Below are 54648 nucleotides of genomic sequence, written 5' to 3'. Positions count from 1 at the left end.
ACCGTCACGGTCATCGACCTGGATACGCCGGAGGTGATCACCGACGTCGCGACGCACGTCGACGACGGGCGCGGGCCGAGCTACCCGTCGGCCATCCGGCTCGGCGCCGACGGCCGGTTCCTGTACGTGGCCAACCGGTTCGTCGACGACATCGCCGTGCTGTCCGTCGACGGTCCGGACGTCGCGCTGGTCGCGACCGTGCCGTGCGGCGGCAGTCACCCGCGCGACCTGGAGCTGGACCCGGACGGCCGATACCTGTACGTCGCGAACCAGTTCTCCGACCAGCTGGTGTCGTTCCGCGTCGACGAGCGCACCGGGGTGCCGGAGCCGACCGGACACGTGCTGAGCACGCCGAGCCCGGCCAGCATCCTGTTCGGCTGACCGGGCTGAGTGCTCAGGACCGGGAGCGCTGCCGCCGCGCCCGCCGGGCGCCCATGAGGGTGGCCGGCCGGGCGGCTCCGGGCACGGTGTCGTGCCCGACGGCCGGACGGTGCCGGCCGGGCGCGAGCCGGCGCCGGCGCCCGGGAGCAGCCGTCTCGGGCGCGACGTGCGCCTCGACGACGGGCGGCGGGGTCTCGCCGGTGATCGGCGGGTCGGGTTCGAGGCCGGAGATGTGCTTCGGCCGGGCGACGACGAACATCGCGCCGACGGCGAGCACGGACATCGCGAACATGACGGCCGCCATCGGCACCGCGGAACCGGTGCCGAACGCCCCGACCAGCGGTGCGCTGACCGCACCGACGGCGAAGTTCATGGCGCCGAGCAGCGCGGCCGCGGTCCCCGCCGACCGGCTGTGGCCGGCCAGCGCCAGCACCGGGATGTTCGGCATGGTGAAGCCGACCGTGGTGAGGATGACGAACAGCGGCACCGCGATGCCCCAGATGCCCAGCAGCCCGCTGACCGCGAACGCCACCATCAGCGCGGCCGCCACGGAGGCGACGACCAGCGCGCCGGCCACGATCCACTGTGGCCGGACCCGGCGGACCAGCCGGGCGTTCAGCTGCGTCGCGACGATCAGGCCGAGCGAGTTGATGCCGAACACGATGCCGTAGGCCTGCTCGGACAGCCCGAAGACGTCCTGGAACACGAACGACGAGCCGGCGATGTAGCCGAACAGCGACGCCATCATCAGCCCGCCGGTCAGCATGAGGCCGACGAACGTGCGCTCACGCAGGATCGAGCCGTACGTGCGCAGGGTGTCGGACACTCCGCCGGAGCGGCGCCGCTCCTCGGGCAGCGTCTCCTGCAGGCCGAACACGACGACGGCGACCAGACCCAGGCCGAGAGCGGCGAGCACCCAGAAGACGCCGCGCCAGTCGGTGAACTGCAGCACCTGGCCGCCGAGCGTCGGCGCCAGCACCGGCGCGACGCCGGTGACCAGCATCAGCCGCGACAGCAGCCGGATGGCCGGCATCCCGGTGTAGAGGTCGCGGACGACGGCCATCGACACGACGGCGCCGGCCGCGGCCGCCATGCCCTGCAGGACGCGGAAGACGCCGAGCACCTCGATGGAGGGTGCGACGGCGCACAGCAGCGACGCCACGACGTGCGTCAGGGTGGCGGCGATGAGCGGACGGCGGCGGCCGACGGCGTCGGACCACGGCCCGAGGATGAGCTGGCCGACGGCGAACCCGAGCAGCGTTCCGGTGAGCGTGAGCTGGACCTGGGCCTCGGTGGCGCTCAGGTCGCCCGCGATGTCGGGGAACGCGGGGAGGTAGAGGTCGATGGTCAGCGGTCCGAGTGCGGTGAGCGCTCCGAGCACGAGGATCCGGCGGATCATCGTGCCGCGGGACAGGCCGGTGGCGCCGTCGGCGTCCGGCACGGCGCTGGTGCGCGCAGACAAGGGCAAGCCTCTTCCAGAGGTAGAACGCAAAGGGGGATACGGCGCGCGACTGCTGCGGCGCGGACACCGACATGCACAACTGTGCCAGAGGCGCCTGACATTCCGACAGTGCGTTTTCTGTGACGCGGCGTACAGCCCCAGCGTCAGCGCAGCAGCGGCGCGACGGCCTTCCAGCCGGGGTCGGGCCGGCTCTGGACGGCGGCGGTGCCGTGCGTCCACTGCTGCAGCACCGCGCCGACCGGCGCGGGGTCGATCTCGAGCCCGTCGACGTAGAGGTGCACGATGATCTTGCCCTCGCCGGTGACCCGGCCGACGTGCACGACCTGCGGCCCCTCGCCGCCGAGCTCGGTGATGACCCGCTCGACCAGCCGCTCGGCGTCGTCGAGCAGCCCCTCCTGCGGCGGCATGCCGTCGGGGCCGGGCGAGTAGTCGAGCACGATCGCGACGTGGGTGTCGGCCAGCGGCCGCTCCACGCGGTCGAGCGGACGGCGCACCAGCGCGACGATGGGGCCCTTGCGCCCGCTGCCGCGCAGCAGCGCCCAGACGTCGTCGGACGGGCGCAGCTGGTCGACGACCGTCCCCAGCATCGACACCGCGATGGCGTCCATCGGCGGGTCGGCGGAGACCTCGACCTCGCCGATCCACCGCTCCGCCTCGTCCTCGCCGAGCGCGGCGTCGAGGCCGTGGAACGCGACCGAGAGCCGGTGCTCCTTGTCCAGCAGCGGGAACAGCGGGTGGTGGATGACGACGTCGAGCCGGCTGCGCTGCGGGTCGACGCGGGTGCCGGCCACCAGCTCGCGCAGGTCGATGTCGTAGTCGTCGACCTTCATGACGACGGAGTCGAACAGGGCCGGGTCGGCCCGCCGCACCGGCGCGAACTCGACGTCGGGGTCGTCGGGCGCCGCCAGCACCCAGCGCTCGGCCAGCCCGCGCAGCTCGGCCTTGCCGCCGCTGGAGACCACCAACATGAACGCCTTCGCCGAGCTCGGCGACAGCTCCCAGTTGAGGGACGGGTCGATGGCGGCGACCGGCGGGCGGAGCAGCTCGATGAGGTCGTCGGAGCGCTTCTCGTCGAACGCCGCGATGACGTCGTCGCGATGCTCGGACCACCATGCCCAGAACTGGGCGATCGCCGGCCGGGGGTCGTCCGGCACCTTGGTCTTGCGGCGGAAGATCGCCATCTTGGCTCGTCTCTACGGCGGCGGCTGATCGCGTCGACGATCACGGGTCGAGAGGAGCATCATAAGGAGTGCGGGATCGACCCGGTGTCCTCCGAAGGAGGTGGGGGTCATGACCATGCCGACTCCCGACATCGAACAGCACCCCGACGTCGCCGTCATGAGGCACAGGTACGACCAGATCGCCGAGACCCCGGTGGCGCAGTCCGCCGACGGCCTGACGTTCCTGGCCGGCCTCTATCTGGCGATGTCGCCATGGGTGGTCGGTTTCTCCGGCCACTCCGCGCTCACCATGACCAACCTGTTCACCGGCATCGCCGTCGCCCTGCTGGCGGCCGGGTTCGTGGCCGCCTACGGCCACCTGCACGGCATCGCCTGGGTCGCGCCCATCATGGGCGTATGGGCCATCGTGGCGCCCTGGGCCGTCGACGGCGGCACCCCGGAGAACGCGGCCATCGTGAGCAACATCATCGCCGGCGCCGTCATCGTGTTGTGCGCCCTCGCCATGATGTCCGGCGGCATGCGCCGGACGCGCTCCTGAACAACGGACCTCGGGCGGCGGCGCCCTTCCCCGATCCCGCGCGCCGTCGCCCGGGCACCGCTCGGCCATGATGGCGGCCATGGAGTTCGCCGACGTCGTCAGCCGCCGCCGCATGGTCCGCAACTACACCGACGACCCGGTCGACCCGGTGGTGGTCGACCGCATCGTCGGCAACGCGCTGCGCGCGCCCAGCGCCGGGTTCAGCCAGGGCTGGGCGTTCCTGCGCCTGGACACCCCCGCCGACGTCGCCCGCTTCTGGGCCGCGGCCACGCCGCTCGGCAAGGGCAGCGACGGGTGGTCCGCCGGGCTGCGCCGGGCGCCCGTGCTGATCGTGCCGATGTCGTCGAAGGCCGCCTACCTCGACCGGTACGCCGAACCCGACAAGGGCTGGACGGACCGCGACGAGTCCCGCTGGACGGCGCCGTACTGGGACATCGACGCCGGCATGGCCAGCCTGCTCATGCTGCTGACCGTGGTCGACGAGGGCTTGGGCGCCTGCTTCTTCGGCGTGCCGCCCGAGCGGATGGCCGACTTCCGGGCCGCGTTCGGCGTGCCGGACGAGTTCAGGCCGATCGGCGTGGTCAGCATCGGCCACCGCGCGCCGGACCGGCTGTCGCCGTCGCTGAGGCGCGGCCGCCGCGACCTCGACGCCGTCGTGCACCGCGGCCGCTGGGACGGCTGAGCGGGTCAGCGGCGGCCGGCCAGCTCGCCGTACGTCGCCGCGAGGCCGGCCCAGTCGGGCTCCAGGGCCGCGACGTCGCCGCCGCCGAGGTGGATGGCGAGCGCGTCGAGCATGGTGTGCCAGCCGGTGCAGTAGTCGACGGCCGGCTCGGGGCGCAGCGGCCGGTGCAGCAGCACGAGGACGGTGCCGTCGCCGGCCGGGCTGAGCTCCCAGCGCACCGTCGACTCAGGCTCGCCCGGCCAGCGCCAGGTGTGCTCGAGCGCGACCGGCGGCTCGACCGCGAGGACGACGCCGTCGGCCACGCCCTCGTCGCCGAAGTCGTACCGCACGGCGCCGCCAACGACGGCCTCGATGCGGACGCCCGGAACCCAGCGGTCCTGCTGGTCCGGGTCGACCAGCGCCTGCCAGACGCGGTCGGGACGGTGGGAGAGGCGGCGTTCGAACCGCACCTGCCAGGCGCCGTCGTCGTCGACGCCGAACGTGCCGCGCCGGTCGTCGGCGGGCGGCGGAGCGTCGGGAGCCGTGGTCATGGGATGTCCTTCCATCGTTCGTCCAGGTGTGCTTCGAAGGCGTCCAGCCGGGCCGCCCAGTTGTCCCGCGTGCGCTCCAGCCAGCCGTCGACCTCGGCCAGGCCACCGGGTCGCAACCGGTACAGCCGCCGCTGCCCGGCGCCGCGCCACTCGACCAGCCCGGCCTCTCGCAACACCCGCAGGTGCCGCGAGACGGCCGGCCGGCTGACGTCGAACTCGGCCGCCAGCTCGCCGGCGGTGCACTCGCGGCTGGTCACCAGCTCGAGCAGCCGGCGGCGCGTCGGGTCGGCCAGCGCCTCGAACACGTCAGTGGCCATTCGCCATTTGTAACTCACGAGTTACGTAACTGTCAAGTTACGCGAGTCCCGCCACCACCCTCAGCGAACCACGTTGATCATGGAGAAGTCGGCCCCATCGTGCTCCGGCAGCCGCCCTTCTCCATGATCAACTTCTGCGGGCGCGCAGCGCGGGGCCGGGGACGGGGCGAGCGGCGGGCGCTAGCCGGCGAGGTCGACGATCCGGGCCGCTTGCGTCGTCCGGAATCGGTAGTCGACGCGGCCGGAGAGGGCGGTGCCGAAGCGGCCCGCGTCGGTCTCGATGCGCAGCCAGTCCCTCCGGTGGACGGAGATGGTGACGGCGACGCGTCCAGGGTGGCCGACCGGCAGGTCGACCTGCTTGGCGCCGGCGGCCCACACCAGCAGCCGGTGGCCCGTCACGACGATCGTCGCGGACACCCGGCGCCGGCCGTCCAGCTCACGCCGCGCGGTGCGCAGGTCGTGGTAGGTGATCGTGCCCTGCACGGCCTCCTCGATCAGCAGGATGCCCTCGTCGGCCAGCTGGTCGCGCAGCGCCGTCGACAGCCGCCACTGCACGTCATCGGGGGCTCGGGCCGGGAGCTGCTGCCCGCTGACCGGAGGCAGGTCGGCGAGCAGCGCCCGCAGCTCGCCCCAGGTCTGCGCGCCGAGCGCGGCGCCGGTGCGCTGCGCGTGCTCGTCGGCGCTGAGCCGGCCCGCGGCGAAGTGCTCGCTGAGCAGGTCGAGGGCGGCGTCGCGCTCGCGGGTGCCGACACGCAGGTGGTCCGGCTCCCCCGGGTCGCTCACCTGCTCAGCCCTCGCGCATCGGGATCCGCACCCCGCGTTCAGCCGCGACGTCGGCAGCACGGTCGTAGCCGGCGTCGACGTGGCGGATGACGCCCATGGCGGGGTCGTTGGACAGCACGCGGGCGATCTTCTCGCCGGCCAGCGCGCTGCCGTCGGCGACGGTCACCTGGCCGGCGTGGATGGACCGGCCCATGCCGACGCCGCCACCGTGGTGGATGGACACCCAGCTGGCCCCGGACGCGGTGTTGACCAGCGCGTTCAGCAGCGGCCAGTCGGCGATGGCGTCGGAGCCGTCGGCCATGGCCTCGGTCTCGCGGTACGGCGAGGCGACGGAGCCGGCGTCGAGGTGATCGCGGCCGATGACGACCGGCGCGGACAGCTCCCCCGACGCGACCATGTCGTTGAACCGCAGGCCGGCGCGATCGCGTTCGCCGTAGCCGAGCCAGCAGATGCGCGCCGGCAGCCCCTGGAAGTGCACCTTCTCGCCGGCCAGGCGGATCCACCGGGCCAGCGGCTCGTTGTCGGGGAACAGCTCGAGGATGGCGCGGTCGGTGGCGGCGATGTCGGCCGGGTCGCCGGACAGCGCGGCCCACCGGAACGGCCCCTTGCCCTCGCAGAACAGCGGCCGGATGTAGGCGGGCACGAAGCCGGGGAACGCGAACGCGCGCTCGTACCCGGCCAGCTGCGCCTCGCCGCGGATCGAGTTGCCGTAGTCGAACACCTCGGCGCCGCCGTCGAGGAATCCGACCATCGCCTGGACGTGGGCGGCCATGGACTCGCGGGCGCGGGTGGTGAAGCCGGCCGGGTCCTTGGTCCGCTCGGCGCCCCAGTCCTCGAACGCCACCCCGAGCGGCAGGTAGGCGAGCGGGTCGTGCGCGGACGTCTGGTCGGTGACGATGTCGATCTCGGCGCCGTGGCGCAGCAGACCCGGGACGATCTCGGCGGCGTTGCCGAGGACGCCGATCGAGAGGGCACGGCGGCCCCGGCGCGCATCGTCGGCCAGCCGCAGCGCGTCGTCGACGCTGGCCGCCTGGACGTCGAGGTAGCCGTGCTCGATGCGCCGGGTGATGCGCGACGGGTCGCACTCGACCACCAGCGCCACGCCGCCGTTCATCGTCACCGCCAGCGGCTGCGCGCCGCCCATGCCGCCGAGCCCGGCGGTGAGCGTGACGGTGCCGGCCAGCGAGCCGCCGAACCGCTTCTCAGCGACCGCGGCGAACGTCTCGTAGGTGCCCTGCAGGATCCCTTGTGTGCCGATGTAGATCCAGGAGCCGGCGGTCATCTGCCCGTACATCGTCAGGCCGAGCGCCTCGAGCCGGCGGAACTCCTCCCAGTTGGCCCAGTCGCCGACCAGGTTCGAGTTGGCGATCAGCACCCGCGGCGCCCACTCGTGCGTCCGCATGACGCCGACCGGCCGGCCGGACTGCACCAGCATGGTCTCGTCGCCGGCCAGCGTCGTCAGCGTGCGCACCAGCGCGTCGAACGACGGCCAGTCGCGGGCGGCCTTGCCGGTGCCGCCGTAGACGACCAGCTCGTCGGGGTGCTCGGCCACCTCGGGGTCGAGGTTGTTCTGCAGCATCCGCAGGGCGGCCTCCTGCGGCCAGCCCTGCGCGGTGAGCTGGGTCCCTCGCGGGGCGCGGACGGGTCGGGGTCCGGACGTCATCGGCAGCACCTCCGCCGCCGATCATTTCACGCCGTCGGACCAGGCCGGGGCGGGCACCACGCGGCCGGGAAAGGATCCCGAGGCCGGTGCGGGTCGCCCGGCGACCGGGCCGGCCGCGCGGGCCCATCGGCAGTGCGAGCTACCGAAACCTCAGGTTCGCAGAACAATACGGCGATCGCAAGATCGGCCTTTACCGCAGCCCGCCGACGGCACCGGCCGCGGCCTGGACGACGGCGCCGTCGCGCACCAGGCCGAGCACCGCCTCGATCTCCGGGGCGAGGTGGCGGTCCGGGCCGGGCCCGGCGACCTGCTGACGGACGAGGTCGCGGACGGCGCCGGTACCGGGCGCCGGGGCGAGCGGCGCGCGCAGGTCCAGGGCGCGGGCCGCCGTCAGCAGCTCCACCGCGAGCACCCGGGCGACGCCGTCGACGGCGCGGCGCAGCTTGCGGGCGGCCGACCAGCCCATCGAGACGTGGTCCTCCTGCATGGCGCTGGACGGGATGGAGTCGACCGAGGCGGGGACGGCCAGCCGCTTCAGCTCCGACACGATGCCGGCCTGGGTGTACTGGGCGATCATGTGGCCGGAGTCGACGCCGGGGTCGTCGGCGAGGAACGGCGGCAGCCCGGAGCTGCGGGCGACGTCGAGGAAGCGGTCGGTGCGCCGCTCGCTGATCGACGCCAGGTCGGCCGCCGCGATGGCGAGGAAGTCGAGCACGTACGCGACCGGCGCGCCGTGGAAGTTGCCGTTGGACTCCACGCGCCCGTCCTCGGTGACGACGGGGTTGTCGACGGCCGCGGCCAGCTCGCGCCCCGCCACGAGCGACGCGTGGTCGACGGTGTCGCGGACGGCGCCGTGCACCTGCGGCGAGCAGCGCAGCGAGTAGGCGTCCTGGACGCGGGTGCAGTCGGGCCCGCGGTGGCTGGCGACGACCTCGGAGCCGGCCAGCAGCGCGCGCAGGTTGGCCGCCGACTCCCGCTGGCCGGGGTGCGGCCGCAGCGCCTGCAGGTCGTCGGCGAACACGCGGTCGGTGCCGAGCAGCGCCTCGACGCTCATCGCGGCGGCGACGTCGGCCACCCGGAGCAGCCCGGCCAGGTCGTGCAGCGCCAGCACCAGCATGCCGAGCATGCCGTCGGTGCCGTTGATCAGCGCCAGGCCCTCCTTCTCGGCCAGCGCGACCGGCTCGATGCCGGCCGCCGCCAGCGCGGCCGAGGCGTCGACGAGAGCGCCGGACGCGTCGCGCACCGGCCCCTCGCCCATCAGCGCCAGCGCGCAGTGCGCCAGTGGCGCGAGGTCGCCGGAGCAGCCGAGGCTGCCGTACTCGTGCACGACCGGCGTGATGCCGGCGTCCAGCAGCCGCGCGTACGTCGCCGCCGTCGCAGGCCGGACGCCGGTGCGCCCGGTGGCCAGCGTCGACAGCCGCAGCAGCATGAGCGCGCGGACCACCTCGCGCTCGACCTCAGGGCCGGACCCGGCGGCGTGGCTGCGGATCAGGCTGCGCTGCAGCGCGGCCCGCTTGTCCGCCGGGATGTGCTTGGTGGCCAGCGCACCGAACCCCGTCGACACCCCGTAGTACGGCAGGTCGGCGACCGCCAGCTGCTCGATCACCTCGCGGCTGCGCGCGACCGCCGCCTGCGCGTCGGCGCCCAGCTCGACGCCGGCGCCGTCGCGCGCCACCGCCACGACCTCGTCGAAGGACACCGGGCCGGTGCCCAGGAGGACCCGCTGCTTCACCCTGTATCCCCTTCTCCGTTGTGGGACTCATCGCTGATTTGAGACCCTGCGGTCGGCTACGAGTCGTCCAGTCATTGTGGGACACGAGCTCAGACGCCGCCGAAGCGGCGCTCGAGCAGGGCGTTGAGCAGCGCGGCCGCGGTGACGGCGTCATCGACGGTGACGACGGTGCGGGCGCCGTCGGTGCGCTCGACCAGCAGCGCCTCGCCGCCGCGCAGCACGTACCCCCGGGCGCCTCTGAGCGGGCCGACCGCGGAGACGCGGTAGCCCCAGCCGCCGAAGTCGCGGACCGGGCGGACGGTGACGGTGCTCGCCCGCGCGATGCGGTCCAGCGACGTGTGCAGGCGCGGCCGGCCGAACCGGCCGCGGACCCGCAGCCCGCGCTCGTCGACCGTCACCGTGATGGAGAACATCGCCGCGGCGAGCAACGCCAGGACCACGCTCAGCCCCAGCACCCACCACTGCCGGCCGACGATCCCGATGGCCGCGGTGACGCCGACGTCAGCGATGAGGACGACCGCGGGCACGCCGCCGGTCGCGGCTGACCGGGTCCAGACCACGCGCTCGCCGGCGCCGACGTCCAGGTGCGGCGCCGTGGTGGCGCCGGGCGGCAGCGGACCGAGCGGCCGGGCGCCCGGCGACCACCGGGGCACCAGCACGGCCGCGAGGACCGCGACGACGACACCGGCGGCCAGCGCGCCGGCCAGGACGGCGCCGGGCAGCTCGACGCCCGTGGCGTCGCCCAGCCCGCGCTGCCGCTCGGTCAGCAGCACGACGAGCGCCGTGACGAACGCCGTCGTGCCGGCCGTCGTGGCGGCGACCACCCGGGTGATGGTGGCGTCGGCCCGGACCGCGAGCACCAGCGCCAGCCCGAGGACGGCGAACCCGGCGGCGAACCCGCCGATCAGCCAGGCCACCGCCGACACGGAGCTGAAGCCGTCGGCCGTCCCGTCGATGCCCCAGTGGCTGGCCACCCGGGCCGGCAGGTCGTCGCGCCAGCTCAGCACCAGCGCGACACCCACCGCGCCGATCGCGATCGGCAGCCCGGCGCCGGCCAGCACCGCCCGTGCCAGGACGCCACCGCCCGGGCCACCCGTCGTCTGCTCCGTCATGAGAACTCCCTCCGGATCAATGCGGTGAGCTCGTCGGCGCCCAGCCCCAGCCGGCGCGCCTCGGCGACGACGCCGGCGACCGCCTCGCGCAGCCGCGCCAGGCCGCTCGCGCCGGCCTCGGTGACCACCGCGCCACGACCTCGGCGCAGCTCGACGAGCCCTTCGTCCCGCAGCAGCTGGTAGCCGTGCAGGACCGTGTGGACGTTCAGCCCGAGCGACTCGGCCAGCTCACGCGCGCTGGGCAGCCGTTCGCCGGCCGTCAGCTCGCCGCGCGCGATGGCGCCGCGGACCGCTCCGGCCAGTTGGGCAAACAGCGGCTCGGCGGACGCCGGGTCGAGTCGGATGAGCATTCTTCGATTGTATTGTTCTAGCTCTAATAGAACAAGTTAAGCGGCGCCCGGGTGCGATACGGTCGGGCTCATGACGGAGATCCCCACGCCGCCCGTGGCGAAGCAGGTCCCCTCTGAGCGGGCCGTCCACGGCGACACCGTCGCCGACGAGTACGCCTGGCTGAAGGACCGCGACGACCCCGACACCGTCGCCTACCTCGAGGCCGAGAACGCCTACACGCAGGCGGCGACTGCGCACACGAAGGCGCTGCAGGACGAGATCTTCGACGAGATCAAGAGCCGCACGCTCGAGACCGACCTCTCGGTGCCGGTGCGCCACCACGGCTGGTGGTACTACACCCGCACGCTCGAGGGCAGCCAGTACCCGATCCACTGCCGCTCGCTGACCGAGCCGGCGCTGCCCGCCGACCCGGCCGAGCCGATCGTCGCGCCCGCCGACGAGGTGGTGCTGCTGGACCAGAACGAGCTGGCCGGCGACTCCCCGTACTTCGCGCTCGGCACGTTCGACGTCAGCCCCGACGGCCGGCTGCTGGCGTACTCCACCGACTTCGACGGCGGCGAGAAGTACACGCTGCGGTTCAAGGACCTCGAGACCGGCGCCGTCCTGGCCGACGAGGTGCCCGGCACCTATTACGGCTCGGCGTGGGCGGCCGACGGCAGCGCGCTGTTCTACACGACCGTCGACGACGCCATGCGGCCGTACCGCGTGTGGCGGCACCTGCTGGGCACCGAGGCCGCCGCCGACGTCGTCGTGCACGAGGAGAACGACGAGCGGTTCTTCGCCGGCGTCGGGCTGACCCGCAGCGAGCAGTACGTCGTCATCGAGCTGGGCAGCCAGATCACCAGCGAGACGTGGGTGCTGCCAGCCACCGACCCGCAGGGCGAGTTCCGCGTCGTCCAGCCACGCGAGCAGGGCGTCGAGTACTCCCTCGACCACACCGGCGACTCCTTCTACATCGTGCACAACAAGGACGCCGTCGACTTCGAGCTGGTCGTCGCGCCGGCCGACGCGCCCGGGCGGGAGAACTGGCGGCCGGTGCTGCCGCACACCCCCGGCGTCCGCGTGACCGGCGTCGACGCGTTCGCCGGCCACCTCGTCGTCTCGATGCGCCGCGACGGCCGCACCGAGCTGCACCTCCTGCCGCTGGCCGACGGCGCCGGCGTCGGGCCGGGCCGCGACCTCGAGTTCGACGAGCCGGTGCGCACCGTCCGCCCGGGCGGCAACCCTGAGTTCGACACGACGGTGTTCCGGCTCGGCTACGCGTCGCTCACCACGCCCAGCTCGGTCTACGACTACGACGTCGTGGGCGGGGCGTTGACGCTGCGCAAGCGCCAGCCGGTCCTCGGCGGCGTCGACCTCTCCGCCTACGAGTCGGTGCGCGAGTGGGCCACCGCGTCCGACGGCACCCGCATCCCGATCTCGCTGGTCAAGCGGCGCGACACCCCGCGCGACGCCAGCGCGCCGTGCGTCCTGTACGGCTACGGCGCCTACGAGGCGTCGATGGACCCGTGGTTCTCGATCGCCCGGCTGTCGCTGCTGGACCGCGGCTACGTGTTCGCCATCGCGCACGTCCGCGGCGGCGGTGAGCTGGGCCGGCGCTGGTACGAGGACGGCAAGCTGCTGCACAAGCGGCACACGTTCACCGACTTCGTCGCCGCCGGCGAGCACCTGGTCTCCGCCGGCTGGACGTCAAGCGACCGGCTGGCCGGGCGGGGCGGCAGCGCCGGCGGCCTGCTCATCGGCGCCGTCGCCAACCTTGCCGACGGCACGTTCGCCACGCTGGTGGGCGAGGTGCCGTTCGTCGACGCCCTCAACACGATCCTCGACCCCACGATGCCGCTCACCGTCGTCGAGTGGGAGGAGTGGGGCAACCCGGTCGAGTCGGCCGAGGTGTACGCCTACATGAAGTCGTACTCGCCCTACGAGAACGTCGCGGCCCGGGCCTACCCCGCCATCCTGGCGACGGCCGGACTCAACGATCCGCGGGTCGGCTACCACGAGCCGGCGAAGTGGGTGGCCCGGCTGCGCACGACCGCGAACGGCGACCGTCCGCTGCTGCTCAAGACCGAGATGGGCGCGGGCCACGGCGGGCCGTCCGGCCGGTACGACGCCTGGCGCGACGAGGCCTTCATGCTGGCGTTCATCATCGACACCACGAAGCCGCCGAACCTCGCATAACTCGCCTTCTGGACGTTCGTGACCTGCGCGAACGCCCCGCATACGCGCGTCCCGATCGGGTAAGCCGCTGTCATACGGCGAGAAACCAGGGAGGGACCATGAAGGGCAAACTGATCCTTCTTGCCGGCGCCGCGGTCGGGTACGTCCTCGGCACACGGGCCGGGCGGCAGCGCTACGAGCAGCTCAAGGGCCGCGCCGACGCGATGTGGCACGACCCCAAGGTGCAGCAGAAGGTCGCCGACGCGCAGCAGGCCGTGCGCGACCGTGCGCCGGAGCTCCAGGAGAAGCTCACCGACGCCGCCTCGCGCGCCACCGACAAGGTGCGGACGACGGTGCAGCGGCACGACACCGACGCGGACGTCCCGGAGGTGAGCGCCCATGGCCGCAACGGACACAACCCGCCAGGATGACCCCTCCGTCGCAGAGCTGGTCCGCCAGTTCTCGGCACAGACGTCGCACCTGATCCGCGACGAGATGCGGCTGGCCCAGGCGGAGATGTCGCAGAAGGCGCGGCACGCCGGCATCGGGCTCGGCCTGTTCGGCGGCGCGGGGCTGCTCGCGTTCTTCGGGACCGGTGCGCTGGTGACGGCCGCCATCGCGGCGCTGGCGCTGACCAGCCTGGACGTGTGGGCCGCGGCGCTGATCGTCGCCGCCGCCTTGTTCGCGCTGGCCGGTGTGGCCGCGCTGCTCGGACGCGGCGAGACGAAGCAGGCCTCGCCCACGCCCGAACGCACCGTCGAGAACGTCAAACGCGACGTCGAGGAGCTCAAGGAAGGCAGGAACCGATGAGCACCACGATGAAGAACACCAGGACGACCGGCGAGCCGCCGCAGGGCGCGAAGCCGGAGGACATCGAGAAGCACATCGAGCGCACCCGCGCCGACCTCGGCGACACGGTGGAGGCGCTCCAGCACAAGCTCGACGTGCGCAGCCAGGCGCGCGAGCGGATGGCCGCCATGCGCGACCGCGCCGGCTCCATGGCCACCTCGGTCAAGGCGCAGGCCACCCGTCCGGCCACGATGATCGCCGCCGGCGCGACCGTGGTCGTGGGCGGAGTGGTCGGCGCGGTCGCCTGGAAGCGCCGCCACTAGGGGGCGACGTTCGATGACGCCAGGCGAGGCGGCGCCGTCCGGTCCGACGAAGCTCACCCGGCCGTCCTGGACCTACCTCGCCAGGCGCTCGGTGCGCGAGTTCGTCCGCGACGAGTGCCCGGACCTGGCGGCGGCGCTGACCTACTACTCGATGCTGTCGCTGTTCCCGGCGCTCGTGGCGCTGGCGTCGCTGCCGGCGCTGGTCGGGCAGGACAGCCAGCGCACGACAGACGAGCTGGTGGGCATCGTCCAGGACATCGCGCCGTCGCTGGTGACGTCGGACCTCGAGGGTCCGATCAACCAGCTCACCAATGCCCCGGGCGCCGGCCCGGCGCTGGTCATCGGTCTGCTGGCCGCGCTGTGGTCGGCGTCCGGCTACGTCGGCGCCTTCGGCCGGGCGATGAACCGCATCTACGACGTCGAGGAGGGGCGGCCGTTCTGGAAGCTGCGGCCGCAGCAGCTGGCCCTCACCCTGCTGACGATGCTCCTGGTACTGGCGGCCGCCGTGCTGCTGGTGGTCAGCGGGCCGGTGGCCCGCGCGATCGGTGACGCGATCGGGGTCGGTGCGACCGCCGTGACGGTGTGGAACATCGCCAAGTGGCCGGTGCTCGTGCTCGTCATCGTGATGATCGTGGCGATGCTCTACTGGGGCACCCCCAACGTGCGCCGGCCGAAGTTCCGGTGGGTCAGCGCGGGCGCCCTCATCGCGATCGTCGTGTGGGCGATCGGCTCGGCCGGGTTCGGGCTCTACGTGGCGAACTTCGGCAGCTACAACCGCACGTACGGATCGCTGGCCGGCGTGATCATCTTCCTGCTGTGGCTCTGGCTGACGAACCTGGCGCTGCTGTTCGGCGCCGAGTTCGACGCCGAGACCGAACGGGCCCGGGAGTTGCAGGCGGGGCTGCCGGCCGAGGAGGCGATCCAGCTGCGTCCGCGCGACACCCGCAAGATCGAGAAGGACGCCGCGAAACAGGCGACGCTGGTGCGGCGGGGCCTCCGGCTGCGGCAGTCCCGCGGCGACAGCACCGAGCTGCCGGAGCAGCGCGGCTGAGCACTTGTGGCCGGGTGGTGCCGCGGTGGGGGTTCAGATGGCCCGGGCGCGGGCCCGGCTGGCGCCGGCGCGGGCTTCGAGCCGGCGGGCCAGGCGGTCGAGCAGCCCGGCGGCCAGCTCGAGCCGGCGGGCACGGCGTGCGCGGCGGGCGACGCCGGCGGCGACGGCCTCCTGCTGCAGCTCCGCGGCGCGGACGCGATGCAGGGTGTCGGTGTAGGGCTCGAACGACATGGTGGCCTCCTCTCAGGTGGTGCGGTGCAGGCGGATGGAGCCGCTGACCGTGGAGACGGACAGCAGCAGGGCGCGGTCGGTCTCGGCCGGGGCGTCGGCGTGGTCGAGGTCGGAGTGGATCGACCCGGAGATCGACGAGACCTCGAGGTTGGCGGCGGTGCCGGCGACGATGCCGACGGACACGTTGCCGCTGGCGGTACGCGCCCGCAGCTCGCCCTCGACGGCCCGGTGGGCGGTGATGTCGCCCGACGCGGTCTTGAGCTCGACCCGGCCGTCGACGGTGGCGACGCGGAGGTCGCCGGACGCGGCGGAGATGCGGCCGCTGCTGAGCGGCTGCTCGATCTCGATGGTGCCGGACCCGGACTCGAGCTCGACGGTGCCGCCGGCGGTGCCGAACCGAATGGACCCGGAGCCGGTGCGGACTCTGGCCCCGGCGGACTCGGTGACGTAGACGTCGCCGCTGCCGGTGGTGAGCTGCAGCTCGTCGCAGGTGTCGACGGCGATGTCGCCGGAGCCGCACTTGGCGGTGACGTCGGCGAAGCGGCCGTCGAGGCGGATGTCGCCGGAGCCTGACTCGGCGGCGACGGTGCTGCCGGTGGGCACGGTGACGGCGATGTCGACCGACGCGGACCGGCCCACGATCGACATCGTGCGCGGGACCTCGATGCGAAGCGCGCCGGGCCGGTGGTCGACCTCGGTGCGCTGGGCGACGTCGTCGCCGTCAGGGCCAGCCGGTCGCAGCTCGACCAGGACCTCGGTGGTGTCGGTGGCGGTGACGACGAGGTCGCCGGAGCGCTGGCCGACGGACAGGCTGATCGGCGCGTCGGCGGGGAAGCGGTGCGTGATGATGTCGGACACGGCGGTCTCCTGGGTTCGAACGGTCAGGGGGTCAGCGGACCCAGCCGGACAGGTTCCGGCCGATGGTGATGCGGGTGGACGAGCGCTGCGGCTCGAGGGTCTGCAGCACCGCGCGGATCAGCCACGCGTTGACGGACATCCCCTCGGCGGCGGCCGCCTCCTCGACCCGGACCTTGAGCGTCTCGGGCAGCCGGAGCGACACGCGCGACGTGCCTTCGTCCTCGGGCGGCAGCGGCGGCACCGGCGGAGTGGGCGGCTGGGGCGGCTGCGGCGGGCCGGCGACGGTCTCGGTGGCGACCATCTCGGGGTCGCCCCCACGCAGCCGGACCTCGACGACGACGCCGTCGAGCTGTGTGGTGATCTCAGCCGCCGCGTCGCCCAGCGCCTCGAGCAGCGTCAGGCGCAGCGACGGCTCGACGGCGTACGACAGCCGCTCGGCCGCACTGCGGACGTCGTCAGCGGCGGCCTGCCCGGCCGCGGCCAGCGAGCCGCGCAACGCTTCGACGTACTGAGTGAGCTCCATGACGCCATGATGGCGTCATCGTGGCGTCACGTCAAGCGCCATCATGCCGTCACCGTGCCGCCGCGCTGGCGTCAACCGGCGTCACGCCTGGCCAGACCGCACGGACGAGCCCTTTGCAATGAGCACCTACACGCACCACCGGGCGGGATGGTGCGTATAGGTGCTCATTGCAAAGGCGGACGAGCGTGCGCCTCACGGCGTCACGACGTCACCGTGGCGTCAGGAGCCGCGCTGCACCGCGGCGAGCAGCAGCTGGGCGACGTCGAGGACCTCGACGCCTTCGCCGCGGCCGTCGGCTTGGGCCTCGGTGAGGCCGTCGGAGAGCATGACCCGGCAGAACGGGCAGCCCACGGCGATGGCCTCGGCGCCGGTCTCCAGCGCCTCGGCGGTGCGGGCGCTGTTGATGCGGGTGCCGATGCGCTCTTCCATCCACATGCGGGCGCCCCCGGCGCCGCAGCAGAACGAGTTCTGCTGGTTGCGCGGCATCTCGCGCAGTTCCACCCCGGGCAGCGCGCCGACCAGCTCGCGTGGCGGCGTGTAGACCTGGTTGTGCCGGCCCAGGTAGCAGGGGTCGTGGTAGGTCACCGGCCGCCCCGCGACGGTGCCGCCGGCGGGCGCGACCGGGGTCAGCTTCTGCTCACGGACCAGCCGGTTCAGCAGCTGGGTGTGGTGCACGACCTCGAGGGTGAGCCCGAGCTGGGCGTACTCGTTCTTGATCGTGTTGAAGCAGTGCGCGCAGCTGGACACGACCCGTACGGCCTTCGACTCGCGCAGCACGTCGATGTTCTGCAGCGCCAGCTGCTGGTACAGGAACTCGTTGCCCGACCGGCGGGCCGGGTCGCCGGTGCAGGTCTCGCCGTCGCCGAGCACCGCGAACGAGACTCCGGCGGTGTGCAGGAGTTCCGCGACCGCTTGGGTGGTCTTCTTCGCCCGGTCCTCGAACGCGCCGGCGCAGCCGACCCAGAACAGCCACTCGACCTCGTCCAGCGACTGGACCTCGACCCCGACCCGCGGCACCTGGAACGACAGCCCGTCGGCCCAGTCCAGCCGCTTGGACGCGTTGACGCCCCACGGGTTGCCGGCCTTCTCCAGGTTCTTGAACAGCCCGTTCAGCTCCGACGGGAACTCGGACTCGATGAGCGTCTGGTAGCGGCGCAGGTCGAGGATGTGGTCGACGTGCTCGATGTCGACCGGGCACTGCTCGACGCACGCGCCGCAGGTGGTGCACGACCACAGCACGTCCGGGTCGATGACGCCGCCACCGTCCACCGGGCCGACCAGCGGCCGGTCCGCCTCCGCCCGCGCGGACTCGTCCTCGGTCAGCAGGTAGGGGGCCTTGGCGTAGGCGTGGTCGCGCAGCGCGGTCACGAACAGCTTCGGCGACAGCGGCTTCTCGGTGTTCCACGCCGGGCACTGCGACTGGCAGCGGCCGCACTCGGTACACGTCGAGAAGTCGAGCAGACCCTTCCAGGAGAAGTCCTCGACCTTCCCCACACCCAGCGACGCGTCGTCGGGGAGGTCGTCGAGCGCCTCGAAGTCCACCGGCTCACCGGCGACGGTGAGCGGCTTGGCCGCGCCCAGCGCCGGGCCGCCCTCGGGGTCGCGCTTGAACCAGATGTTGAAGAACGCCAGCCCCCGATGCCACGCCACACCCATGGTCAGGTTCCACGCGATGACGGTGAAGAACAGCCACGACACGGTGATCTTCACCGCCGCGACCACGTGCACCGCCAACTCGACATCGCCCGTCGCGACCCCGTCGAACCAGGACCCGATGAACGCCGTCATCGGGAAGTGCAGCACGTCACCGAAGAGCCGGTACTCCAGCCCGCGCAGCACCAGGATGCTCACCGCGATGGTCGCGATGGTGAACTCCACGTAGTACGCCTGCCAGAACGTCGACCCGAAGAACCGCGACCCGCGGCCCAGCCGGCGCGGGTGCGACTTCTGCCTGATGACCGTCAGCGTCGCGATGCCGGCCAGCGTCAGCCACGAGATCGCCTCGGTGCCCCACTCGAACGGAATCCAGTGCCCGATCAACGGCAGCGCGAAGTACGCGTCGAACAGCTGCCCGTACGCCGTGACCAGCGTGAAGAACAGCGCGAAGAACCCGATCATCACGAACCAGTGGGCCGCGGCCACCACCGGCCGCTTGGCCATCCTCGTGTGCCCGAGGAACTCGCGCACCAGCGTGCGGGTGCGGGCCGACGGGTTCAGCTTGCGGCCCGGCGCCGGCCCGCCGAGCCGGATCACCCGCACCATCCGCACGACGGCGTCGGTGAACACCACCAACGCCAGCACCGTCACCCCGAGGGCGACGACTACCGCGACGTACTGCATGAGGGCTCGGCCTCCTTGCCGGTCGAACGGGTCTCCCGGCTCATATTACTCACGAGTAACCATTAGGCGCCGTCGACCCGCGTCCGATGGAAGTTCAGGTACGACCGGCTGGGCGTCGGGCCGCGCTGTCCCTGGTAGCGCGAGCCGTGCCGCTGGGACCCGTACGGTTCCTCGGCCGGCGACGACAGCTGGAAGAAGCACAGCTGGCCGATCTTCATGCCCGGCCAGAGCTTGATCGGCAGCGTCGCGACGTTCGACAGCTCGAGCGTGACGTGCCCGGTGAAGCCGGGGTCGATGAACCCGGCGGTCGAGTGGGTCAGCAGACCCAGCCGGCCCAGGCTCGACTTGCCCTCCAGCCGGGCCGCGACGTCGTCGCCGAGCGTCACCGTCTCGTACGTCGACGCCAGCACGAACTCACCCGGGTGCAGCACGAACGGCTCGCCGCCGTGGGGCTCGACCATGCGGGTGAGGTCGGGCTGCTCCTCGGCCGGGTCGATGTGCGGGTAGCGGTGGTTCTCGAACACGCGGAAGTACCGGTCGAGGCGGACGTCGATGCTCGACGGCTGGACCATCTCAGGGTCGAACGGGTCGAGCGCGACCCGCTTCGACTCGACGGCGGCGCGGATGTCGCGGTCGGAGAGCAGCATGTGGGGACACTACCGAACGCGCTCAGCCGTCCGGGGCCTGACGGCGGTAGGCCAGCGGCGCGCGCCAGCCCTGCCGGACGGCGAGGGCGCGCAGGGCGAACGTCACGACGCTGGCCGCGACGCCCGTCCATACCGACAGCGCGTCCACCCACCACAGCAGGGCCGTCGCGGCGGCGCCGGCCATCGCGGGCAGCGCGTAGATGTCGTCGTAGCGGAACAGCGACGGCACCTCGCGCGCCACGACGTCGCGCAGCAGGCCGCCGCCGACGGCGGACGTCACGCCCAGTAGCGCCGCCGACACCGCCGGCACGCCCGCGGCCAGCGCCTTCTCCGTCCCCGAGACGCAGAACAGGCCGAGTCCGGCGGCGTCGAACAGCAGCAGGGTGCGCCTGAACCGCGGGACGTGCGGGTAGTAGAGGTAGACGACGCCGGCGGCGAGCACCACGGGCGCCAGGTAGATCGGGTGCTCCAGCGCCGACGGCCGGACCCCGATGATGAGGTCCCGGATGACGCCGCCGCCCAGCCCCGTCATGCCGGCCAGCAACGCGCTGGCGACGACGTCGAACCCCTTGCGCGCCGCCAGCAGCGCGCCGGTGACCGCGAAGAAGAACACTCCGACGAGGTCGAGCACGAGCTGGGTCCGTTCCGGGAAGATCTCCACGGGACCAGCATCGGGCCTGCGACGCCACTGAGCGCGCCGCGCCGACCGTGTCGGCGTGACGCGCTCAGGGTGCGGCCGCGGCGGCCACCTCGGCGCTCAGAGGCTGTGAGCGGAGATGTCACCGGTGATGGTGGTCGCGTGGATGTTCAGCTCGGCCACGCCGTCGGTGTTGCGCAGCGAGTTGCTGATGCGGCCGATCGTGGTGCCCGCGTCCAGCGAGGCGGACACGCCGGCGGCGGCGCCGACCGTCACGTCGCCGACCTGGGTGCGCAGCACGACAGTGCCGCTCACGGCCTCGTCGACCTTGAGGTCGCCCTTGGAGGTGCTGAGCTCCCCCGGGCCGTTGAGGCGGCCGACGGAGACGTCACCGGCCTGCGTGGCGAGCCGGGCGCTCGCGGCCTCGTCGACCTTGACGTCGGCGGCCGCGCCCTCGAAGGTGACCTCGCCGAGCCGACCGACGCCGCGGAAGTCGGCGGCGGCCGTCTTCGCCTCGACGCGGGAACCGGCCGGCAGCTGCACCGTGACCTCGATGGAGCCGGAGCTGCCGAGGATCTGGTGCTTGGCCACGGCCTCGACGCGCAGGACGCCGTCGCTGTACTCGACGGTGGTCCGCTCGGCCAGCTTGACGTCGCGACTCTTCGAGGCGTCGACGGGGCGGACCTCGACGGTGGTGTCGGCCCGGTCGGCGGCGATGAACTGCACCCGCCCGGCGGGGATGTCGAGGACGGCGGTGATCGGGGTGGGGGTGTCGAACGTGTGCATCGTGCTCAGCTCCTGTGGTCGCGTGTTGTTGTTTCTGATGATGGAAACGCTACGTTGCGTTCGACGTTTTGGCAATCATGTCGTTGCACCGGAACGGCGTTATCGCAGGTAACTGCGGCCAAATCATTGCAATGGAGCAGATTTCAATGCAACATCCCACCGTGACGACGTTGCAATGGATGAGCGCTGAAGGCTACGCTGGAGGCATTCGAGACGCACGTGAGGAGACCACACGATGCCGGGAGGCAGGCTCACCCAGCGGGAACGCCAGCAGATCGCGCTGGGCCTGGCCGACGACCTCGCCTACGCGGAGATCGCACGGCGGCTCGACCGCCCCACGTCGACCATCACGCGCGAGGTCATGCGCAACGGCGGCCCCGCCGACTACCGCGCCGAGCTGGCCCATCGCGCCACCGAACGCCGCGCCCACCGGCGCCGGCCGGCCGCGCCCCGCGGGCCGCAGGCGCTCCCGCAGGCCCACGGGCGCGACGCCGAGGCCGTGCGGGAGTACGAGGAGACCTTCACCACCCTCCTCATGCAGCAGGGCTTGCCGCGCATCTCGGCCCAGGTGCTGACCTGCCTCTTCACCATCGACGCCGGCAGCCTCACCGCGGCCGAGCTGGTCCAGCGGCTCCAGGTCAGCCCGGCGTCGATCTCGAAGGCGATCACGTTCCTCGAGCACCAGGGCCTCGTGCTCCGCCGTCGCGACGAGGGCCGGCGCGAGCGCTACGTCGCCGACAACGAGGTCTGGTACCAATCCATGCTCGCCAGCGCCCGGACCAACATCCTGCTCGCCGAGACCGCACGGCAGGGCGTCGGCGTCCTGGGCCGCGGTACCCCGGCCGGCATCCGCCTCGAGAACATCGCCCGCTTCGTCGACTTCGTCGCCGAGAGCATCACCCGCGCCGCCGAGCAGGCCCGCGAGGTCCTCCACACGAAGGCCGCCCCGAGCTAGGGAGGGGGCCACCCAGGTGGAGGGGGCGGTGGATGCGGAGCCGGCGTCAAGAGCGCACGCGGCATGCTTCACCGCCGCGAAGCGGAGCCGGCGCAGCATCCACCGCCCCCTCCGCCGGACCCCACCGAACCCACAACGTCAGCCACTGCGCAACGCCGTGATCGGCTCGACCGCGGACGCGCGCCAGGCCGGGTACGCCCCCGCTACGAGCCCGATCAGGCCGCCGAGCAGCGGCGCCACCAGCGCGAGCCTGGTGTCCAGCAGCGGCGTCCAGTCGCGCACCACCGACACGCCGACCGTCGCCAGCACGCCGACGGTCGACCCGATCAGCCCACCGAGGAACCCGACGATCCCGCTCTCGATCAGGAACTGCCCGGCGACGTGCGACCGGCCCGCGCCGACCGCCCGCCGCAGCCCGATCTCGGACACCCGCTCCAGCACCGACAGCAGCGTGACGTTCGCGATGCCCAGTCCGCCGACCAGCAACGCCAGTCCGCCGAGCGCCAGGAACAGCCCGTTGACGTCGGCCGACACGTTGTCGCGCAGCGAGCCCGGCGCGGGCGGCGCGGACACGTCGAGCAGGTCGGGGTTGTTCGGGTCGACGGCGATCGGCGCCTGCCGGCCGATCAGCTGGGCGGCACCGAGATCGGTCCGGACCTCCAGCACCTCGGGCGCCTCCAGCCCGTACAGCTCCCGGGCGGTCGTCATCGGCATGATCACCGAGTCCTGCAGCTCTGACCGGTAGTCGACGGCGTCCAGGATCCCGATCACCGTGAACGCGCGGTCGCCGATGAAGATCGACGGCTGCGAGTCCACCCGGTTGATGCCGAGCCGGTCGGCGGCGTACCGGCCGAGGACGACGACGGCGTCGCCGCGCTCGTCGTGCCCCTCGTCGAAGAACCGGCCACCGGCGAGGTCCGCGCCGAGCGCCTCGAACAGGCCGGCCGACGCGGCCGCGACCGGCACGGTCTGCTCCTGCGTCCCGTACGGCACGCCGCGGACCGGGTCACCACCGACGTCGACGGTCGCGAAGATCCCGGCCGACGCGACGCCGGTCAGCCGCTTCATCCGCTCCGGCGCGTCCCACGGGAGCTGGGTCAGTGCGACCTCGCCGTCCGGCCCGTCGGTCTCCCCCGGCTCGACGGTGACCCTGGTGGCCGCGACGGCATCGAACCGGTCGGAGATCTGCCCGGCCGCGGTCTGACCGAGCCCGATCGTCGCCACCAGCGCCGCGATGCCCAGCACCGTGCCCAAGGTCGTCAGCGCCAGCCGCGACGGCCGGGCGGCCACCCCGGCGAGCGACTCGCCGAGCAGATCGCGCAACGTCATCCGGCGCCCGCCGCGGGTCAGCCGCTGTCGCGGCCGTCTCATGCGACCACCCCGGCCGCCGCGACGTCGGACATGCTGTGCTTCATGGTCACGTTCGCCTCCTCACTCGCTCCGCACCAGGCGCTCGTCCCTCGCGCCGACGGCTGCGCTCGCTTGTCGGCTCACCGTTCCGTCGACGATGCGGACCCGCCGCTGCGCCCGCGCGCTGACGCCGTCGTCGTGGGTGATGACGGCGAGCGTGAGGCCCTCGGCGTGCAGCTCGTCGAACAGGTCCAGCACCGACGCCGCGTTGCCCGAGTCGAGGTTGCCGGTCGGCTCGTCGGCCAGCAACAGGCTCGGCTGCGCGACCAGCGCCCGGGCGATGGCCACCCGCTGCCGCTCGCCGCCGGACAGCGTGATCGGGTCGAAGTCCAGCCGGTGCCCGAGCCCGACCCGTTCCAGCGTGGCCGTCGCGCGCGCCGTCCGGTCCCGCCGCGGCACCCGCAGGTAGATCATCGCCAGCTCGACGTTCTCCAGCACGCTGCGGTGCGGCAGCAGGTGGAAGGCCTGGAACACGAAGCCGATCCGCTCGCCACGCACCCGGGTGCGGCGCCGCTCGGACAGCGTGCTGACGTCGACGCCGTCCAGCCGGTAGACGCCGTGCGAGGGCCGGTCCAGCAGCCCGAGCAGGTGCAGCAGCGTCGACTTGCCCGATCCGGACGGCCCGATGATCGACAGGTACTCGCCCGACGCGATGGTGAGGTCGACGTCGCGGACGGCCTCGACGCGCGGCGGGCCGGGGTACACCCGGCCCACGCCGCTCATCTCGACCACCGGCGGCGTCACTCCTCACCACCCTCGTCGTCGGTGCCGTCGCCGCCGTCGCCGACGACCACCAGGTCACCCTCGGCGAGGGTGCCGTCGACGGCCGTGACCTCGGCAAAGCCCTGGGCGGTCAGGCCGACCTCGACCTCGACCAGCTCGGCGACGCCGTCGCGCATGACCTCGACCCGCGACTCGCCGCCCGGCCCGGCGGTGAGCGCCGCCAGCGGGACGGCGAGCACGTCGCCCTCGGTGCTCTCGATCGGCACCGTGATGCGGACGTTCTGGCCGCGCAGCGCCTCGGCCTGCTCCGGCGTCAGCTCGCCCGGCGTGACGGTGACGTCCCAGCCGGTGGCGCCCTCGCCCTCGGCCTCGGCGATCGCCGTGATGGTGCCGGGCACCTGCTCGCCGGTGGGCAGCTCGATGGACACCGCCTGCTCCACGGCCAGCAGCTCGTGGTCGGCGTCGTCCACGTTCGCGGTGACGACCAGCGAGGCGCCGCTCACCGACATGACGGCGCCGTCGATCTGGCCACCGCGGCGGACGTGCACCTCGTCGACGCGCCGCGGCAGGCTCGGCACGAACACCACCTCGGACGCGGGCAGCGGCGTGCCTGCGGCGGCCGCGGCCTCGTCGCGAGCGGTCTGTGCGTCGGCCAGCTGGTCGCGGGCGTCCTCCACCGCGTCCTCGAGTGCGTCCTCGTCGGCCGGTGCGCCGTCCGGTCCGGGCGCCGCCGCGTCGAGCGCGTCCTCGGCGTCTTCGACCGCGTCCTCGGCCTGTTCGACGGCGTCGTTCGCGGCGTCCAGCTCGGCCTCGGCCTGCGGGTCCGGCGCCGGCGGCTCGTAGCCGATCCGCTCGAACAGCTCCTCGACGGCGTCCCCGGTCGACGCGGTGTACTCGTCGTCGACCTCGCCCGGATCCAGCCCGAGCCGGTCCAGCGTGATCTCCAGCTGCTCGACGTCGGGGCCGCTCATGCCCGGCCGCATCGACCGGTACATGGGCAACTCGCCGGCCAGCGCGATCAGCGGCCGGCCGACGATCTCCAGCAGGGCCGCGCCCTCCGCGATCTCCGCGCCGACCTCCGGCACCTGGCCGGTCACGATCGGCGGCGTCTCCAGTCCGCCGGTCTCCGGCGTGACGTCGACGGCGCCGGCCGCGGTCACGTCACCGCGGGTCACCACCTCGCTGTTCAGCGCCCGCAGCTCAACCGGCACCGTGACCTCGGACGCCTCGGGCGCGGCCGTCCGCGCGATGGCGTCGGCGGGAGAGGTGATGCGGGTGCCGGCGAAGATGCCGGCGCCCAGGGCGATGACGGCAGTGCCGCCGACGATGAGGAGGGTCCGGCTGCGCGCTCGGCTCACCCGACGCCACCGGCGTTACCCGCCGGGCCCTCCGCCATCGCGTCGCGATAGCGCTCCAGCTCGGCCCGGTGCTCCTCGACGAAGTCCTCCTCGAAGCCCCACGCGACCTCCTGCTGGACGTCGACGAACTCCTGCTCCTCGCAGTCGTAGTCGGCGGTCGCGACCGCGATCTCGTACTCCTGCAGCTCCGCCAGCGCCGCCTCGTCGACGTCGACCTCGTCGGGGCCGCCCATGGTGACGCTCGGGCCGTCCTCGCTGGTGTCGTCGCCGGAGCCCTGGTCCTCCCAGCCGTAGAGCTCGCTCATCCGCTCCATGACCGAGTCCTCGGCGGCCGTCGGCGTGTCGAACTCGCTGTAGCCGGCCTCGGCCATGCACGCCGACCACGCCTCGGTCGCCTCGATGATGCGCGGGTCGCTCTCGATCCGCTCGCGCAGCGCCTCCAGGTCCTCGAACAGGCCCTCGAACTCGCTGAAGTCCGGGCCCTTCATCATGCCGCCGTCCTCGCCGAAGACCTCCGCGCTGGCCTCGCCGTGGCAGCCCATGTCCTCCGGCTCTACTGGCGCGCCGGTCCCGCCCGGCCCCGGCGCGACGGAGACGGCGCCGCCGCCCTCGGCCATCTGCACCGTGTCACCCCAGAGCGTGCGGGAGTACTCCTCGAGGGCCGTCTTGGACAGGCCCTCGCGGATCGCCTCGTTCGGGTCGGTGGACTCCTGCTCGTCGCCCTTGTTCGGGTCCATGAGCGTGGTCATGCCGTAGCCGTACTCGCGGGCGAACTCGTCCGGCGGGAGCGCATAGGCCTCCGCGAACGGGTCTTCACCGGTGTCGCCGCCGAACGGGTCGACCGGGACGTACTCGAAGCCGGCCTCCTGCATGCAGGCGGCCACCAGCTCCTCGACCTGGCGCATCTGCTGGCGCTGCTCCTCGTCCATGTCCCCCGCGGACAGGGCGACCGTCATCCGGCCGCCGCCGGCGAAGCCGGAGTTCTCGCCCATGTACTCCTCCAGCGGGCTGAGCTCCTCGCCGTCGCCGGCCTGGTCCGCGGAGTCGCCGTTCGTCCCGTCGTTCTGCCCGCCGCTGCCGTCGTCGTCGCCACAGCCGGTCAGGACCAGACCGGCCACGCAGGCGAACGCCAGCAGCCGGGCCCGTGCTCGCCAATTCGTCATGCCTAGAGGGTGCGAAGTCCACTGTGAAGAACCTGTGAAGGAGCCGTCAGATCGGCGCTCTTCACAGGTTCCTGACAGGTTCCTGCCACACTCGAATGTCATGGGAGCCCGGATCCTCGTGGCCGAGGACGACGTCAAACAGGCCGAGCTCGTCCGCCGCTACCTCGAGCGCGAGGGTCACTCCGTCGTCATCACCCACGACGGGCGCACCGCTCTGGACGAGGCTCGGCGGCGTGAGCCCGACCTGCTGGTGCTCGACGTGATGATGCCGCGCGTCGACGGCCTCGACGTCTGCCGCATCCTGCGCACCGAGTCCGACACCCCGATCATCATGCTGACCGCGCGGTCCACCGAGGACGACCTGCTGCTCGGTCTCGACCTCGGCGCCGACGACTACCTCACCAAGCCGTACAGCCCGCGCGAGCTGGTCGCCCGGGTCCGCACCATCCTGCGGCGGGCCGACCGGCTCCGGACCGCCGACTCGCGGCTGCGCATCGGCGACCTCGTGGTCGACACCGCGCGGCACCAGGTGTTCGTCGACGGCCGCGAGATCGACGTGACGCCGGCCGAGTTCAAGATCCTGGCCTGCCTGGCCGCGGAGCCCGGCCGGGTGTTCCCGCGGCAGAAGCTGCTGGAGCAGGCGTTCGGCTTCGACCACTATGCGCTGGACCGAACCGTGGACGTGCACGTCATGAACCTGCGGCGCAAGATCGAGACCGATCCGGCGGCGCCGGCGTTCCTGCTGACGGTGTATGGCGTCGGCTACAAGATGGCCGATCAACCAGGAGTGCGCGATGCGTCGTAGCCTGTTCGTCCGCCTGCTCGTGCTGTTCCTCGGCGTGGCGATCATCTCCATCGCCGGCACCGCCTGGCTCACCACCCAGAGCACCAGCCAGCGCCTCCGCGGCGAGTTCGAGAGCACCCTCGAGGCCGACTCCGACGTCTACGGGGCGCTGGCCGCCTACGCACAGAACCACGACTCGTGGGACGGCGTCGGCCCTTTGGTCGACGAGCTGGCCGAGCGGACGGGGAACCGGGTCGCGGTGACCGACCCCGGCGGCGAGGTGCTGGCCGACTCCGCCGCGTCCGGCGGCGGCGCCCCGCCGCTGCCGTCCACCCCGACCGCGGAGATCGACCCCATGGCGCCGCTGGCCGTCATGGACGGCGGATTCGCGATGACGGCCGCGGCGCCGATGGCCATCGAGGGCTGGGCCGGTGGCGGCGGGGTGGCCCGCGAGGACGCGCCGTCGGCCGACGCCTCGCCGGAGCCCGGCAGCGAAACCGCACCGCCCGACGAGCTCATCAGCCTGCAAGGCACCAGCGCGGAGCTGAGCGTCGTCAGCGGGCCGATGGCGACGCCGCTGGACTGGCGGCTGACCGAGGAGGAGGCCAAGACCCGCGAGCGGCTGGTCGCCGAGGCCAACGCCTGCCTGCAGCAGCTCGGGACCGACGGGTTGTTCGTCAGCCCCGACGGCACGGTGCTGCGGACGTCGTCGGACCCGGTCGGCACCGTCCTGGAGAAGCCGCAGGAGACCATCGATGTCGCACCCGTCGACACCAGCGTCCGCGAGTGCGTGCCGAAGGAGCTGTCGCTGGCCAGCGAGGCCAGCCAGGCGCTGAACAGCGAGCAGGCGCGGCTGACCGAGGAGTGCCTCACGGCGGCCGGCGTCGCCGCGGCACCCACGTTCTCCCCCGAGACCGGCCTGATCCAGCTCTCCGTCGACTCCACCGACGCGACCGCCCTCGCCGCGCTGGCCGACTGCTCCGTCCAGGCCGGCGAGCAGGCGATGGAGCCGTTCCTCGCCGACCCCGCGCTGCTGTACATCGGTTCCACCGACCGGTTCGACGCGTTCACCGGCGACGGCTGGGTGCGGACCGCGCTGACCGGCCTGGGCGTGCTCGCGGCCGCCACCGGCGTCACCGTCTTCGCCGGCCGGCGCCTGTCGCACCCGATCCGCACCCTCACCGACGCCGCTCAGCGGCTCGCGGCCGGCGCCCGCGGCACCCGGGTCAAGGTCACCGGCCGCGACGAGGTGGCCGCGCTGGGGCACGCGTTCAACGCGATGGCATCCTCGATCGAGGCGAACGAGCGGCAGCGCAAGGCGATGGTCAGCGACATAGCGCACGAGCTGCGCACGCCGCTGGCCAACGTCCGCGGCTATCTCGAGGCGGCCGAGGACGGCGTCGTGGCGATGGACGCGCAGCTGGTGACGTCGCTGCTGGAGGAGTCCACGCTGCTGCAACGTCTGATCGACGACCTGCAGGACCTCGCCCTCGCCGACGCCGGCATGCTGCGCGTCCACCGCGAGGACACCGACGTCGCCGAGCTGGCCCGCCAGGTGGTCGCCGCGCACCAGCCGTCCGCGTCCGCGTCGTCGGTCGAGCTGGTCGTCGCCGCGCCCTCGACCGTCGTCGCCGACGCCGACCCGGTGCGGCTGCGCCAGGCGCTGGGCAACCTGGTGGCCAACGCCGTCCAGTACTCAGGCTCCGGCAGCACCGTGCTCGTCCGGGTGTCGCACGACGTGGCCACCGACGAGGTCGTCCTCGCCGTCCGCGACGACGGGCCCGGCATCGCGCCCGAGCACCTGGAGCACCTGTTCGACCGCTTCTACCGCACCGACACCTCGCGCACCCGCGCCACCGGCGGCAGCGGTCTCGGCCTCGCCATCACCAAGCACCTGGTCGAGGCGCACGACGGCACAGTGACGGTGTCGAGCATGGTCGGCGCCGGGTCGACGTTCACCATCAGGGTGCCGGTGCGCGCAGCCGTCCCGGCCGCATGAGCCGTGCGGTATGCTCGGCGTCGTGCCGCCTCTAGGGGCGGCATCTGCGGGTGTAGTTCAATGGTAGAACTCCAGCTTCCCAAGCTGATAACGCGGGTTCGATTCCCGTCACCCGCTCCACTCAGGTCACGGCCACCCACTGCGCGTAGAAGATGCCGAGCCCCATGGCCACGCAGCTGCCGGCGATGATCCAGAAGCGGATCACGATCGTGACCTCGCTCCAGCCCTTGAGCTCGAAGTGGTGATGCAGCGGCGTCATCCGGAACAACCGTCGGCCGCCGGTCAGCTTGAAGTAGCCGACCTGCAGCACCACGGACAGGGTGACGATCGCGAACAGGCCGCCGAGGATGATGAGCAGCAGTTCGGTGCGGGTGGTGATGGCCAGGCCGGCCATCGCTCCGCCCAGCGCCAGCGCCCCGGTGTCGCCCATGATGATCCTGGCGGGGTGGGCGTTCCACCACAGGAACCCGATGCACGCGCCCACCAGCGCGGCCGCCACGACGGCAAGGTCGAGCGGGTCGCGCACCTCGTAGCAGGCCGGTCCCGGAGCGGTCTGGCAGTTCTGGTTGAACTGCCAGATCCCGATGAGCGTGTAGGCACCGAACACCATGGCCGACGCGCCGGTGGCCAGGCCGTCCAGCCCGTCGGTCAGGTTCACCGCGTTCGAGGTGCCGGAGATGATCAGCAGCGCCCAGACCACGAACAGCACGACCGGCAGGACGATCGGGGTGTCGCGCAGGAACGACACGGCCTGCGACGCCGGGGTCAGCGACTGGTCGTCCTCGAACCGGATCGCGAGCAGCGCGAACCCGAGCGCGACGACCACCTGCCCGGTCATCTTCGCCCGGCTGCGCAGGCCCAGGCTCCGCTGCTTGAAGATCTTGATGTAGTCGTCGAGGAATCCGACCAGACCGAGCCCGACCATCAGGCCGAGCACCAGCAGCGCCGAGACCGACGGCTCGGACGCGCGCGTCAGGTGGGCCACCGCGTAGCCGGCCAGGGCCGCGAGGATGATCACCATCCCGCCCATCGTGGGCGTGCCCCGTTTGGTCTGATGACTCGTCGAGAGTTCGTCGCGGATCGGCTGGCCGTAGCCACGCCGGACGAGCGCCCAGATGGCTGCCCGGGTTCCGAGGATCGAGACCACCAGACCGACGACAGCCGCGGTCAGTACTGCAGCCACCTGGCGTTCTCCCTCACCCATCGGCTCCGCGTCGGCGCACCCGGATCGCCGCGGCGACCGCCACGATAGCGGACCTCAGATACCGATATCCGCGACCACCATGCCCGTCGTCATCGGCGGCACCTGCGCGACGACCTCGGCGCGGGGGTCGATGACACTGGTCGGGCCGAGGCCTACGCGGTGCTCGTCGCGTTCGCCGGTGACGTCCGCCGACACCAGCCACATCCCGGTCTCACGCACGCGTTCGGCCCGGATCGTGTGGTGCAGGTTCTGCCACCGGTGCGCGGCCTCGCGGCGCATCATGTTCTGCGCGGGAACGAGGAGCAGGTGCGCGCCCTGCGCCGCGACCGCGGCAGCGGCTTCGGCGAACCGGGTGTCGTAGCAGATGTTGATGCCGAACCTGACGCCCCGCAGGTCGAAGGTCGGATAGGCGTCGCCCCGGTGGAAACAGGGACTCGCCGGCCACGAGGTGCGTCTTGCGGTAGCGGCCTGCTGCTCGTCGACCAGATAGCCCTGCAGGAAGCACTCCGGGAACAGCAGCAGATCGACGCCCTGTGCGGCGGCGCGCGTCGCGAAGTCCTGGAGGCACACCAGGGCCGCTTCGACGTCGCCCAGGAGTTCCGGCGTCTGGCAGGCGCCGACCCGCAACGTCACTCTCCGACGCGATGATCAGACGTCGACGAACAGATTGATCGTGACGACCTCGCCGACCTGCAGGTTCTCGCCACGGCGCACGACGTCCTTGATGGGGACGACGTAGCCGCCGTCTTTCGGGTAGAGCGACGTGGTCCATTCGGTGCCGTCGATGCGGGCGCGGACCGGGATCATCCCCCAGCCGTACGTCACCATCGCCGCCGCCTCAGCCAGCTCGGCCGCCTCGTCTGCCGGCACGGTGACGAAGTGATACGGCGACGGGCCGCGCCAGTGCCAGATCTCGCCACGGAACTCCAGATCCACCCGGTCAGCATAAGGAGGGACGGAGCGGCGTGCGGCTCGCCGTCAGTCGTGGACCTCGAGCCAGGCAAGCGCCTCCGCCCGGCTGCGCACGACTTCCCTGCCGAACCGAGGGAGGTCGACCATCGCGACCGGCCCGCCATAGAACGCGTCGTCGTCGGCGCGGATGCCCATGGCCGCCAGGTACTCGACCAGGATGTCGCGGTTGAACCGCCGCTTGATCATGCGTGCCTCGTACAGCTCCGGCCGTTCGAACGGCATTGGCGTGCCGTGCTCGTACCAGCTCCATCGGCCGTCGGCGCAGTCCGCGCAGAGTTCGCGGCGGTACGGCTGCAGTGGCGTACCGTCATGCCAGCTGACCCGCAACTGGGTTCCAGCGTGCCCGGGTCCGTGCCGCGGCGCGTGCAGAGCCGTCACACGGCAAACGCCGGGGATCGCGGCCTCGAGCGGCCCGGCCACCGACGGCTCGCCACCGAGCGCGTTGTTGTCGACCAGCGCGGTCCAGTTCCCATCGCACCCGATGATGAGGTACCGCGTGATCGGCACAGTGAACGGCTCCACCGTCTCGAGGCAGTCCGGGTAGCGCGGCAGGGCCTGCTGCCAAGGGCGGCGACGCCGCACCGTCCCGCGCCACACCGCGTCGACGACCCGCTCGAACGGGACCTCTAGATAGGACACCCACCAGCCGGCCGGACTGGCCGAGCCACCGAGCAACCGTTGCACGCCCGCGAGCCTAGACGGAATGCAGCGGCTCGCCCGTCACGTGCGTGACGAACAGCTCGGGGACGTCGTCGTCGGAGCCGCCGCGGGCGGGGAAGTCGAATACGCCGAGCATCAGCTGCAGCGGGTAGTCCGGCGCCTGGTGCACCACCCGCACGACCCGGCCGTCGACGCTGAAGGTGACGCGGCCCGGGCGCCAGTCGACGCCGTAGAGGTGGAACTCGGAGAGCTCGAGGTCGAGCCAGGGCGTCTCGACGTCGTCGCGCAGCAGCGGATCGCGGATCTCGCGGATGCCCATCCCGACGTTGTGCGGCGCGGACCCGAAGACCTCCGCGACCAGGATCTCGCCGGACCGCTCCGGCCGATCCTCGATGCCGGACATCCAGAAGGCGACCATCGACCGCTCGGTCACGACCCCGCGCATGCGCACCTCGAACCGCCCGTAGGTCGGCGTGTACCCCCAGAACGGCGGCTGCTCCTCGCGCACCGTCATCCCGGGCGCGAGCGGCTGCTGGCCCACCGTGCTGCCGACGGGGCCGGAGAACGCGCCGGTCTGCAGCGCCGACACCCGCAGCGGCTCCTCGTGCCGGTCGGCGGACCACAGCGCCTGCGTCGGCGGGATCCAGAGCCGCAGCTCGCCACCGCTCACGGCGTACGTCGCTGCCGACTCGGCCCGTGAACTCCAGTGCGAGAGGTAAAAGGGAAACCAGACGCTGGTGTCGAGGCGATCGCCGTCGAACCGTTCCTCCATGCGCACGGCCATGCCCGATCGTAGCCCCGAACCGGCCGCGCGAAACCTACTTCCGGACGGGGATCGGCGGGAGCCCGCGACCGACCGGCGCGGGCCGGCCCCGGCCCGTGGTTAGGGTGGGCGCATGCGTTTCGGCGTCCTCGGCCCGCTGGCCGTCTGGACCGACGACGGCGTCCCGGTCACCGTCCCCGGTGTGAAGGTCCGGGCGCTGCTGGCGGACCTGCTCGTCCACCAGGGCCGGGCCGCCTCCGCCGACCGGCTGGTCGAGGACGTGTGGGGCGACGACGCGCCGGCCAATCCCGGCGCCGCGCTGCAGGTGCGGGTCTCGCAGCTGCGCAAGGCGCTCGACGACGCCGAGGCGGGCGCCCGCGACCTCGTCGTCTCCCGCGCCCCCGGCTACGCGCTGGAGACCGACGCCGTCGACGTCGCCCGGTTCGCCCAACTGGTCACCGACGCCCAGTCGACCGACGCCGACCCGAAGCGGCGCGCGGACCTGCTGACGGAGGCGCTCGGCCTCTGGCGCGGCCCGGCCCTCGCCGACTTCGCCGACCACGAGTTCGCCCGCACCGTCGCCGCCGGCTGGGAGGAGCGGCGGCTGGCCGCGGTCGAGCTGCTCGCCGAGGCGCGGCTGGAGCTGGGCGAGCACACCGTCCTGGCCGCCGAGCTGGCCGCGCCGGTCGCCGACCACCCGCTGCGCGAGCGGCTGCGCGCCGTCCACCTGCGCGCGCTCTACCGGGCCGGGCGGCAGAGCGAGGCGCTCGACGGCTACGAGACGTTCCGCAGCGGCCTCGCCGACGAGCTGGGCCTGGACCCGGGGCCGGAACTGGCCGCCCTGCACCAGGCCATCCTCGAGCAGGACCCGGGCCTGACGCCGGCGCCGGGTCCGGCACGGCCACGGCGGCCGCGCACCAACCTGCCGCCGCCGCCCGCGCTGATCGGCCGTGACGACGCGCTCGCCGAGCTGCGCGAGCTGCTGGGCAAGGAGCGGCTGGTCACCCTGACCGGCCCCGGCGGCGTCGGCAAGACCCGGCTCGCGACGGCGGCCGCGCACCCGCTCGCCGACGGCTACGACGACGGCGGCTGGCTGGTCGAGCTGGCCGCGCTGGAGCGGCCGAACCCGCGCCGCGCCATCGACGACATCGCCGAGCTGGCCATGGCCGCCCTCGGCGTCCGCGACGCCGCCGACCCGGGCGAGCAGCCGGCCACCCCGTCGGACCGGCTGGCCGAGGCGCTGCGCGACCGCCGGATGCTGCTGGTGCTGGACAACTGCGAGCACCTCGTCGAGCACGCCGCCGCGCTCGCCGGCCGGCTGCTGACCACCGCGCCCGGCGTGACCGTCCTGGCCACCAGCCGAGAGCCGCTCGGGCTCAGCGGCGAGGTCCTCTGGGAGGTCCCGCCGCTGGACCTGCCCGCCGATGACGGCGACGACCGGCTCGCCGAGTCAGGCGCCGTGCGGCTGTTCGTCGAGCGGGCGGCGGCGTCGGCCCGCGGGTTCACGCTGGACGAGTCCACCGGCCCGGTCGTCGCCCAGCTGTGCCGGCGGCTCGACGGCATCCCGCTCGCGCTGGAGCTGGCCGCCACCCGGGTCCGCGCGCTGGGCGTGCACACGCTGCTGGACCGCCTGGACGACCGGTTCCGCGCGCTCGGCAGCGGGCCGCGCGACCGGCCGGCCCGGCAGCGCACGCTCGCCGCCGCCATCGACTGGAGCTGGAACCTGCTCGAGCCTGACGAGCAGGTCGTGCTCCGGCGGCTGGCCGTGCACGCCGACGGCTGCACGCTGGCGGCAGCGGAGGCCGTGTGCGCCGAGGGTGCCCTCGACGTGCTGGACCTGCTGGCCCGGCTGGTGGACCGGTCGCTGGTCGTGGTCGACGAGCGGGCCGGCGGGCCGCGCTACCGGCTGCTGGAGTCCGTCGCGGCGTACGGCGTCAACCGGCTGCACGAGACCGGCGAGCACGCCCTGATCCGGGCCCGGCACGCCCGCCACTACGCCGTGCTGGCCGAGCGGGCCGACGCCGAGCTGCGCGGCTCCGGTCAGGGCGCGTGGCTGCACACGCTGGACGTCGAGTCGGCCAACCTGCGCGCGGCGCTGGACACCGCCGAGCGGCTGGGCGACGCCGAGTTGGCGCTGCGGCTCACCGGCTCGCTGACGTGGTACCGGCTGCTGCGCGGCCGGCTCACGGAGGCCCGCCGGGCGCTGGAGACGGCGCTGGCGATCCCCGGCGACGCGCCGCCCGCGGTCCGCGGACAGGCACTCACCTGGCACACCGGCATCGCGGTCATGCAGGGCGACCAGCAGGACTGGGAGCAGCGCTGCGCGGCGGCGTTGCGCCCGTTCGAGGAGGCGGACGAGGCCGCCGCCCGGGCCCGCGCGGAGTGGTTCCTCTGTCACGCGACGTTCGACCTCGGCGACGCCGCTGTCACCGGCCGGCTGCTCGACCGCGCCACGTCGGGGTTCGCGGCCGCCGGCGACCGGTGGGGCCAGGCGGCCGCGCTCGTCCTGCGGGCGCGGCTGGCACACGTCGGCGGCGACCCCGCCGCGATGGAGGAGACGGCGTCGGAGGCGGTGCGGATCTTCACCGAGCTCGGTGACGGCTGGGGCGTGCTGCAGGCGACCGACTGGCTGATCGGGCAGTCGGATCTCACCGGCGACTACGAGCGTGGCCTGCGGCTGTGCGCCGACGCGCTGCCGCGGGCGGAGGAGCTCGGCCTGTGGCCGGACGTCGCCGGGATGCTGTCGTGGCTGGCCTGGCTCGGAGTGCAGACCGGCGACAACGCGGCCGCCCGCGCGCACGGCGAACGGGCGCTGCACCTGGCGAAGGAGCACGGCACGCAGGCCGCGCAGGTGTTCGCGTCGATCGGACTGGCCTTCGCCGCCCGCCGGGCCGGCGACCTGGACGCCGCCGAGGACCTGCTGACGCAGCTGATCAGGGCCGCGGAGCAGCAGGCCGAGACGGCCGGGACCGCCTTCCACGCGCCGATGGTGCTCAACGAGCTCGGCCTGCTCGCCGCCGAACGAGGCGACGCGGCCGCCGCGCTCGACCTGCACCTACGCGCCCACGACAGCGGCCTCGAGATCGCCGCCGGCCGCGATCAGACGTTCGCGCTGGAGGGCGCGGCGGCCGCCCTGGCGCTGGGCGGGATGGCTCACGACGCCGCCGCCGTGCTCGGCGCCGCGCATGCCGCACGCGACGCCGTCGGTCTCCCGCTCTCGCCGGCCGAGCAGCGGGAAGCGGACCGCATCGTGGCGCTGGTCCGGTCTGTGCAGGACGACGCCGCGTTCGAGGGGGCCCACGCCGACGGCGCACAGCTGACGTGCGCGGCCGCCCGGGAACTCGCCGGGCGGCCGCGCATGGGTCGGGTCGATCACTTGGGTGCGTAGACGCCCACGATGATCCCGGACTCGAAGACCGTCTGGTCGACGAGCTTCAGGTGGACGGTGTCGAAGCCGTCCCACACGCGGTAGCCGTCGCCGCCCGAGAGCACCGGGTACATCCAGAAGTGGTACTCGTCGACCAGCTTGTGCTCGAGCAGGGTCTTGTCCAGCTCGCCGGTGCCGTACTTGATGATGCTCTCGCCGGGCTGGGCCTTCAGGTCGGCGACGGCCTGCGCCACGTCGCCCTCGAGGACCCGCGAGTTCCACTCCAGCTCGCCGGTGAGCGTCCGCGAGGCGACGTACTTCGGCAGCGCGTTGAAGCGGTCCGCGATCGGGTCGCCGGCCCGCGACGTCCAGGCGTCCTTGAACCCCTCGTAAGTGGCCCGGCCCAGCAGCATGGCGTCGACGCCGTAGGCCAGGTTCGCGTTGTACTCGTTGTGCTGCGTGTCCCAGTAGGGCTGGCCCCAGACGTGCGGCTCCCCGATGGCGCCGTCGAGCGTGATGAAGGTCGACTCGATGAGCTTGCGCATGATGTCCTCCTGTTGTGTGTCGTTCTCGATGACTCCACGATGTCCTGCCCGCCTTACGGTTCTCTTCAGGTCCGCTTCAGCGGCGGCCGAACGGGGTACGCCGTGAGGCAGGAGGTGCATCGTCATGACCGTCCACCAGATCGACGTCTGGCTCGACCAGCTGCCCGAGGACCGCCGCGCGGAGGCCGAGGCGCTGGCCGGCCTCGTTCGCGAGCGCGCGCCCGGCGACCTGGACGAGGCGATCAAGTGGAACCGGCTGACGTTCACCGCGGGCGGCGACTGGCACCACTGGCTGTGCGCGGTCTCCGTTACGCGGCACACCGTCGGCCTGATGTTCCACAAGGGCGTGCTGCTCGACGACCCGGAGAGCCTGCTCGGCGGCAGCGGGCGGTACCTGCGCAGCATGCCGTTCGCCCGGGCTCAGGAGCGGCCCGACGCGGTGGCGGCGCTGCTGGGGCAGGCGATCGACCGGCAGAAGGACCTGCTCGACGAGTGAGGTGGCACAATCCGCCCATGCCCGCCAACCTCATCGTCGAGCCGCTGGACCGGAGGCCCGAGCTGGCCGCGATGCAGTCCCAGCTGCCGAACCTGTGGCCGTCGTTCATGCAGCAGGACCCCGCGGCCGGCCTGTACTACCCGGACGTCGAGACCAACCACCCCGAGCATGTGCTGGTCGCCTACGAGCCGCCGGACACCCCCGTCGCGCTCGCGTACACCGTGCCGTTCGAGTTCGGCGGCGAGCACCGGCGGGAGCTGCCCGACGACGGCTGGGACGGCGTCATCCGGTGGGCCGCGCAGGACCGCGACCGCGACTCGTCGCCGACGCTGGTGTCGGCGCTGGAGATCTCCATCCGGCCGGACCGCCGCGGCGAGGGCCTCGCCTCGGTGCTGCTCGCGGCCATGCACGAGAACGTCCGCCGGCTGGGCTTCACCGAGCTGGTGGCACCGGTCCGGCCGAGCGCGAAGCACCTCGAGCCGCACGTCCCGATGCGCGAGTACGCGTACCGCACCCGGCCCGACGGGCTGCCGGCCGACCCGTGGCTGCGCGTGCACGCGCGGGCCGGCGCGACGATCGTCAAGGTCGCGCCGCGGTCGATGGTCATCGCCGGCACGCTGGCCGACTGGCGGGAGTGGACCGGCCTGCCGTTCGACGCGACCGGCGACGTCGTCGTCCCGCAGGCGCTGGTGCCGGTGCACTGCAGCGTCGAGCACGACTACGCGGTCTACGTCGAGCCCAACGTCTGGATGCGGCACCCCGTGGGTTGAGCACCTTAAGCTCGACGACGTGGCACCGGAGACCCTGCGCGAGCGGAAGCAGCAGCGCACCCGCGAGGCGATCGTCGACGCCGCACTGGCGTTGTTCGCCGAGCGCGGCTTCGACCACGTCACCGTCACCGACATCGCCGAACGGGCCGAGGTCGGCCGCAGCACGTTCTTCCGCTACTTCGGCGACAAGCAGGAGGTCGTCTTCGGCGACGATCGCGTGGCGGACGAGCTGGTGGCGGCGGCCGGTGCCGCACCAGGCGGTGTGCCGGACACCCTGACCGCGGCGATCGCGCAGGTGCGCGCGCTGGTCGTCCCGTACGTCGCGGCCATCACGGCCAACGCCGCCCTCTACACCGCGCACGAGCGCCTGGTCGAGGCGCATCCGGAGCTGCGCGCCCGCAGCCTGACAAAGCTGCGCCGGCACACCGAGACGCTGACCCGCGTGCTCACCGACCGCGGCGCCGACCGCGAGACCGCCACCGTCGCGGCCGAGCTCGGACTGGCCTGTTACCAGGCCGCGCGCACCCTCGTCGACGACGATCCGGAGCGGCTGCCGGCCGCGGTCGAGGCCGCGTTCGACCGCCTCGCCGCCCGCTAGGACGTACGGCGTCAGCGATCGGCCTGGTGGTACTCCAGGCCGGTGCCGGACGGGATCAGGTAGGCCGCCCAGCGCTCCGCCGGCGGCCGCCCGCCAAGCGACCGCGCCGTCGTCAGGCCCGCGACCTCGGGACCGATCAGCGCCAGCCGGAACGGCACCACCGCGTGCAGCCGGGCGCCGATGCCGGCCAGCCAGCGGTCCAGCGGTCGCCGCCACAGCAGCGAGTCGCCGCCGCGGAACGGGAACGCGGCACTGCGCGGCTCGGCGAGGTCCAGCGCGCCGACCGGGATGAAGAACACCAGCCAGTCGGTGCCGGACACCTGCCGCACGGCCCGGACCCCGCACACGACGGTGCGGCGCCGCGGCAGCGTGACCAGACCGGCCAGCCGGCCGTGCCGTTGCAGCGCCGCCGCGGTGCAGGGCGCGTCGGCCCAGGTGCGCGGGTCGTCGCGGTCCGCCGCCTGGCAGCCGGCGACGTCGGCGGCCGTCCACAAGGTCGTCAGCGCGGCCTCCAGCCGGGCGTCGTCGCGCTCACCCAGCTCGACGGCCAGCTCGTACGCACCGCCCAGCCAGAGCGTGTCGTCTCGCAGATCGGATGCGTCCGCCGCCACGACGACCATCATTCCGGCTGGGCGGTCCGCATGGGGGTGGTTTCCGGACAACTCGGGCCATGAGTCTTGCGTAAACTGTGTCCATAGGACACAGTTTAGGTTCACAGCCATCGACCTCAGGAGGGATCATGTCCACCTCGGTGCTCTACATGTCGGTGTCCGCCGACGGCTACATCTCCGCGCCGGACGACTTCCTCGGCGGCCCCGAAGGCCACCGGCTGCACGAGTGGTTCGCGCCGGGCGGCGAGTTCGCCGAAGTCACCGGGCCGGCGGCGGAGGTGATGGACGAGATGGGCGCGGCCGGCGCCGTCGTCACCGGGCGGCGGACCGCCGAGCTGATGGACCACTGGGGCGGCGACCTCAACGGCCGGCCGATCTTCGTCGTCAGCCACCGTCCGCCGGCACCGGCCGCGCGGTTCGGCTATCCGCTGGTGACGTACGTGACCGACGGCATCGCCAGCGCGATGAAGCAGGCTCAGGCCGCCGCCGGCGACAAGCACGTCTACGTCCAGGGCGGATACACCGCGCAGCAGGCGCTCGCGGCCGGCGTGCTGGACGAGCTGCAGATCGCCCAGGTCCCGGTGCTGCTCGGCGGTGGCCGCCGGCTGTTCGACGTGCTGCCGGCCGAGATCGAGCTGGACATCGTCCGGGTGATCGACACCCCGGAGGCGACCCACCTCCGCTACCGCGTGCGGCGCTAGGGGTGGCCCCTAGTCGGGCAGCATCGGCATGACGATGGCCTCGTCGCGGTTCAGCAGGACGGCGCGGGTGACGGCGCGGTTGCCGAACCGGTTGCGTACGTCGTCGACGGTGGCGTCGAGGGCGCTGCCGCCGTGGCGGTCGATGGGCAGCGGCAGCTGCAACGGGTCGTCGTCCTCGAGGTTGCTCAGCGCGACGCCGAGCAGCGTGAGCCCGCGCTGCTCGATCGTCGGCGCGGTCGCGGCGACGAGGTTGCGGGTGACGGTGAGCAGCTGGCCGGTGTGCGACGTCGGCTCGGCCAGCGTGTGCGAGCGGGTCGCGCGGGTGTAGTCGTCGAAGCGCAGCCGCAGGACCACGGTGCGGGCGACCCGGCGGGCGGCCCGCAGCCGGCGGGTCACGCGGTCGACGATGCCAACGAGGACGGCGTCCAGCTCGGCCGGCGTTCGGTGCCGGCTGCCCAGCGCGTGCTGCGACCCGATCGAGTGGCGCCGCTGCCCCACGACGACGCGGCGCGGGTCGCGGCCGATCGCCAGCGCGTGCAGGTGCCGGCCGGCCGCCGGGCCGACGATCGCGACCAGCGACCGCTCGGCCACCTGGGCGACGTCGCCGACGGTGACGATGCCGCGCTGCCGCAGCTTCACCGCGGTCTTCTCGCCGACGCCCCAGAGCCGCTCGATCGGCAGCGGGTGCAGGAACGCCAGCTCGCGGTCGGGCTCGACCACCAGCAGTCCGTTCGGCTTGGCCACCGCGCTGGCGACCTTGGCCAGGAACTTGGTGCGGGCCACGCCGACGGTGATCGGCAGCCCGACCGTCCGCATGACGTCCGTCCGCAGCCGCGCGGCGATCTCGGGCGGCGACCCGGAGATCTTCGCCAGCCCGCCGACCTCGAGGAACGCCTCGTCGATGGAGAGCCCCTCGACCAGCGGTGTGGTGCGCCGGAACACGTCGAACACCGCGTCACTGGCCGCCGAGTAGGCCGACATGCGCGGCGACACGACGACGGCGTCGGGGCACAGCCTGCGCGCCTGCCGGCCACCCATCGCCGTCCGCACCCCGCGCGCCTTGGCCTCGTAGCTGGCCGCCAGCACCACCCCCATGCCGACGATGACGGGCTTGCCGCGCAGGTCGGGGTCGTCGCGCTGCTCGACCGACGCGTAGAAGGCGTCGAGGTCGGCGTGCAGAATGGTCGCCAGACTGGCCACGAACACATGTTCGCATCAGATCTGCACAATGCCAAGACTTCCGACAGCATGCATCTCCTTGACAAACGGATTTGTCGGTGGCACGCTTCTCGGCATGCAGGACGTCACGGTGATCGAAGACCCCGCAGCGGCAGAGGCGTCGCTGGACCCCATGCGGACCCGGCTGCTGGCCGAGCTCGCCGAACCTCAGTCGGCCACCATGCTGGCCACGCGCGTCGGCCTGGCCCGGCAGAAGGTGAACTACCACCTGCGCACGCTCGAACGGCACGGCCTGGTCGAGCTGGTCGAGGAGCGGCGGAAGGGCAACGTCACCGAGCGGGTGCTCCAGGCGACGGCGGCGTCGTACGTCATCTCGCCGACGGCGCTGGCGGCCGTCCAGCCCGACCCGTCCCGCTCGCCCGACAAGCTCTCCGCCCGCTGGCTGCTGGCGCTGGCGTCGAGGCTGGTCCGCGACGTCGGCCTGCTGCTCACCGCGTCGACGAAGGCGCGCAAGCGGGTCGCCACCTTCGCCGTCGACGGCGAGGTGCGCTTCGCCTCGGCCACCGACCGCGCCGCGTTCGCCGAAGAGCTGGCCGGCGCCGTCACCGCGCTGGTCGGCAAGTACCACGACGAGTCCGCCGAGGGCGGCCGCACGCACCGCATCGTCGTCGCCGTCCACCCGAGCGTCGACGCCGCGCCGAAGGAGCCCTGATCATGAGCCACCGGTTCGAGTCCACGCACCAGGCCGACCTCGACGCCACGCCCGAGGAGATCTGGCGGGCCATCGCCACCGGCCCCGGCATCGACTCGTGGTTCATGGGCCGGGCCGACGTCCAGCCCGGCCCCGACGGCACCGTCCGCATCGACTTCGGCGGCTACGCCCCGTCGCACGACGTCACCGCGTGGGAGCCGGGCAAGCGGCTCGCCTACGGCGGCGAGCCGGCGCCCGACGGCCGGTTCGTCGCCTACGAGTTCCTGCTCGAGGGCCGCGACCGCGGCAGCACGACGCTGCGGGTGGTCGCCAGCGGGTTCCTCCCCGGCGACGACTGGGAGGACGAGTTCGAGGCGATGTCGCGCGGCCACGAGCTGTTCTTCCAGACGCTGTTCGAGTACCTCACCCACTTCGCCGGCCGCACGGCCACGCCCGTCACAGCGTTCGGCCCGCCGGTCGCCGACTGGGACCACGCCTGGGCCGCGCTGCACGCCGAGCTCGGGCTCACCGCCCCGGTCGCTCCCGGCGACGGTGTCAGCCTGCGGCTCGCGGACGGCACGGCCGAGGACGGCGTCGTGTACTACGTCAACGCCGACACGCTCGGCATCCGCACCGGCGGCGCGCTGATCCGGTTCCTCGAAGGGTTCCGGGGCCCGATGGTCGCCGCCCACCACGTCTTCGCCGACAACGGGCACCGCCACACCGACGCGGCGTGGCAGTCCTGGCTGACCCGCGTCCTCGGCTGACCACCCATCCCGAAGGAGAAACCCTCATGACCAGCACCGTCACCTCGGCCGACGGCACCACGATCGCCTACACCAAGGTCGGCTCCGGCCCGCCGCTCGTCCTCGTCGACGGCGCCATGTGCTACCGCGACTCCGGCCCGATGGCCGACCTCGCGAAGGGCCTGGCCGCCGCGTTCACCGTCTACTACTACGACCGGCGCGGCCGCGGCGAGAGCACCGACACCGCGCCCTACGCCGTCGAGCGCGAGGCCGAGGACCTCGAGGCGCTGATCACGGCGGCCGGCGGCGACGTGTTCGTCTACGGCTGCTCGTCCGGCGTGGCCCTGGCCCTCGAGACGGCGAAACGGCCCGGCTCCGGCATCCGCAAGCTGGCCCTCTATGAGCTGCCCGCCGTCACCGACGACACCGGGAAGCACTGGGAGCCGGACCTGCTGGCGCACACCGACGAGCTGATCGCGGCGGACCGCCGCGGCGACACCGTCAAGCTGTTCATGAAGACCGTCGGTGTGCCGGGCTTCGTCGTCGCGATCATGCGGTACACGAAGGTGTGGAAGACGCTCACGGGCGTCGCCCACACCATCCCCTACGACTTCCGCGTGCTCGGCGACACCGGCTACGGCAAGCCGTTCCCGGCCGACCGGTGGTCCGCCGTCACGCAACCGGCGCTGGTCATGGACGGCGGCAAGAGCCCCGAGTACATGCGCAACAGCCAGCGCCGGCTGGCCGAGGTGCTGCCGAACGCGCGGTACCGGACCCTGCCCGGCCAGACCCACATGGTGAAGGCGGCCGCGCAGGTCCCGGTGCTGACGGAGTACTTCAGCGGGTAGCGACGGGCACCGGGGCATCCTCGGCGTCCGGGGTGCGGCCGGCGGCCGGCCGCGCGGGCAGCAGCAGCCCCGCGGCGGCGCCGGCCAGCGCCAGCACGACCGCGCCGGCCAGTGCGGCCACGAACCCGTCGGTGAACTCCCGCGGCGAGCCGTACCCGCCCCAGCCGGCGAACACCGCCACCAGCACGGCGATGCCGAACACGCCGCCCAGCTCGCGCAGCATCGAGTTCGCGCCCGCGCCCTTGCCGATCATGTGCGCGGGGACGGAGCTGACGACGGAGTTCTGCGTCGCGGGGATCGCCATCGAGATGCCGATGCCGCTCACGATCAGCGGCGGCACCAGCTGCGCGTAGCTCACGCCGGGTTCGGCCACCAGCGCCAGCCAGCCGAACCCGGCCGCCTGCAGCACCAGCCCGCCGACCAGGAACGGCCGCTCGCCGAACCGGTCGACCAGCGCACCGGCGATCGGCGCGACGACCATCAGGCAGCCGGTCCACGGCACCAGCCGCAGGCCCGCTTCGAGCGGCGTGTGGCCCAGGCCGGTCTGCAGGAACTGCGCGATCAGGAACAGCGTCCCGAACAGCGAGGCGATCAACAGGAACCCGGCCGCGTTGCCGGCGGAGAAGGCACGGGACCGGAAGAACCCGAGCGGCAGCATCGGCTCGCGCGCCCGCCGTTCCCACGCCACGAACGCCGCCAATAGCACCGCGCCGAGCAGCAGCGCCGTCACGACCTCCGCGCTGCCCCAACCGGCGCTGTTGCCGCGGACCAGCCCCCAGACCAGGCCGAACGCCGCGGTGGTGGCCAGCGCCAGCCCGGGGAAGTCCAGACCGGTGTCCGTGCCGTGGCTCTCGTCGATGCGGGTGAGCACGAACGGCAGCACCAGCAGGCCGAGCGGGACGTTCAGCCAGAAGATCCACTCCCAGGACACGCCCTCGGTGATCGCGCCGCCCAGGACCGGGCCGCCGACCACCGACAAGCCCGTCACGCCCATGAAGATGCCCAGCGCCTGACCCCGGCGCTCGGGCGGGTAGGCGGCGCTGAGGATGGCCAGCGCCAGTGGCATCAGCAGCGCGGCACCGGCGCCCTGGGCGATCCGGGCCGCGATCAGCCAGCCGACGCCCGGCGCCAGCGCGCAGGCCGCCGACGCGATGGTGAACACCACCAGGCCGGTCGCGAACATGCGGCGGCGGCCGAACCGATCGCCGAGCGCCGACCCGGTCATCAACAGCACGGCGAGGCTCAGGTTGTAGGCGTTCACCGTCCATTCCAGCTCTTCGAGCGTGGCGCCGAGATCGGTCCGGATGGTGCTCAGTGCGACCGTCACGATCAGGGTGTCCAGCGACACCATGAGCGAGGCGATCGAGGTGAGGGCCAGGACCCAGGCCCGGCGCGAGCGGGGGCTCATCGTGTGACTCCTTCGGTTTCACGGATCCGTCACCTCAGGCAGATCCGCGGCCCGCGCGGAACTCGCCGATGACTTCCGGGTCCCACCCGGATCTGTACAGGGAGGAGCACCCGAGGAGGCATCGATGACCGTGACGTCCGAGACGCGGGCCGACGAGTTCGCCCGGCAGACCGACCAGTACCGCCGGGAGCTGCTGGCGCACTGCTACCGCATGCTCGGCTCGCTGCACGACGCCGAGGACACCGTCCAGGAGACCTACCTGCGGGCCTGGCGCGGCTACGACGGGTTCGAGGGCCGATCGTCGCTGCGGACGTGGCTGTACACGATCGCGACCCGCGCCTGCCTGCGCGCGCTGGAGAGCCGGGGCCGCCGGCCGATGCCCTCGGGGCTGGCAGGACCGGGCGCCGACCCCGACGCGCCACTGGACCCGCCGCTCACCGACGTGCCGTGGCTGGAGCCGTTCCCGGACACGGCCGCCGGCGCGGACGCGTCGGCCGGCGACCCCGCCGCGATCGCCGTCGGGCGCGAGAGCACCCGGCTGGCGCTGGTCGCCGCGCTGCAGTACCTGCCGGCGCGGCAGCGGGCGGTGCTGATCCTGCGCGACGTGCTGCGCTGGCGGGCTGCTGAGGTGGCCCGGCTGCTCGACACCACGACGACGGCGGTCAACAGCGCGCTGCGGCGGGCCCGGGCGCAGCTGGCCGGGCTGGACGCGGACGGCGCCGCGCGCGCCGCACCGGCGCCGGCCGACGCGCGGCAGCGGGAGCTGCTGGACCGGTACGTCGCCGCGTTCGAGCACGCCGACGTCGACGGCCTGGTCCGGCTGCTGGCCCGCGATGCCGTGCTGGAGATGCCGCCGCACGCGACGTGGTTCCGCGGGGCGGAGGCGATCGGGCGGTTCCTGGCGCCGCGGCTCGGCGCACCGGGCGACCTGCTGATGGTCGCGACCCGGGCCAACGGGCAACCGGCGCACGCGATGTACAAGCGCGGCGCCGACTGCGTGCAGCGGGCGCACGGGCTGATCGTGCTGACGGTGGCCGGCGCGCGGATCGACCGGCTGACGGTGTTCCTGGACGCGGAGTGGGTCAGGGCGTGCGGTCTTCCCGCCGTCCGAGCTGGCGGCGCCACCAGTTGAGCCAGGTGAGCGGACTGAGCGGGTTGCCACGAGCGCGGCGGGCCTCTTCGGCCGCGAGGCGCTCGGCGGCGGCCGCCTGCTCGGCCGCGGCGGCGCGCTCGCGGGCGACCTGCTGTTCGGCCGCCATGCGCTCGGCCCGCGCCTTGCGCCACTCGTCGACGACGGTGTCGGCGTCGACCAGGGTGACCGGGATGTTCGGGCCGGACGGCGCCCGCAGCCACTGCTTGATGCGCTCGTTCAACTCGTCGACGACGTCGCGGACGGTCTGCTCGGAGCGGACGTCGCGGAGCGTCTCGGGCAGCTTGTGGACCTCTTTGCGCAGCCGCAGCGGCGTGGGCAACAGGGCGTCGGTGGACTCGCCCTCGGCGGCCAGCTTCTCGCGGATCCAGGTGTACTCGTCGCCTTGACGGCGCGGCGGCAGCGGCTTGCCGGCGAGCGGCAGGTCGTCGAACTCGCCGCGCTCCTGCGCCTCGCGGACCTGCTTGTCGATCCACGACTCGAAGCCCATGCCGGGCGGTTTGCGTTCCGCCATGACTCCATTGTCGCAGGAGTCGTCAGCCCGGCGACGGGAGGGACTTCTCGAACCAGTGGTGCGCGTACGGCTCGGCGTTGAAGGCCGCCACCTCGGCGTAGCCGGCCGACCGGTAGAGCGCGATGGCCTCCGTCAGCGCCTGGTTCGTCTCGAGCCTGACGGCGGGCGCGCCGTACTCCGCGGCGCGCCGTTCCAGCTCGGCCAGCAGCCGCCGGCCGAGACCCAGCCCGCGGGCGGTCTCGTCGACCCACATGCGCTTGAGCTCGGCCGGCTCGGCGCCGTGCAGCTTGAGTGCGCCGCAGCCCACCGGCGCGCCGTGCAGCGTCGCGACCAGCACCAACCCGGCGGGCGGGCGCAGGTCGGCGGCGTCGGCGCGGATGCTGCGGGCGGGGTCGAAGCCGCCGTCGAAGCGGGCGTCCAGCTCGGCGGCGTACGCGCGCAGGCAGTGCTGTGCCGCCGGCTCCTCGGGGTCGGCCGGCGCCAGGTGCACCGTCGCCGCCGTCAGCAGCCGCTCGACCTCGCCCATCGCCGCGACCAGCCGCGCGCGCTGGCGGTCGGGCAACGTCGACAGCAACTCCGCGGCGAGCTCGTCGCTGCGCTCGTCCAGCAGCCGCCGCTCCGCCCAGCCGGCCTCGGTGAGCCGGGCCAGCCGCACCCGCCGGTCGGCCGCGCTGGGCTCCGTCGTCACCAGGCCGGCCGCCTCCAGCGAGCGCAGCAGCCGGCTGACGTAGCCGGAGTCGAGATCGAGCGACGTGCGCAGCGCCCGCACGTCGCGGCCGTCGCCGATCTCCCACAGCAGCCGAGACTCCCCCAGCGGCCGGTCGCGGGCCAGGAATCGGTCGTTGAGCGCGCCGACCTGCTGGGTGACGAGCCGGTTGAACCGGCGCACCCGCGCGACCATGATCTCGTCCATTCTCTGACTGTAGTCAGGGAATCTGCCCGGAGTCATGCCTCGGCGTTCTCGATCTCGTCGAGTCGTCGCAGCATGATGTTCGCCTGCTGCTCCGCCAGACCTGCACGCTCCAGGCTCAGGGCCTCGAATTGTCCGTGAGCTGCACTGTTCCGGAGGCCCGCCAACTGTTCCAAGTCCTTCACATCCTGCGCGGTCAACAGGTCTGCCTTGCGCAGCAGGCGGTAGTAGGCACCCATCGAGGGCCGCTCCGACATCTGCAGCCCTTGGCTCTCAACGAGACCACGCAGCTTGATCTCCACTGCCGCGCCACACAGGATGATGGCTGCAGCAGGATGGCTACCACGATCGGCGTTGAGCCGGCGGACCTGTTCCATCAGATCTGTGCTCGCAAGTCCGGTCTCAGCCCACACTCGGGCGCCCAGCACGTCGATGACTCCTGCCGCGACCTGCGCTGCCCACTCGCGAAGCAGCGGCCCGAGCGCCCTCGCACCCGACTCGATCGATTGTCTGTCGCCGTGGCTGTCGTAGACCGACTGCGCTCGACGGACCCACTCCGACTCGGACCCGGCGTAACGACGCAAGAACTCCAGAGCGGCCACGGCACGACCTTGGATGGTCGGCAAGCTCTGGGCGTCCGTTGCCTTCCAATATCCACCGTTGCTGTACTCGGCCGTCTGCCAGCTCATGTCTCGTTCGAGTTCGTCAGCCTGCGACCGTGCCCACGCGAGGAGGTTCTGCGGGTCTCTCATACTTCGAATAATGCAGCCTGGCACCGACACCTCTGCAGTCCGACGACTGAGGCCGCCGTTCGTTGGCTCTCGGAAGACGATGACAAATCGGCGCGGGCATAGAGTCCTGCCATGGCCGAACTCGATCTGGCCGGCCGCCGGGCGCTGGTCACCGGCGGTGGCGGCGGCATCGGCGCCGCCGTGGCCCGGCGGCTTGGCGCGGCTGGCGCACATGTCATCGTCGCCGACATCGACGGCGAGCGCGCGGCGTCCGTAGCCGGCGACTGCGGCGGCGAGGCGTGGCAGGTGGACCTCTCCGACACCGCCGCGCTGGCGTCGGCCGAGCTGGACGTCGACATCCTGGTCAACAACGCCGGCATCCAGCACGTCGCCCGGCTGGAGGAGTTCCCGCCGGACCGGTTCGCGTTCATGCTGCGGCTCATACTCGAGGCGCCGTTCCTGCTCATCCGCGCCGCGCTGCCGGGCATGTACGCGCGCGAGTGGGGCCGCGTCGTCAACGTCTCCAGCGCGCACGGGCTGCAGGCCAGCCCGTACAAGTCCGCCTACGTGGCAGCCAAGCACGGCCTGGAGGGGCTGTCGAAGGTGACGGCGCTCGAGGGCGCGCCGCACGGCGTCACCTCGAACTGCGTCAACCCCGGCTACGTCCGCACGCCGCTGGTCGAGGCACAGATCGCCGATCAGGCCAAGGTCCACGGCCTGCCCGAGGACCGCGTCGTCAGCGAGATCATGCTGGCCAACGAGGCGATCAAGCGCCTCATCGAGCCTGACGAGGTCGCCGAGGCGGTCGCCTACCTCGCCGGCCCGGCGGCCCGGTCGATCACCGGCACCGACCTCGTCCTCGACGGCGGCTGGTCGGCCCGCTGACGGCGCCCGCGTCTTGGTCGCACGCTGAGCGAGGCATCGGTCCTCGCTCGCCGTCGTGGGGCCGGTGGTTGGCAGTTTGGTGGCGCCCTGGCCCCACCAAACTGCCAACCACCGAACCAGCGCGCGGTGGCTGCGTCGCAAGGATCAGACCGAGGTGCCGACGGCGTAGGCGATGAGCCGGACGGCCTGGGGCTCGAACAGGACGGTGTAGTGGTTGACGCCGCCGGCGGGGATGACGCGGACGGTCGGGGGCAGGCCGGCCGCGGCGATGCGGCCGGCGTCGAGGAGGCCCTGGGGCTCGTCCTGCAGCCCGCGGGCGGCGTACAACAGCATCGCCGGGACGGTGCCGTCGCGCAGGGACCGCAGCACGACGGGGTCGGCCAGGACGTCGGCGCCGTCGGCGCGGACCGCGTCGAGAACACAGGACGAGCGGCGGCCGCCGTCGCCGCTGACGAGGTCGTGGCGCAGGTACGCCGCCAGCAGGTCGCCGTACGACGTGTCGAGGCCCGGGCCGACGGCCGGGTGCTCGCGCCAGAAGTCCAGGTATGCGGCCTCGTCGGGGAACGTCATGGTCAGCCGCCGCATGGCCGGGCCGATCACCTGCTCCAGCGCCTCGTCGATGTCGCCCTCGGGCGCCGGGAACCCGACGCCGCCGTCGACCAGGACCAGCGCCGACACCCGCGACGGGTAGAGGTAGGCCGTCAGCGCCGCGACGTAGGCGCCCATCGAGTGGCCCAGCAGCACCGCCGACTCGACCCGGGCGGCGTCGAGGACGGCGACGACGTCAGCGGCGTGGGCGGCCAGGCCCCACGGACCGCGGATCGACCGGCTGTCCGCGCGGCCGCGCAGGTCGGGCGCGAGCAGCCGGACCTGACCGTCCAGCGCCTGCGCGACGGCGCCGAAGGCCAGCGCGTTCGCGGTGATGCCGTGCAACGCCATGACGACGGGAGCGCCGGCCGGGCCGCGCCCCAGCTCGTGGACCGCGAGCGTCCCCCCGTCGACCGCGACCCCGAGCGTCATCGGCCGTCCAACCCGCCGACCAGCGCGGCCACGAACTCGTCCGGCTTCTCGACATGCGGGCTGTGCGCGGCGCCGGCGAGGACGGTCTCGCTGGTGGCGCCGCCGGCCGCGCGGTAGGCGTCGAGGACGGCGCGGGTCTGCGCGACCATCGGCTGCGGCGGCGCGACGTCGTCGCCCGGCCAGCCCGGCACCGCGCCGATCGAGCCGAGGTAGGCGAGGTCGAACAGCGACGTGTCGGAGACGATGACGTCGTCGGAGCCGCGGATCCAGTGGATCGGCGGCTTCGGGTCGATCGCGTCGAGCCCGTCCAGCCGCAGGTGCGTCGGCGCCATCGTGTTGAGCACGCCGCGGGTGCCCGGACCCACGCCCGGCCAGGCGTCGGTGGCGACGGCGTCGCCGGGATAGTGGTCGTCGCCGACCGCGGTGGTCAGCATCGACTCGACGTAGGCGTCGGCGTGCTCCGGCACGAACGGCGGCTTCACGTATGACGACAGCATGACCTGCCGGGGCGACAGCGCGCCGTCGTCGCCGCTGTCGCCGTCGCGCAGGCGCGCCACGAACTCGGGGTTGGCCGCGCCGCCGCCGGACCCTGCTGCCGACGGGTCGGCCAGTGCGCCGTCGGCGCCGCGGGTGCCGCCGAACCCGTACGGCGACACCGGGTTGACCAGCGTGACCGACGGGTACCGGTTCGGCGCGTCGAGCAGCAGTTGCAGCACGACGGCGCCGCCCATGCTCCAGCCGACCAGATGGGCGCCGTCGAGTCCCATGGTGGCGAGCAGCCCGGCGACGTCGTCGGCGTAGTCGCGGACGCCGCGGGTCGCGTCGACCGGAAGCGTCTCGGTGCCGCCGAAGCCGCGCAGGTCGACCGCGACCGGGCGGAACCGGTCAGGCAGCCGGAGCATGGCCGGCTGCCAGAACACGCTGGACGACACGTTGCCGTGGACGAACACGATCGGTTCCCCGGTGTCGCGCCCGGCCACCGTGAGTGTGTTGACGGTGAGCCGCGGCGTCGCGTGACGGTGCTCCGTCACCCCCGGCATGAGCATGGATGTCATGGCCCCCTCCTCAGGCCAGATCATGCCCTACGTACGGGTTGATCGCCCGGGGCCACTACTCGCCGGGAAAGCGCAGCCCGATCTGCCGGCGGATCTCGTCGAGCGTCTCCATGATCGTCACCGTCTCGTCCAGCGGCATGACGTCGCTCTCGGTGGCGCCCGCGCGCAGCAGCCGGCCGACCTCGACGGCCTGGTGCCGCAGGCCGCCGCCGACGCGGGTGTACTCGAACCGCTCGGGCTGCGACGACGCCGGGCGCAGCAGCGAGAACGACGTCGGCGCGTACCAGACGTCGTCGATCTCCAGCCGCGCCTGGGTGCCGGTGATGACCGCGCGGTTCGCCGTCCGCGCCCGCATCGTGGTCGTGACGACGGCGTGCGCGCCGGACGCGTAGGTGAACACCGCCGACGTCTGGGCGTCGACGCCGTTCGGCGAGAGCGTCCCGGCCGCGGCGACGCCGTCGGGCCGGCCCAGCACGTACGACGTCAGCGAGACCGGGTAGATGCCGAGGTCGAGCAGCGCGCCGCCGGCGAGGTCGGGCCGCTGCAGCCGGTGCGCGGGGTCGGCCGGGATGGCCTGGCCGTGGTCGGCGACCACCGTCGTGACGTCACCCAGCACGCCCGAGCGCAGCAGTTGGTCGATGCGGCGGAAGTGCGGCAGGAACCGCGTCCACATCGCCTCCATCAGGAACAGGCCGCGCTCGCGGGCCAGCTCGACGACGTCGCGGGCCTCGGCGGCGTTGACGGTGAACGGCTTCTCGCACAGCACCGGCTTGCCGGCCTCGAGCGCGAGCCGGACGTTCGCCGCGTGCGCCGTCTGCGGAGTGGCGACGTAGACGACGTCGACGTCGGGGTCGTCGACCAGCTTCTCGTAGGAGCCGTAGGCGCGCGGCAGGTCGAAGCGGCCGGCGAACGCGGTGGCGCTCTCGTCGCTGCGCGACCCGACGGCGACCACCTCGGCGTCGTCGACCAGCTGCAGGTCGCGGGCGAACGAGGCCGCGATGCCGCCGGTGCCCATGATGCCCCAGCGGATGCGGCCGGCCGTGTCCGTCGTCATGTGCGCTCCCTAGCGGTACCCGGTGACGTCGGCGGGCTTGCCGGCGTCCTGCACCTCCACGAGGTACCGCCACGCGTCGGGGCGGCTGCCGTCGAGGTCACTGAAACGATAAACCTGGGCCAGCTGGCCACTCGACAGCGACTGCCCGTTCCACCGGGCGACGTCCGGGTCGGCAGCCAGCGCCGAGACCGCCCGGCCGACGTAGCGCGGTGTCTCCGAGATCGCGAAGTGCGGCTGCGCGCCGAGGGCGTCGCGCCAGTTCTCCTCGGTGACGCCGAAGTGGCTCAGCATGATCTCCGAGCGCAGCCACCCGGGTGTCAGCGCGACGGCGGTCGCGCCGTGCGGGGCCAGCTCCTTGGACTGGGCGAACGCCATGCGCAGCACCGACGCCTTGGCGAGGTCGTAGAAGAACGAGACCCGGTAGTTCGTCGCGTTGTAGTCGGCCGTGCCGTCGGTCATCTCGACGACCAGCCCGCCCGGCGTGCGGATCAGCAGCGGCAGCGCAAAATGGCTGGTGATGATGTGCGTGTCGACGGCCAGCCGGAGCAGCCGCAGCCCCTTCTCCAGCGAGTGCTCCCAGAGCGGGTCGGCCCAGCTGAACAGCAACTCGCCGCCCCAGATGTCGTTGACCAGCACGTCCAGCCGGCCTTGCTCCGCCTCGATGCGGCCGACCAGCGCCTCGACCTGCTCGGGCACCAGGTGGTCGACCTGCACCGGAATGCCGGTGCCGCCGGCCGCGGTGACCAGCTCGGCGGTCTCCTCGATGGTCTCGGGCAGGTCCTGCTCGGACCGCTGCGCGCGAGTCGTCCGGGCGGTGCAGTACACCGTCGCACCGGCAGCACCCAGCTCGACCGCGATGCCCCGCCCCGCGCCGCGCGACGCACCGGTGACGAGCGCGACCTTGCCTTCCAGCGTTGTGTCCAGCGTTGTGTCCATGACCCGATGGTGGCGGACAAACCCTGACACGGAGTGTCAGCTACAGGTCGCCCGGCAGCTGGAAGCGATACCCCAACCCGGGCTCGGTGATGAAGTAGCGCGGCTTCGACGGCTCAGGCTCGAGCCGCTGGCGGATCTGCGTCATGAACACCCGCAGGTAGTTCGTCTCGGTGCCGTACGCCGGACCCCAGACCTCGTGCAGCAACTGCTCGTACGTCACCAGCCGGCCGCTGTGGCGCACCAGCACCTCGACGATGTGCCACTGGCGGGGCGTGAGCCGGACGGCGGCGCCGTCGCGCACCACCCGCTTGGCCGCGAAGTCGATGGTGAAGTCGTCGGTCTCGACGACGGCGTTGCCGTCGGGCAGCACGGCCCGCCGGGTGGCGGCGCGCAGCCGGGCGAACAGCTCGTCCATGCCGAAGGGCTTGGTGACGTAGTCGTCGGCGCCGAGGTCGAGCGCCTCGACCTTGGCCGCCTCGGTGCCCCGGCCCGACAGCACCAGGATCGGGACCGACGACCAGCCACGGATGCCGCGGACGACGTCGAGGCCGTCCATGCTGGGCAGCCCGAGGTCGAGGATGACGGCGTCGGGGTGGTGGCGGGCGGCCAGTTGCAGCGCCTGTTCTCCGGTGCCGGCGAGGTCGGCGGTGTACCCCCGGGCCTTGAGGTTCAGCGCGAGGGTCTTGCGGATGCCGGCGTCGTCGTCGACGACGAGGATCCGGGCGGCTGCCTCCATGCCGCCGATCGTAGCCGGGCGCGCCGGCCGGACCGGTGCCCCAGACTGGTGTCATGGGACGCGGTCAGCTGCGGATCTACCTCGGTTCGGCGCCGGGCGTGGGCAAGACGTACGCCATGCTCGAAGAGGCGCACCGGCGGCTCGCCCGCGGGACCGACGTCGTGGTCGGGCTGGTCGAGCCGCACGGCCGGGCCCGGACGACGGAGCTGATCGGCGGCCTCGAGGTCGTGCCGCGGCGGACCGTCCAGTACCGCGGCGCCACGTTCGAGGAGATGGACCTCGACGCGGTCCTGCGCCGCCGGCCGGAGGTCGCGGTGGTCGACGAGCTGGCGCACACCAACGTGCCCGGGTCGCGGCACGCCAAGCGCTGGCAGGACATCGAGGACCTGCTCGACGCCGGCATCACGGTGCTGTCGACGGTGAACATCCAGCACCTGGAGTCGCTCAACGACGTCGTCGAGCGGATCACCGGCGTGCCGCAGCGCGAGACCGTCCCCGACGAGGTGGTGCGCCGCGCCGACCAGGTCGAGCTGGTCGACATGACGCCCGAGGCGCTGCGCCGGCGGATGGTGCACGGCAACGTGTACGCGGCGGAGAAGGTCGACGCCGCGCTGGGCAACTACTTCCGGGTC

General features: G+C 72.9%; 59 protein-coding genes and 1 tRNA gene (2 of these 60 running past the window's edge). 23 read left to right on the top strand and 37 right to left on the bottom strand.

Annotation, left to right across the window (positions count from 1 at the left end; genetic code table 11):
* On the top strand, positions 1 to 381 hold the 3' portion of the coding sequence (locus BLV05_RS07105) for a lactonase family protein (protein ID WP_046767822.1). It extends 642 nt beyond the left edge of the window; the window shows 381 of its 1023 coding nt (coding positions 643-1023); the start codon falls outside the window, past its left edge; the stop codon is at positions 379 to 381.
* Between the two features lie 13 nt (positions 382 to 394).
* Here BLV05_RS07105 and BLV05_RS07100 read toward each other — a convergent pair whose 3' ends face one another.
* Positions 395 to 1843, bottom strand: a complete 1449-nt coding sequence (locus tag BLV05_RS07100) for a multidrug effflux MFS transporter (protein ID WP_197683563.1) — start codon at positions 1841 to 1843, stop codon at positions 395 to 397.
* A 143-nt stretch (positions 1844 to 1986) separates the two neighbouring features.
* Positions 1987 to 3024, bottom strand: coding sequence for a hypothetical protein (locus BLV05_RS07095; protein ID WP_052762290.1), 1038 nt, complete (start codon positions 3022 to 3024; stop codon positions 1987 to 1989).
* 109 nt (positions 3025 to 3133) lie between these two features.
* On the opposite strand from BLV05_RS07095, the gene BLV05_RS07090 reads away from it, so the two are divergent.
* A complete protein-coding gene (locus tag BLV05_RS07090) occupies positions 3134 to 3562 on the top strand; it encodes an SPW repeat protein (RefSeq protein WP_046767821.1) in 429 nt (142 codons plus the stop codon).
* A 79-nt stretch (positions 3563 to 3641) separates the two neighbouring features.
* Positions 3642 to 4244, top strand: a complete 603-nt coding sequence (locus tag BLV05_RS07085; protein ID WP_046767970.1) for a nitroreductase family protein — start codon at positions 3642 to 3644, stop codon at positions 4242 to 4244.
* Positions 4245 to 4249: 5 nt separating this feature from the next.
* Here the strand turns inward: BLV05_RS07085 and BLV05_RS07080 are convergent, their stop codons facing one another.
* The 7 genes from BLV05_RS07080 to BLV05_RS07050 form a co-directional block, all read right to left on the bottom strand.
* Entirely contained in the window at positions 4250 to 4774 is a 525-nt protein-coding gene (locus BLV05_RS07080; protein ID WP_046767820.1) for an SRPBCC family protein, read from the bottom strand.
* Complete coding sequence (locus BLV05_RS07075; RefSeq protein ID WP_046767819.1) at positions 4771 to 5091, bottom strand: ArsR/SmtB family transcription factor; 321 nt, start codon at positions 5089 to 5091, stop codon at positions 4771 to 4773. Before BLV05_RS07075 ends, BLV05_RS07080 begins: the two co-directional genes overlap by 4 nt.
* 180 nt (positions 5092 to 5271) lie before the next feature.
* Positions 5272 to 5874: a DUF1707 SHOCT-like domain-containing protein gene (locus BLV05_RS07070; RefSeq protein ID WP_046767818.1), complete on the bottom strand. Its 603-nt coding sequence runs from the start codon at positions 5872 to 5874 to the stop codon at positions 5272 to 5274.
* Positions 5875 to 5878: 4 nt separating this feature from the next.
* Positions 5879 to 7537, bottom strand: coding sequence for a urocanate hydratase (gene hutU, locus BLV05_RS07065; protein WP_046767969.1), 1659 nt, complete (start codon positions 7535 to 7537; stop codon positions 5879 to 5881).
* Between the two features lie 190 nt (positions 7538 to 7727).
* Complete coding sequence (hutH, locus tag BLV05_RS07060; RefSeq protein WP_046767817.1) at positions 7728 to 9269, bottom strand: histidine ammonia-lyase; 1542 nt, start codon at positions 9267 to 9269, stop codon at positions 7728 to 7730.
* 89 nt (positions 9270 to 9358) lie between these two features.
* The gene (locus tag BLV05_RS07055) at positions 9359 to 10381 is read right to left on the bottom strand and encodes a DUF1648 domain-containing protein (RefSeq protein ID WP_046767816.1); all 1023 of its coding nucleotides are present in this window, start codon (positions 10379 to 10381) and stop codon (positions 9359 to 9361) included.
* The gene (locus tag BLV05_RS07050; protein WP_046767815.1) at positions 10378 to 10731 is read right to left on the bottom strand and encodes a GntR family transcriptional regulator; all 354 of its coding nucleotides are present in this window, start codon (positions 10729 to 10731) and stop codon (positions 10378 to 10380) included. Before BLV05_RS07050 ends, BLV05_RS07055 begins: the two co-directional genes overlap by 4 nt.
* Positions 10732 to 10801: 70 nt before the next feature.
* Between BLV05_RS07050 and BLV05_RS07045 the strand changes: the two genes are divergently transcribed.
* From BLV05_RS07045 to BLV05_RS07025, 5 genes are all read left to right on the top strand, one after another.
* Positions 10802 to 12910, top strand: coding sequence for a S9 family peptidase (locus BLV05_RS07045; protein ID WP_046767814.1), 2109 nt, complete (start codon positions 10802 to 10804; stop codon positions 12908 to 12910).
* Positions 12911 to 13008: 98 nt separating this feature from the next.
* Positions 13009 to 13320: a YtxH domain-containing protein gene (locus BLV05_RS37570; RefSeq protein ID WP_052762289.1), complete on the top strand. Its 312-nt coding sequence runs from the start codon at positions 13009 to 13011 to the stop codon at positions 13318 to 13320.
* The gene (locus tag BLV05_RS07035; protein WP_046767813.1) at positions 13289 to 13699 is read left to right on the top strand and encodes a phage holin family protein; all 411 of its coding nucleotides are present in this window, start codon (positions 13289 to 13291) and stop codon (positions 13697 to 13699) included. Before BLV05_RS37570 ends, BLV05_RS07035 begins: the two co-directional genes overlap by 32 nt.
* Positions 13696 to 14001 (top strand): DUF3618 domain-containing protein, encoded by a 306-nt coding sequence (locus BLV05_RS07030; RefSeq protein ID WP_052762288.1) that lies wholly within the window; start codon positions 13696 to 13698, stop codon positions 13999 to 14001. Before BLV05_RS07035 ends, BLV05_RS07030 begins: the two co-directional genes overlap by 4 nt.
* A 13-nt stretch (positions 14002 to 14014) precedes the next feature.
* Positions 14015 to 15052: a YihY/virulence factor BrkB family protein gene (locus tag BLV05_RS07025; RefSeq protein ID WP_046767812.1), complete on the top strand. Its 1038-nt coding sequence runs from the start codon at positions 14015 to 14017 to the stop codon at positions 15050 to 15052.
* Positions 15053 to 15085: 33 nt separating this feature from the next.
* Here BLV05_RS07025 and BLV05_RS07020 read toward each other — a convergent pair whose 3' ends face one another.
* From BLV05_RS07020 to BLV05_RS06990, 7 genes are all read right to left on the bottom strand, one after another.
* Positions 15086 to 15283 carry a hypothetical protein gene (locus tag BLV05_RS07020; protein ID WP_046767811.1) on the bottom strand — a complete coding sequence of 66 codons (198 nt, stop codon included), beginning with the start codon at positions 15281 to 15283 and terminating at the stop codon, positions 15086 to 15088.
* Positions 15284 to 15295: 12 nt separating this feature from the next.
* Entirely contained in the window at positions 15296 to 16141 is an 846-nt protein-coding gene (locus BLV05_RS07015) for a DUF4097 family beta strand repeat-containing protein (protein WP_046767810.1), read from the bottom strand.
* 31 nt (positions 16142 to 16172) lie between these two features.
* Complete coding sequence (locus tag BLV05_RS07010) at positions 16173 to 16664, bottom strand: hypothetical protein (RefSeq protein ID WP_046767809.1); 492 nt, start codon at positions 16662 to 16664, stop codon at positions 16173 to 16175.
* Between the two features lie 219 nt (positions 16665 to 16883).
* Entirely contained in the window at positions 16884 to 19004 is a 2121-nt protein-coding gene (locus BLV05_RS07005) for a (Fe-S)-binding protein (protein WP_046767808.1), read from the bottom strand.
* A 62-nt stretch (positions 19005 to 19066) separates the two neighbouring features.
* Entirely contained in the window at positions 19067 to 19651 is a 585-nt protein-coding gene (dcd, locus tag BLV05_RS07000) for a dCTP deaminase (protein WP_046767807.1), read from the bottom strand.
* Positions 19652 to 19673: 22 nt separating this feature from the next.
* Positions 19674 to 20312 carry a trimeric intracellular cation channel family protein gene (locus BLV05_RS06995; RefSeq protein WP_197683562.1) on the bottom strand — a complete coding sequence of 213 codons (639 nt, stop codon included), beginning with the start codon at positions 20310 to 20312 and terminating at the stop codon, positions 19674 to 19676.
* A gap of 96 nt (positions 20313 to 20408) precedes the next feature.
* Entirely contained in the window at positions 20409 to 21074 is a 666-nt protein-coding gene (locus BLV05_RS06990; RefSeq protein ID WP_046767806.1) for a DUF4097 family beta strand repeat-containing protein, read from the bottom strand.
* Between the two features lie 235 nt (positions 21075 to 21309).
* Here BLV05_RS06990 and BLV05_RS06985 point away from each other — a divergent pair, with 235 nt between their 5' ends.
* Positions 21310 to 22029, top strand: coding sequence for a helix-turn-helix domain-containing protein (locus BLV05_RS06985; protein ID WP_046767805.1), 720 nt, complete (start codon positions 21310 to 21312; stop codon positions 22027 to 22029).
* Between the two features lie 138 nt (positions 22030 to 22167).
* Here BLV05_RS06985 and BLV05_RS06980 read toward each other — a convergent pair whose 3' ends face one another.
* Genes BLV05_RS06980 through BLV05_RS06965 form a run of 4 tightly spaced genes read right to left on the bottom strand, consistent with a single transcriptional unit; the run spans position 22168 to position 26683 of the window.
* The gene (locus tag BLV05_RS06980) at positions 22168 to 23400 is read right to left on the bottom strand and encodes an ABC transporter permease (protein WP_046767804.1); all 1233 of its coding nucleotides are present in this window, start codon (positions 23398 to 23400) and stop codon (positions 22168 to 22170) included.
* 60 nt (positions 23401 to 23460) lie between these two features.
* The gene (locus BLV05_RS06975; RefSeq protein WP_046767965.1) at positions 23461 to 24162 is read right to left on the bottom strand and encodes an ABC transporter ATP-binding protein; all 702 of its coding nucleotides are present in this window, start codon (positions 24160 to 24162) and stop codon (positions 23461 to 23463) included.
* A 17-nt stretch (positions 24163 to 24179) separates the two neighbouring features.
* A complete protein-coding gene (locus tag BLV05_RS06970; RefSeq protein WP_046767803.1) occupies positions 24180 to 25520 on the bottom strand; it encodes an efflux RND transporter periplasmic adaptor subunit in 1341 nt (446 codons plus the stop codon).
* Complete coding sequence (locus BLV05_RS06965; protein WP_052762287.1) at positions 25517 to 26683, bottom strand: hypothetical protein; 1167 nt, start codon at positions 26681 to 26683, stop codon at positions 25517 to 25519. The genes BLV05_RS06970 and BLV05_RS06965 overlap by 4 nt, the downstream gene beginning before the upstream one ends.
* A 100-nt stretch (positions 26684 to 26783) precedes the next feature.
* Here BLV05_RS06965 and BLV05_RS06960 point away from each other — a divergent pair, with 100 nt between their 5' ends.
* The 3 genes from BLV05_RS06960 (at position 26784) to BLV05_RS06950 (ending at position 29586) form a co-directional block, all read left to right on the top strand.
* A complete protein-coding gene (locus BLV05_RS06960) occupies positions 26784 to 27488 on the top strand; it encodes a response regulator transcription factor (RefSeq protein WP_046767802.1) in 705 nt (234 codons plus the stop codon).
* On the top strand, positions 27478 to 29466 hold the full coding sequence (locus BLV05_RS06955) for a sensor histidine kinase (RefSeq protein WP_046767801.1): 1989 nt from the start codon (positions 27478 to 27480) through the stop codon (positions 29464 to 29466). The genes BLV05_RS06960 and BLV05_RS06955 overlap by 11 nt, the downstream gene beginning before the upstream one ends.
* A 46-nt stretch (positions 29467 to 29512) precedes the next feature.
* A tRNA-Gly gene (locus BLV05_RS06950) sits at positions 29513 to 29586 on the top strand.
* A gap of 1 nt (position 29587) precedes the next feature.
* Here the strand turns inward: BLV05_RS06950 and mraY are convergent.
* The 5 genes from mraY to BLV05_RS06925 form a co-directional block, all read right to left on the bottom strand.
* Positions 29588 to 30649 (bottom strand): phospho-N-acetylmuramoyl-pentapeptide-transferase, encoded by a 1062-nt coding sequence (gene mraY / locus BLV05_RS06945; protein ID WP_046767800.1) that lies wholly within the window; start codon positions 30647 to 30649, stop codon positions 29588 to 29590.
* 75 nt (positions 30650 to 30724) lie between these two features.
* The gene (locus BLV05_RS06940) at positions 30725 to 31303 is read right to left on the bottom strand and encodes a carbon-nitrogen hydrolase family protein (RefSeq protein WP_052762286.1); all 579 of its coding nucleotides are present in this window, start codon (positions 31301 to 31303) and stop codon (positions 30725 to 30727) included.
* 15 nt (positions 31304 to 31318) lie between these two features.
* Positions 31319 to 31606, bottom strand: a complete 288-nt coding sequence (locus tag BLV05_RS06935) for a DUF1905 domain-containing protein (RefSeq protein WP_046767799.1) — start codon at positions 31604 to 31606, stop codon at positions 31319 to 31321.
* Positions 31607 to 31648: 42 nt separating this feature from the next.
* Positions 31649 to 32326 carry a hypothetical protein gene (locus BLV05_RS06930; RefSeq protein ID WP_046767798.1) on the bottom strand — a complete coding sequence of 226 codons (678 nt, stop codon included), beginning with the start codon at positions 32324 to 32326 and terminating at the stop codon, positions 31649 to 31651.
* A gap of 10 nt (positions 32327 to 32336) precedes the next feature.
* Entirely contained in the window at positions 32337 to 33086 is a 750-nt protein-coding gene (locus BLV05_RS06925; RefSeq protein WP_046767797.1) for a glycoside hydrolase family 16 protein, read from the bottom strand.
* 112 nt (positions 33087 to 33198) lie between these two features.
* Between BLV05_RS06925 and BLV05_RS06920 the strand changes: the two genes are divergently transcribed.
* Complete coding sequence (locus BLV05_RS06920) at positions 33199 to 36453, top strand: BTAD domain-containing putative transcriptional regulator (protein WP_046767796.1); 3255 nt, start codon at positions 33199 to 33201, stop codon at positions 36451 to 36453.
* On the opposite strand, the gene BLV05_RS06915 is transcribed toward BLV05_RS06920, so the two are convergent.
* Positions 36438 to 36977: a dihydrofolate reductase family protein gene (locus tag BLV05_RS06915; RefSeq protein WP_046767795.1), complete on the bottom strand. Its 540-nt coding sequence runs from the start codon at positions 36975 to 36977 to the stop codon at positions 36438 to 36440. The genes BLV05_RS06920 and BLV05_RS06915 overlap by 16 nt on opposite strands.
* Positions 36978 to 37101: 124 nt before the next feature.
* Here BLV05_RS06915 and BLV05_RS06910 point away from each other — a divergent pair, with 124 nt between their 5' ends.
* Genes BLV05_RS06910 through BLV05_RS37560 form a run of 3 tightly spaced genes read left to right on the top strand, consistent with a single transcriptional unit; the run spans position 37102 to position 38841 of the window.
* Entirely contained in the window at positions 37102 to 37473 is a 372-nt protein-coding gene (locus tag BLV05_RS06910; protein ID WP_082155069.1) for a DUF1801 domain-containing protein, read from the top strand.
* A 17-nt stretch (positions 37474 to 37490) separates the two neighbouring features.
* Positions 37491 to 38243: a hypothetical protein gene (locus tag BLV05_RS37565; RefSeq protein WP_046767794.1), complete on the top strand. Its 753-nt coding sequence runs from the start codon at positions 37491 to 37493 to the stop codon at positions 38241 to 38243.
* A gap of 19 nt (positions 38244 to 38262) precedes the next feature.
* Positions 38263 to 38841 carry a TetR/AcrR family transcriptional regulator gene (locus BLV05_RS37560; protein ID WP_046767793.1) on the top strand — a complete coding sequence of 193 codons (579 nt, stop codon included), beginning with the start codon at positions 38263 to 38265 and terminating at the stop codon, positions 38839 to 38841.
* A gap of 11 nt (positions 38842 to 38852) precedes the next feature.
* Here BLV05_RS37560 and BLV05_RS06895 read toward each other — a convergent pair whose 3' ends face one another.
* On the bottom strand, positions 38853 to 39452 hold the full coding sequence (locus tag BLV05_RS06895) for a hypothetical protein (RefSeq protein ID WP_152690651.1): 600 nt from the start codon (positions 39450 to 39452) through the stop codon (positions 38853 to 38855).
* 128 nt (positions 39453 to 39580) lie between these two features.
* Between BLV05_RS06895 and BLV05_RS06890 the strand changes: the two genes are divergently transcribed.
* Positions 39581 to 40153, top strand: a complete 573-nt coding sequence (locus BLV05_RS06890; RefSeq protein ID WP_046767791.1) for a dihydrofolate reductase family protein — start codon at positions 39581 to 39583, stop codon at positions 40151 to 40153.
* A 9-nt stretch (positions 40154 to 40162) separates the two neighbouring features.
* Here the strand turns inward: BLV05_RS06890 and dinB are convergent, their stop codons facing one another.
* Entirely contained in the window at positions 40163 to 41353 is a 1191-nt protein-coding gene (gene dinB / locus BLV05_RS06885; RefSeq protein ID WP_231948770.1) for a DNA polymerase IV, read from the bottom strand.
* Between the two features lie 94 nt (positions 41354 to 41447).
* Between dinB and BLV05_RS06880 the strand changes: the two genes are divergently transcribed.
* From BLV05_RS06880 to BLV05_RS06870, 3 genes are read left to right on the top strand one after another with little or no spacing between them, the layout of a single operon-like run.
* Positions 41448 to 42044 (top strand): ArsR/SmtB family transcription factor, encoded by a 597-nt coding sequence (locus tag BLV05_RS06880; RefSeq protein WP_046767789.1) that lies wholly within the window; start codon positions 41448 to 41450, stop codon positions 42042 to 42044.
* A 2-nt stretch (positions 42045 to 42046) separates the two neighbouring features.
* Entirely contained in the window at positions 42047 to 42790 is a 744-nt protein-coding gene (locus BLV05_RS06875) for an SRPBCC family protein (RefSeq protein ID WP_046767788.1), read from the top strand.
* A 26-nt stretch (positions 42791 to 42816) separates the two neighbouring features.
* Positions 42817 to 43617, top strand: a complete 801-nt coding sequence (locus BLV05_RS06870) for an alpha/beta fold hydrolase (protein ID WP_046767787.1) — start codon at positions 42817 to 42819, stop codon at positions 43615 to 43617.
* On the opposite strand, the gene BLV05_RS06865 is transcribed toward BLV05_RS06870, so the two are convergent.
* Positions 43607 to 45025 carry an MFS transporter gene (locus tag BLV05_RS06865; protein ID WP_046767786.1) on the bottom strand — a complete coding sequence of 473 codons (1419 nt, stop codon included), beginning with the start codon at positions 45023 to 45025 and terminating at the stop codon, positions 43607 to 43609. The genes BLV05_RS06870 and BLV05_RS06865 overlap by 11 nt on opposite strands.
* A 124-nt stretch (positions 45026 to 45149) precedes the next feature.
* Here BLV05_RS06865 and BLV05_RS06860 point away from each other — a divergent pair, with 124 nt between their 5' ends.
* Complete coding sequence (locus tag BLV05_RS06860; RefSeq protein WP_046767785.1) at positions 45150 to 46157, top strand: sigma-70 family RNA polymerase sigma factor; 1008 nt, start codon at positions 45150 to 45152, stop codon at positions 46155 to 46157.
* Here BLV05_RS06860 and BLV05_RS06855 read toward each other — a convergent pair.
* Genes BLV05_RS06855 through BLV05_RS06845 form a run of 3 tightly spaced genes read right to left on the bottom strand, consistent with a single transcriptional unit; the run spans position 46108 to position 48288 of the window.
* Complete coding sequence (locus tag BLV05_RS06855) at positions 46108 to 46689, bottom strand: DnaJ family domain-containing protein (protein WP_063932514.1); 582 nt, start codon at positions 46687 to 46689, stop codon at positions 46108 to 46110. The genes BLV05_RS06860 and BLV05_RS06855 overlap by 50 nt on opposite strands.
* A 22-nt stretch (positions 46690 to 46711) precedes the next feature.
* On the bottom strand, positions 46712 to 47602 hold the full coding sequence (locus BLV05_RS06850; RefSeq protein ID WP_046767784.1) for a bifunctional helix-turn-helix transcriptional regulator/GNAT family N-acetyltransferase: 891 nt from the start codon (positions 47600 to 47602) through the stop codon (positions 46712 to 46714).
* 32 nt (positions 47603 to 47634) lie between these two features.
* Positions 47635 to 48288, bottom strand: coding sequence for a hypothetical protein (locus BLV05_RS06845; RefSeq protein ID WP_046767783.1), 654 nt, complete (start codon positions 48286 to 48288; stop codon positions 47635 to 47637).
* A 174-nt stretch (positions 48289 to 48462) separates the two neighbouring features.
* Here BLV05_RS06845 and BLV05_RS06840 point away from each other — a divergent pair, with 174 nt between their 5' ends.
* Positions 48463 to 49215, top strand: a complete 753-nt coding sequence (locus tag BLV05_RS06840) for a 3-hydroxybutyrate dehydrogenase (RefSeq protein WP_046767782.1) — start codon at positions 48463 to 48465, stop codon at positions 49213 to 49215.
* Positions 49216 to 49359: 144 nt separating this feature from the next.
* On the opposite strand, the gene BLV05_RS06835 is transcribed toward BLV05_RS06840, so the two are convergent.
* Genes BLV05_RS06835 through BLV05_RS06815 form a run of 5 tightly spaced genes read right to left on the bottom strand, consistent with a single transcriptional unit; the run spans position 49360 to position 54016 of the window.
* Positions 49360 to 50235, bottom strand: a complete 876-nt coding sequence (locus BLV05_RS06835) for an alpha/beta hydrolase (protein ID WP_052762285.1) — start codon at positions 50233 to 50235, stop codon at positions 49360 to 49362.
* The gene (locus BLV05_RS06830) at positions 50232 to 51290 is read right to left on the bottom strand and encodes an alpha/beta fold hydrolase (protein WP_046767781.1); all 1059 of its coding nucleotides are present in this window, start codon (positions 51288 to 51290) and stop codon (positions 50232 to 50234) included. The genes BLV05_RS06835 and BLV05_RS06830 overlap by 4 nt, the downstream gene beginning before the upstream one ends.
* A 55-nt stretch (positions 51291 to 51345) precedes the next feature.
* On the bottom strand, positions 51346 to 52344 hold the full coding sequence (locus tag BLV05_RS06825; protein WP_197683561.1) for a Gfo/Idh/MocA family protein: 999 nt from the start codon (positions 52342 to 52344) through the stop codon (positions 51346 to 51348).
* A 9-nt stretch (positions 52345 to 52353) separates the two neighbouring features.
* Positions 52354 to 53280, bottom strand: a complete 927-nt coding sequence (locus BLV05_RS06820) for an SDR family oxidoreductase (RefSeq protein ID WP_046767780.1) — start codon at positions 53278 to 53280, stop codon at positions 52354 to 52356.
* A 40-nt stretch (positions 53281 to 53320) separates the two neighbouring features.
* Positions 53321 to 54016 carry a response regulator gene (locus tag BLV05_RS06815; protein WP_046767779.1) on the bottom strand — a complete coding sequence of 232 codons (696 nt, stop codon included), beginning with the start codon at positions 54014 to 54016 and terminating at the stop codon, positions 53321 to 53323.
* Positions 54017 to 54069: 53 nt separating this feature from the next.
* Between BLV05_RS06815 and BLV05_RS06810 the strand changes: the two genes are divergently transcribed.
* A protein-coding gene (locus BLV05_RS06810) for a sensor histidine kinase (protein ID WP_063932513.1) crosses the window boundary here: on the top strand, positions 54070 to 54648 show its 5' portion. Its footprint extends 2028 nt past the window's final position; only the first 579 of its 2607 coding nucleotides appear in the window; the start codon lies at positions 54070 to 54072; the stop codon falls past the right edge of the window.

The sequence above is a fragment of the Jiangella alkaliphila genome (assembly GCF_900105925.1).
Lineage (GTDB): Bacteria > Actinomycetota > Actinomycetes > Jiangellales > Jiangellaceae > Jiangella > Jiangella alkaliphila.
The sequence above is the reverse complement of the archived record's forward strand: the minus strand, read 5'-3'. Positions and strand labels throughout refer to the sequence as shown.

Coding starts and splice junctions, on each gene's coding strand:
- BLV05_RS07025 (WP_046767812.1), top strand. CDS start 14,015: ATGACGCCAGGCGAGGCGGCGCCGTCCGGTCCGACGAAGCTCACCCGG.
- BLV05_RS06975 (WP_046767965.1), bottom strand. CDS start 24,162: ATGAGCGGCGTGGGCCGGGTGTACCCCGGCCCGCCGCGCGTCGAGGCC.
- BLV05_RS06815 (WP_046767779.1), bottom strand. CDS start 54,016: ATGGAGGCAGCCGCCCGGATCCTCGTCGTCGACGACGACGCCGGCATC.
- hutU (WP_046767969.1), bottom strand. CDS start 7,537: ATGACGTCCGGACCCCGACCCGTCCGCGCCCCGCGAGGGACCCAGCTC.
- BLV05_RS06845 (WP_046767783.1), bottom strand. CDS start 48,288: ATGAGCTGGCAGACGGCCGAGTACAGCAACGGTGGATATTGGAAGGCA.
- BLV05_RS06960 (WP_046767802.1), top strand. CDS start 26,784: ATGGGAGCCCGGATCCTCGTGGCCGAGGACGACGTCAAACAGGCCGAG.
- BLV05_RS07035 (WP_046767813.1), top strand. CDS start 13,289: ATGGCCGCAACGGACACAACCCGCCAGGATGACCCCTCCGTCGCAGAG.
- BLV05_RS07095 (WP_052762290.1), bottom strand. CDS start 3,024: ATGGCGATCTTCCGCCGCAAGACCAAGGTGCCGGACGACCCCCGGCCG.
- BLV05_RS06835 (WP_052762285.1), bottom strand. CDS start 50,235: ATGACGCTCGGGGTCGCGGTCGACGGGGGGACGCTCGCGGTCCACGAG.
- BLV05_RS06980 (WP_046767804.1), bottom strand. CDS start 23,400: ATGAGACGGCCGCGACAGCGGCTGACCCGCGGCGGGCGCCGGATGACG.
- BLV05_RS06825 (WP_197683561.1), bottom strand. CDS start 52,344: ATGACGACGGACACGGCCGGCCGCATCCGCTGGGGCATCATGGGCACC.
- BLV05_RS06855 (WP_063932514.1), bottom strand. CDS start 46,689: ATGGCGGAACGCAAACCGCCCGGCATGGGCTTCGAGTCGTGGATCGAC.
- BLV05_RS06985 (WP_046767805.1), top strand. CDS start 21,310: ATGCCGGGAGGCAGGCTCACCCAGCGGGAACGCCAGCAGATCGCGCTG.
- BLV05_RS07030 (WP_052762288.1), top strand. CDS start 13,696: ATGAGCACCACGATGAAGAACACCAGGACGACCGGCGAGCCGCCGCAG.
- BLV05_RS07050 (WP_046767815.1), bottom strand. CDS start 10,731: ATGCTCATCCGACTCGACCCGGCGTCCGCCGAGCCGCTGTTTGCCCAA.
- BLV05_RS06830 (WP_046767781.1), bottom strand. CDS start 51,290: ATGACATCCATGCTCATGCCGGGGGTGACGGAGCACCGTCACGCGACG.
- BLV05_RS06990 (WP_046767806.1), bottom strand. CDS start 21,074: ATGCACACGTTCGACACCCCCACCCCGATCACCGCCGTCCTCGACATC.
- BLV05_RS06890 (WP_046767791.1), top strand. CDS start 39,581: ATGTCCACCTCGGTGCTCTACATGTCGGTGTCCGCCGACGGCTACATC.
- BLV05_RS06865 (WP_046767786.1), bottom strand. CDS start 45,025: ATGAGCCCCCGCTCGCGCCGGGCCTGGGTCCTGGCCCTCACCTCGATC.
- BLV05_RS07010 (WP_046767809.1), bottom strand. CDS start 16,664: ATGGAGCTCACTCAGTACGTCGAAGCGTTGCGCGGCTCGCTGGCCGCG.
- BLV05_RS07055 (WP_046767816.1), bottom strand. CDS start 10,381: ATGACGGAGCAGACGACGGGTGGCCCGGGCGGTGGCGTCCTGGCACGG.
- BLV05_RS07045 (WP_046767814.1), top strand. CDS start 10,802: ATGACGGAGATCCCCACGCCGCCCGTGGCGAAGCAGGTCCCCTCTGAG.
- BLV05_RS07080 (WP_046767820.1), bottom strand. CDS start 4,774: ATGACCACGGCTCCCGACGCTCCGCCGCCCGCCGACGACCGGCGCGGC.
- BLV05_RS06955 (WP_046767801.1), top strand. CDS start 27,478: ATGCGTCGTAGCCTGTTCGTCCGCCTGCTCGTGCTGTTCCTCGGCGTG.
- BLV05_RS06915 (WP_046767795.1), bottom strand. CDS start 36,977: ATGCGCAAGCTCATCGAGTCGACCTTCATCACGCTCGACGGCGCCATC.
- BLV05_RS37570 (WP_052762289.1), top strand. CDS start 13,009: ATGAAGGGCAAACTGATCCTTCTTGCCGGCGCCGCGGTCGGGTACGTC.
- BLV05_RS07005 (WP_046767808.1), bottom strand. CDS start 19,004: ATGCAGTACGTCGCGGTAGTCGTCGCCCTCGGGGTGACGGTGCTGGCG.
- BLV05_RS06860 (WP_046767785.1), top strand. CDS start 45,150: ATGACCGTGACGTCCGAGACGCGGGCCGACGAGTTCGCCCGGCAGACC.
- BLV05_RS07085 (WP_046767970.1), top strand. CDS start 3,642: ATGGAGTTCGCCGACGTCGTCAGCCGCCGCCGCATGGTCCGCAACTAC.
- dcd (WP_046767807.1), bottom strand. CDS start 19,651: ATGCTGCTCTCCGACCGCGACATCCGCGCCGCCGTCGAGTCGAAGCGG.
- BLV05_RS06925 (WP_046767797.1), bottom strand. CDS start 33,086: ATGGCCGTGCGCATGGAGGAACGGTTCGACGGCGATCGCCTCGACACC.
- BLV05_RS06870 (WP_046767787.1), top strand. CDS start 42,817: ATGACCAGCACCGTCACCTCGGCCGACGGCACCACGATCGCCTACACC.
- BLV05_RS07090 (WP_046767821.1), top strand. CDS start 3,134: ATGACCATGCCGACTCCCGACATCGAACAGCACCCCGACGTCGCCGTC.
- BLV05_RS06910 (WP_082155069.1), top strand. CDS start 37,102: ATGACCGTCCACCAGATCGACGTCTGGCTCGACCAGCTGCCCGAGGAC.
- BLV05_RS06850 (WP_046767784.1), bottom strand. CDS start 47,602: ATGGACGAGATCATGGTCGCGCGGGTGCGCCGGTTCAACCGGCTCGTC.
- BLV05_RS37565 (WP_046767794.1), top strand. CDS start 37,491: ATGCCCGCCAACCTCATCGTCGAGCCGCTGGACCGGAGGCCCGAGCTG.
- BLV05_RS07020 (WP_046767811.1), bottom strand. CDS start 15,283: ATGTCGTTCGAGCCCTACACCGACACCCTGCATCGCGTCCGCGCCGCG.
- BLV05_RS06920 (WP_046767796.1), top strand. CDS start 33,199: ATGCGTTTCGGCGTCCTCGGCCCGCTGGCCGTCTGGACCGACGACGGC.
- BLV05_RS06840 (WP_046767782.1), top strand. CDS start 48,463: ATGGCCGAACTCGATCTGGCCGGCCGCCGGGCGCTGGTCACCGGCGGT.
- BLV05_RS06965 (WP_052762287.1), bottom strand. CDS start 26,683: ATGACGAATTGGCGAGCACGGGCCCGGCTGCTGGCGTTCGCCTGCGTG.
- BLV05_RS06820 (WP_046767780.1), bottom strand. CDS start 53,280: ATGGACACAACGCTGGACACAACGCTGGAAGGCAAGGTCGCGCTCGTC.
- BLV05_RS07075 (WP_046767819.1), bottom strand. CDS start 5,091: ATGGCCACTGACGTGTTCGAGGCGCTGGCCGACCCGACGCGCCGCCGG.
- BLV05_RS06875 (WP_046767788.1), top strand. CDS start 42,047: ATGAGCCACCGGTTCGAGTCCACGCACCAGGCCGACCTCGACGCCACG.
- BLV05_RS06880 (WP_046767789.1), top strand. CDS start 41,448: ATGCAGGACGTCACGGTGATCGAAGACCCCGCAGCGGCAGAGGCGTCG.